Annotated in this window: 40 protein-coding genes, 4 pseudogenes and 1 riboswitch (1 of these 45 cut by a window edge); of the genes and pseudogenes, 19 read left to right on the forward strand and 25 right to left on the reverse strand. The window is 34.2% G+C overall.

The features are described 5' to 3' along the window. On the forward strand, nt 1–734 hold the 3' portion of the coding sequence (locus AC3WSO_RS00835; protein WP_492527944.1) for a helix-turn-helix domain-containing protein. 217 nt of this gene lie to the left of the window's left edge; the window shows 734 of its 951 coding nt (coding positions 218–951); the start codon falls outside the window, past its left edge; the stop codon is at nt 732–734. Nucleotides 735–1,239: 505 nt separating this feature from the next. Here AC3WSO_RS00835 and AC3WSO_RS00840 read toward each other — a convergent pair. Beyond that, complete coding sequence (locus tag AC3WSO_RS00840; RefSeq protein WP_492527946.1) at nt 1,240–1,911, reverse strand: hypothetical protein; 672 nt, start codon at nt 1,909–1,911, stop codon at nt 1,240–1,242. Between the two features lie 1,089 nt (nt 1,912–3,000). Next, nucleotides 3,001–3,510: a DUF3231 family protein gene (locus tag AC3WSO_RS00845; RefSeq protein ID WP_492527948.1), complete on the reverse strand. Its 510-nt coding sequence runs from the start codon at nt 3,508–3,510 to the stop codon at nt 3,001–3,003. A 538-nt stretch (nt 3,511–4,048) separates the two neighbouring features. Between AC3WSO_RS00845 and AC3WSO_RS00850 the strand changes: the two genes are divergently transcribed. After that, complete coding sequence (locus AC3WSO_RS00850) at nt 4,049–4,849, forward strand: hypothetical protein (RefSeq protein WP_492527950.1); 801 nt, start codon at nt 4,049–4,051, stop codon at nt 4,847–4,849. 448 nt (nt 4,850–5,297) lie between these two features. Here AC3WSO_RS00850 and AC3WSO_RS00855 read toward each other — a convergent pair whose 3' ends face one another. Continuing rightward, the gene (locus tag AC3WSO_RS00855) at nt 5,298–5,768 is read right to left on the reverse strand and encodes an aminoacyl-tRNA deacylase (RefSeq protein ID WP_492528060.1); all 471 of its coding nucleotides are present in this window, start codon (nt 5,766–5,768) and stop codon (nt 5,298–5,300) included. A gap of 619 nt (nt 5,769–6,387) precedes the next feature. Here AC3WSO_RS00855 and AC3WSO_RS00860 point away from each other — a divergent pair. From AC3WSO_RS00860 to AC3WSO_RS00870, 3 genes and pseudogenes are all read left to right on the forward strand, one after another. After that, a complete protein-coding gene (locus AC3WSO_RS00860; RefSeq protein ID WP_492527952.1) occupies nt 6,388–7,293 on the forward strand; it encodes an NAD(P)/FAD-dependent oxidoreductase in 906 nt (301 codons plus the stop codon). 2,064 nt (nt 7,294–9,357) lie between these two features. Beyond that, complete coding sequence (locus AC3WSO_RS00865) at nt 9,358–10,821, forward strand: pyridoxal phosphate-dependent decarboxylase family protein (RefSeq protein WP_492527954.1); 1,464 nt, start codon at nt 9,358–9,360, stop codon at nt 10,819–10,821. A 173-nt stretch (nt 10,822–10,994) separates the two neighbouring features. Beyond that, nucleotides 10,995–11,427: pseudogene (locus tag AC3WSO_RS00870) on the forward strand (transposase); the annotation flags it as partial. A 203-nt stretch (nt 11,428–11,630) separates the two neighbouring features. Here the strand turns inward: AC3WSO_RS00870 and AC3WSO_RS00875 are convergent. Beyond that, nucleotides 11,631–11,951: pseudogene (locus AC3WSO_RS00875) on the reverse strand (IS110 family transposase); the annotation flags it as partial. A gap of 422 nt (nt 11,952–12,373) precedes the next feature. Between AC3WSO_RS00875 and AC3WSO_RS00880 the strand changes: the two are divergent. From AC3WSO_RS00880 to AC3WSO_RS00905, 6 genes and pseudogenes are all read left to right on the forward strand, one after another. After that, nucleotides 12,374–12,643, forward strand: a complete 270-nt coding sequence (locus AC3WSO_RS00880) for a hypothetical protein (protein ID WP_323657110.1) — start codon at nt 12,374–12,376, stop codon at nt 12,641–12,643. Nucleotides 12,644–12,963: 320 nt separating this feature from the next. Next, entirely contained in the window at nt 12,964–13,404 is a 441-nt protein-coding gene (locus AC3WSO_RS00885; protein ID WP_323657109.1) for a hypothetical protein, read from the forward strand. A 160-nt stretch (nt 13,405–13,564) separates the two neighbouring features. Next, a pseudogene (locus AC3WSO_RS00890) lies at nt 13,565–14,139 on the forward strand (methyl-accepting chemotaxis protein); the annotation flags it as partial. Nucleotides 14,140–14,228: 89 nt separating this feature from the next. After that, on the forward strand, nt 14,229–14,600 hold the full coding sequence (locus AC3WSO_RS00895; RefSeq protein ID WP_323657108.1) for a hypothetical protein: 372 nt from the start codon (nt 14,229–14,231) through the stop codon (nt 14,598–14,600). Between the two features lie 813 nt (nt 14,601–15,413). After that, nucleotides 15,414–16,544, forward strand: a complete 1,131-nt coding sequence (gene xerS / locus AC3WSO_RS00900; RefSeq protein ID WP_492527957.1) for a tyrosine recombinase XerS — start codon at nt 15,414–15,416, stop codon at nt 16,542–16,544. A gap of 633 nt (nt 16,545–17,177) precedes the next feature. Further along, a pseudogene (locus AC3WSO_RS00905) lies at nt 17,178–18,408 on the forward strand (IS110 family RNA-guided transposase). A gap of 337 nt (nt 18,409–18,745) precedes the next feature. On the opposite strand, the gene AC3WSO_RS00910 reads toward AC3WSO_RS00905, so the two are convergent. The 5 genes from AC3WSO_RS00910 to AC3WSO_RS00930 form a co-directional block, all read right to left on the reverse strand. Further along, nucleotides 18,746–19,630 carry a helix-turn-helix domain-containing protein gene (locus AC3WSO_RS00910; RefSeq protein WP_492527959.1) on the reverse strand — a complete coding sequence of 295 codons (885 nt, stop codon included), beginning with the start codon at nt 19,628–19,630 and terminating at the stop codon, nt 18,746–18,748. A 349-nt stretch (nt 19,631–19,979) separates the two neighbouring features. Beyond that, the gene (locus AC3WSO_RS00915) at nt 19,980–20,708 is read right to left on the reverse strand and encodes an MOSC domain-containing protein (protein WP_323657113.1); all 729 of its coding nucleotides are present in this window, start codon (nt 20,706–20,708) and stop codon (nt 19,980–19,982) included. Between the two features lie 126 nt (nt 20,709–20,834). After that, entirely contained in the window at nt 20,835–21,149 is a 315-nt protein-coding gene (locus AC3WSO_RS00920; protein WP_323657114.1) for a VOC family protein, read from the reverse strand. 26 nt (nt 21,150–21,175) lie between these two features. Next, nucleotides 21,176–22,021: a DUF2785 domain-containing protein gene (locus tag AC3WSO_RS00925; protein WP_492527962.1), complete on the reverse strand. Its 846-nt coding sequence runs from the start codon at nt 22,019–22,021 to the stop codon at nt 21,176–21,178. Further along, a complete protein-coding gene (locus AC3WSO_RS00930; RefSeq protein ID WP_492527964.1) occupies nt 22,018–22,773 on the reverse strand; it encodes an alpha/beta fold hydrolase in 756 nt (251 codons plus the stop codon). Before AC3WSO_RS00930 ends, AC3WSO_RS00925 begins: the two co-directional genes overlap by 4 nt. Nucleotides 22,774–23,123: 350 nt before the next feature. Here AC3WSO_RS00930 and AC3WSO_RS00935 point away from each other — a divergent pair, with 350 nt between their 5' ends. Beyond that, complete coding sequence (locus tag AC3WSO_RS00935; protein ID WP_492527966.1) at nt 23,124–24,167, forward strand: ArsR family transcriptional regulator; 1,044 nt, start codon at nt 23,124–23,126, stop codon at nt 24,165–24,167. Continuing rightward, nucleotides 24,164–25,378 carry an MFS transporter gene (locus AC3WSO_RS00940; RefSeq protein WP_492527968.1) on the forward strand — a complete coding sequence of 405 codons (1,215 nt, stop codon included), beginning with the start codon at nt 24,164–24,166 and terminating at the stop codon, nt 25,376–25,378. The genes AC3WSO_RS00935 and AC3WSO_RS00940 overlap by 4 nt, the downstream gene beginning before the upstream one ends. 339 nt (nt 25,379–25,717) lie before the next feature. Here AC3WSO_RS00940 and AC3WSO_RS00945 read toward each other — a convergent pair whose 3' ends face one another. From AC3WSO_RS00945 to AC3WSO_RS00965, 5 genes are all read right to left on the reverse strand, one after another. After that, nucleotides 25,718–26,203, reverse strand: a complete 486-nt coding sequence (locus AC3WSO_RS00945) for a hypothetical protein (RefSeq protein ID WP_492527970.1) — start codon at nt 26,201–26,203, stop codon at nt 25,718–25,720. Nucleotides 26,204–26,540: 337 nt separating this feature from the next. Beyond that, nucleotides 26,541–27,098, reverse strand: a complete 558-nt coding sequence (locus AC3WSO_RS00950; RefSeq protein WP_038185859.1) for a putative glycolipid-binding domain-containing protein — start codon at nt 27,096–27,098, stop codon at nt 26,541–26,543. Between the two features lie 230 nt (nt 27,099–27,328). Then, complete coding sequence (locus AC3WSO_RS00955) at nt 27,329–27,889, reverse strand: LOG family protein (RefSeq protein WP_142507639.1); 561 nt, start codon at nt 27,887–27,889, stop codon at nt 27,329–27,331. A gap of 101 nt (nt 27,890–27,990) precedes the next feature. Next, nucleotides 27,991–28,560, reverse strand: coding sequence for an LOG family protein (locus AC3WSO_RS00960; RefSeq protein ID WP_142507640.1), 570 nt, complete (start codon nt 28,558–28,560; stop codon nt 27,991–27,993). Nucleotides 28,561–28,633: 73 nt separating this feature from the next. Continuing rightward, nucleotides 28,634–28,732, reverse strand: a riboswitch (purine riboswitch). A 150-nt stretch (nt 28,733–28,882) separates the two neighbouring features. Beyond that, on the reverse strand, nt 28,883–29,767 hold the full coding sequence (locus AC3WSO_RS00965; RefSeq protein WP_492527973.1) for an aminoglycoside phosphotransferase family protein: 885 nt from the start codon (nt 29,765–29,767) through the stop codon (nt 28,883–28,885). A gap of 935 nt (nt 29,768–30,702) precedes the next feature. On the opposite strand from AC3WSO_RS00965, the gene AC3WSO_RS00970 reads away from it, so the two are divergent. Next, complete coding sequence (locus tag AC3WSO_RS00970) at nt 30,703–31,521, forward strand: hypothetical protein (protein WP_492527975.1); 819 nt, start codon at nt 30,703–30,705, stop codon at nt 31,519–31,521. A 23-nt stretch (nt 31,522–31,544) separates the two neighbouring features. Further along, nucleotides 31,545–33,140 (forward strand): hypothetical protein, encoded by a 1,596-nt coding sequence (locus tag AC3WSO_RS00975; protein WP_492527977.1) that lies wholly within the window; start codon nt 31,545–31,547, stop codon nt 33,138–33,140. 121 nt (nt 33,141–33,261) lie between these two features. Here the strand turns inward: AC3WSO_RS00975 and AC3WSO_RS00980 are convergent, their stop codons facing one another. Together AC3WSO_RS00980 and AC3WSO_RS00985 are read right to left on the reverse strand one after the other, a co-directional pair. After that, complete coding sequence (locus AC3WSO_RS00980) at nt 33,262–33,579, reverse strand: AbrB/MazE/SpoVT family DNA-binding domain-containing protein (RefSeq protein ID WP_492527979.1); 318 nt, start codon at nt 33,577–33,579, stop codon at nt 33,262–33,264. Nucleotides 33,580–33,605: 26 nt separating this feature from the next. Then, complete coding sequence (locus AC3WSO_RS00985) at nt 33,606–33,995, reverse strand: hypothetical protein (RefSeq protein ID WP_492527981.1); 390 nt, start codon at nt 33,993–33,995, stop codon at nt 33,606–33,608. A gap of 663 nt (nt 33,996–34,658) precedes the next feature. Here AC3WSO_RS00985 and AC3WSO_RS00990 point away from each other — a divergent pair. Then, nucleotides 34,659–35,801: a tyrosine-type recombinase/integrase gene (locus AC3WSO_RS00990; RefSeq protein WP_492527983.1), complete on the forward strand. Its 1,143-nt coding sequence runs from the start codon at nt 34,659–34,661 to the stop codon at nt 35,799–35,801. 16 nt (nt 35,802–35,817) lie between these two features. Here AC3WSO_RS00990 and AC3WSO_RS00995 read toward each other — a convergent pair whose 3' ends face one another. The 4 genes from AC3WSO_RS00995 to AC3WSO_RS01010 all read right to left on the reverse strand — a co-directional run bounded on the left by AC3WSO_RS00995 (nt 35,818) and on the right by AC3WSO_RS01010 (nt 44,662). Beyond that, nucleotides 35,818–36,030 carry a hypothetical protein gene (locus AC3WSO_RS00995; RefSeq protein ID WP_492527985.1) on the reverse strand — a complete coding sequence of 71 codons (213 nt, stop codon included), beginning with the start codon at nt 36,028–36,030 and terminating at the stop codon, nt 35,818–35,820. Continuing rightward, nucleotides 36,027–36,425 carry a hypothetical protein gene (locus AC3WSO_RS01000; RefSeq protein ID WP_492527987.1) on the reverse strand — a complete coding sequence of 133 codons (399 nt, stop codon included), beginning with the start codon at nt 36,423–36,425 and terminating at the stop codon, nt 36,027–36,029. Before AC3WSO_RS01000 ends, AC3WSO_RS00995 begins: the two co-directional genes overlap by 4 nt. A gap of 150 nt (nt 36,426–36,575) precedes the next feature. Then, on the reverse strand, nt 36,576–36,992 hold the full coding sequence (locus AC3WSO_RS01005; protein WP_492527989.1) for a hypothetical protein: 417 nt from the start codon (nt 36,990–36,992) through the stop codon (nt 36,576–36,578). A 506-nt stretch (nt 36,993–37,498) separates the two neighbouring features. After that, nucleotides 37,499–44,662, reverse strand: coding sequence for an S-layer homology domain-containing protein (locus AC3WSO_RS01010; protein WP_492527991.1), 7,164 nt, complete (start codon nt 44,660–44,662; stop codon nt 37,499–37,501). A 415-nt stretch (nt 44,663–45,077) separates the two neighbouring features. Here AC3WSO_RS01010 and AC3WSO_RS01015 point away from each other — a divergent pair, with 415 nt between their 5' ends. Further along, nucleotides 45,078–46,157: an S-layer homology domain-containing protein gene (locus AC3WSO_RS01015; protein WP_492527993.1), complete on the forward strand. Its 1,080-nt coding sequence runs from the start codon at nt 45,078–45,080 to the stop codon at nt 46,155–46,157. A gap of 188 nt (nt 46,158–46,345) precedes the next feature. Next, nucleotides 46,346–47,437 (forward strand): S-layer homology domain-containing protein, encoded by a 1,092-nt coding sequence (locus AC3WSO_RS01020; protein ID WP_492527995.1) that lies wholly within the window; start codon nt 46,346–46,348, stop codon nt 47,435–47,437. Between the two features lie 1,485 nt (nt 47,438–48,922). Here the strand turns inward: AC3WSO_RS01020 and AC3WSO_RS01025 are convergent. The 5 genes from AC3WSO_RS01025 to AC3WSO_RS01045 all read right to left on the reverse strand — a co-directional run bounded on the left by AC3WSO_RS01025 (nt 48,923) and on the right by AC3WSO_RS01045 (nt 55,905). Continuing rightward, nucleotides 48,923–50,611 (reverse strand): flagellin N-terminal helical domain-containing protein, encoded by a 1,689-nt coding sequence (locus AC3WSO_RS01025; protein WP_492527997.1) that lies wholly within the window; start codon nt 50,609–50,611, stop codon nt 48,923–48,925. Nucleotides 50,612–51,441: 830 nt separating this feature from the next. Continuing rightward, complete coding sequence (locus tag AC3WSO_RS01030; RefSeq protein WP_492527999.1) at nt 51,442–52,527, reverse strand: SH3 domain-containing protein; 1,086 nt, start codon at nt 52,525–52,527, stop codon at nt 51,442–51,444. Between the two features lie 372 nt (nt 52,528–52,899). After that, nucleotides 52,900–53,412 carry a hypothetical protein gene (locus AC3WSO_RS01035; RefSeq protein ID WP_492528001.1) on the reverse strand — a complete coding sequence of 171 codons (513 nt, stop codon included), beginning with the start codon at nt 53,410–53,412 and terminating at the stop codon, nt 52,900–52,902. 10 nt (nt 53,413–53,422) lie between these two features. Further along, entirely contained in the window at nt 53,423–53,755 is a 333-nt protein-coding gene (locus AC3WSO_RS01040; RefSeq protein ID WP_492528003.1) for a hypothetical protein, read from the reverse strand. Nucleotides 53,756–54,072: 317 nt separating this feature from the next. Then, nucleotides 54,073–55,905 (reverse strand): NACHT domain-containing protein, encoded by a 1,833-nt coding sequence (locus tag AC3WSO_RS01045; RefSeq protein WP_492528005.1) that lies wholly within the window; start codon nt 55,903–55,905, stop codon nt 54,073–54,075. 217 nt (nt 55,906–56,122) lie between these two features. On the opposite strand from AC3WSO_RS01045, the gene AC3WSO_RS01050 reads away from it, so the two are divergent. Next, nucleotides 56,123–57,481, forward strand: a complete 1,359-nt coding sequence (locus AC3WSO_RS01050; RefSeq protein WP_492528007.1) for a hypothetical protein — start codon at nt 56,123–56,125, stop codon at nt 57,479–57,481. Nucleotides 57,482–57,671 lie beyond the last annotated feature (190 nt).

Genomic DNA, 57,671 nt, shown 5'->3' on the forward strand with positions numbered 1-57,671 from the left:
GTCCAGAGCTTTTAAAAAGAATAATTGCAGAAAATGATATTGAAATTCCTAAAGGCACACATGGATTGCGACAAACTTATCTCATTTCACCTGAAATAAAAGAAACACTGGACCAACTTATTTTAGAAAATACTTTTGTACATTTCAGAACTAAAAAAAATTTCTATAATAGTAAATTGAATATCGCGCTATTACAACCATTTGTTGATGGAAACGGAAGAAAATACCGCGTTATGATTGAAGGAAAAAGTTGGGGATTCTACACAGAGACTGGATTTTTACCATTTGAGAATCTAAACAATTCTAAACCATTATACGACATACATAAGCCAACTGTTCGATCCACAATGTATGTTAATTTTTCGATACCAAAGAATGAAAAAAACGCTTATCTATATGTAGATGCTATTTATAATGTATTTGGTATTGAAAATGCACAGTTATTATTAACTGATGAAAGTATCAATGGGCGACTAAAAATGAACGACTGGAAGGTATCTGCAGAATCAGAGCATATTCAAAGACTCTTAGAATTAAATGATTATACACATAACGGTGAAATTAAGCATTTAGACAATACGTTACAGGTGATTAGCTTTGATAAACGTGTTGTAGTTGTTCTTCCTAAGGTTTATCATGAACAACTATCAGAATTAGCTAATAAGCAGAATAAGACTGAGAGTATGATGGGGCAAAAAATCATCCAAGATTTCTTTAATAAAAAACAAGACTAAAAAATTGCCAGCACTTTAACGACAGTTAAGTAATTTTGAAAATTTTATTGAACAATCAGATCTTGTTATAATACCGACAAAGCACATATATTTCGCAATTAAATTTTGAATGGGAACACCCCTTCATTAACATGAAAAAATTGCCAAAAACATGCAGTCTTTTTCGTGTGAATGAAGGGGTTTTTTGTAGTCAAAAAGGGGGGAATAAACATGTTAAATCTTTCAAATTCATAGGATATGCAGCAAGTTAAACGTTTCCCTAAAAAGTTAAAAAGAAATCATGCATCATACGGGGATACAATACAATTCGAGAGAAACGGCTTGGAATTCGGCTTTTTCCCATTAACTTTCCTAACGTTGTAAATCCACATTTCCCTGACAGGAACCCACTTTGTATACTATAAATAGTTTGTTTGTGACTAGTTAAGATAATTGTAAGAACGCTTGTACTACCCCAAAATTTAATTATGCATTCAGTTAATTATATCTATTTTTTAAAAAGTTTTTACCTATTTAAATCATTATACAACTGATCACAAATTTGTCGATGAATCCAAGCATTATCATCTATATCTACATGTGAGGTAAGGATATGTTTTCTTCCATCTATACAAGATACTCTCCTCCTATTAGAGTCCCAGTCCTTCTGGAATTCCTCTTTTATATTATCGGCACCTGGGACATCAGTATATCCACAAGATAGACCAGCACTAGGTGAACTACAAGGTATTCTCCCTATTCCTGTGCATGGTTCTCCATTTATAATACTGTTATTTTGATACCAGTTTTTGATTAAATTACCTCTAGGTGGATCTACTGATTCCATACTATTTCTAGGCCCAAAAACTGGATCTATGAGCCCGATAAAGTCGGGGACCCGGTTTGTTGCTCTAGATAAAAGACAAGCCGCCCACCCTCCATAACTGTGGCCGATTATAGCTAAATAACTTGGACTAGTTGTTCTTTGATTAATCTCGCTATTTAGGTCTTCGATCCATGGCATACCAAAGGGGTTATCATCTTCATTGTGGTTCCAACTTCTTCGGAAAATATTGTTAACCTTTACTTCTAAAGGAATTAGTTTATCTCTTATACGATCACGTAAACTAGTAATACCAGAGGGAGAACTGACTCCACCACGTCCGCTGATACAGATAATTACCGCTTCACTGTTCAATAAATAACACCTCTTTTATTTAATTCTGTAAATATTCAAGATACCCTAAACAAGCCTACAGGTGTATTTTAGCTAATGAACTGTATTTTTATACTTTTATATGAAGGACTGCCTGATCTTTTGCGTATTATTACTAACTTAACGAGGGAGCAGCTCTACACAATCTGAAAATTCGAAATACCCTGTTGCAGCATCAGATATGTTCCATAGTCTTTATTTTAACTTTGAAAATGCAGAAGGGCTTAATAAATGGTACATGCATTTGTGGATGCATAAAATTAAAGTGATTTGTTCTGAATTGCACCTCTGAACGAATTTAATGGTTTTACATCTATGCATAAACTCACCTCATAAAATCTTAACTTAATTACCTCCATAATATATGTTGTTTAGGGAAATGAGATAAGGCAATTAAGTTTTAAACATTAAGAAATTCAAAGGGGAATAAGGGGGAATATGGGGTGTAGCAGCGGTTAGGTGAAGAAGATCAAATTATGGATTCTTTTGGGTATCAGGTAGATTGCTACGATGAAGCTAAAAACAACCAATAGCTATTGGATATGTAGAAAACAGGAACTAATAAAGGTAGTGTCACTCGTCAAAGAAGTGACCCTAATAACAAAAATAGAAGAAAACAATTAATCATTAAGTTTGTGTAACTAATTCTACAGCTTCCACAACTAATGGAGTTCCAGCTGTGATTGTACCAGTAACACCATTAAATGTTAACTCTGTTGCAGAAATTGTATATGAATCACCTTCTTGTAATACACATTAATAAAGAAATTATTGTATCCATTAGTTATCACAGGGAAAGCAGTAGCAGCAATAGTGTACCGTCTGTGACAGCTAAATTTGGTTTAAGGAGTCCAGAAGAGTTACAAGAAGAATAAGATGATTACATTGAAAAAGATTAAAAATAAAAAAACCATAACGGCGAGGTCATTACAGTTTTAAGGTAGTATGTGAGAAAATCTCATGACAATATTTATTATGACCATATTAAAATTAAATTGTACATTTTTTTCAAATAATGTGAAAAACCCCAGTTTATACTGGGGAAACGGTTTGTCAGGTTTAATAAAAGTATTATTTTTCAGGGTAATCTACATGTAATGGTGGTGGAACTAACCAGCCTTTATTTTTATTAAGACGTAGTAGTTTAGCACCGATTTGAGCTTTAGCTGTATGGAATTGTCCATACATTAATGCGATATCTTCACGAATAGAAATGCCCATTGCTTGACTGCATGCAACTAATCCAGCCGCTAGGTCGGCACTAAGTGCAGCGCTAATTTCTGGATCATTAAACTTTGCACCTGCAGGGATATCTTCCATTCTTGCTACCGGTCTTTCAGGTGAAGCAGGAGGTAAACCAATACCATTTGTTTTAAGGATTTTCTCTAATTGTTTTACTTCTTCCCTGCAAAGTTCTACGATATCTTCAATTATTTTTTTTAGATCTTCGTCACCAGCGTGATTATAAAAAGTTTGATAGCCAGAAATCATACCATAATCTGCAATTAAATTTGACCAAACACTAAACACTTCACCGTAATGTAATGGCTCGTCTTTTGGATTTCCACCAAGAATACCCATACTTTCACTTCCTTTTCTTATTTTAGCTAAAGCAAGGTTAGTATGGGTGAAAAAATAAATATAATTCGTTTTTTAGAAATAAAAAAGGGTCACTGAGTTGGAAGTGACCCTAAGTTATAAATGAGGGAGGCTGTGACGGTCAACCAACGCCACAGCAAGTGCGTGCGATACACTCGATATTAGAGTGTGCTAATTGATATTATCTATACATTTAAAAAGTTGCAACGTCGTCAATCGAATAAAATGTGTATGAAGGTTAAATTATGTATTGGCGGGATAGCTAAGAGTATTTGCTTAACACTACTTGTTGTTTTGTATAGTCAATGGACTCAGAAATTAAAAATAAAAAGCCTCAGTGTCGTCACACGCTACAGCAAACTAATGAACAATAAAAGAAAATGTTCAGCAAACAAATACTTATTAGTTATATCAAAAGGTAGAATTTGTAGATGTAATTTTTCAATGAAATCACTAGTGCTATGTCTATTTCATTATTTTTAATAACAATATTATGAAAAAAAAGGGAGGAGATGATCTAATGAGATTTAGTTTTCAAAGAAGGTTAAACAGAGAAACGGATGTCACTGGAGAGATAGGCTATCAAGAAATAACTGGAGTAACTGGTTCGACAAATCACCAAGGGCTAGCAGAAGAGATAGATTCACCTGGTTTACAAATTATAGAGGGGAAAATTGGGGCAACAGGAGCGACTGGTCCAATTGGTCTACATGGAGTAACCGGAACAACAGGAGCAACTGGAACAACAGGAGTAACTGGTCTACAAGGGGCAATTGGAGCAACAGGAGCGACTGGTCTACGAGGAGTAACCGGAACAACGGGGGCAACTGGTCTACAAGGAGTAACCGGAACAACAGGAGCAACTGGACAACAAGGGGCAACTGGAACAACAGGAGCAACCGGATCAAGTGGTTCGGGGTTAATGGAGGTTTTTCTTTCTACAGATCAATCAGTAGGAAACAATGACTTTCTTGGATCAGGCACTTCATCAGCTTCTTTTGTAAGAAGTTCAATAGTTATACCAGAGAATGCTACGATAAAAAGTATTACTTTGAATATACGTGACCATGGTCTAAGTGCTGGACAAACAGCTTCTGCCCAAATATTTACAAGTTCAAACTGTGGATTTACTGCTCCGATAGCAACTGGAATTATAGCTACAGTTACAGGACCAAATTCGTCTACAACTCCGAATTGTTGCGCAACAACATCTGCAAATTTAACAATTAATAGATGTACACTTCTATCTGTTCAACTTACTACAACAGGTGGGGCTTTTTCTAATGGTGTTTCAGTGACTATCTTATTAAATACTCAGTGATTTGAAGTTCTTAATCGAAACAAAAAATCAGGGCGGTTTCCTTTTTTTGTGTAAAAGTAAACGACAATGCAAAAACGAAAAGGAATTATGTACTAATTTGAATATACTATTCGATTAATTAAGGAGAAACTATATTGAAAGCTTCAAAACTAGCATTTGTCTTATTCTCTATATTCGCATTTCTAATGTGCTCAATCGTGTTTTACGTCTTTATATCTGCATTGGGCATAAAAGATACATTTACAAGTAGTTTTTTATTTCTTTGGTGAAGGAGTAAAACCAATGGTAGGGAAGGTTATCAATGTTGGTTGGAACAATCATTGTGTTCTTATTTTTAGTATTTTTAATGAGTCTATCTTTATTTAATACTAAATACTTAACACTTGAAACAAAATGTGCAGCTTAAAATACAAAAACAGCCGTCATTTTATACGGTTGTTAAGAGTTACTATTTACTTACTTTAACAATAGTACCTTGATTGATTTTTAATAAGTCTTGAACATTTATTTTAACTAATGAGTTTTCGGAACCACCACCAGTATATATGTAATCCATATTTGTCACTTTAGGATCAACTAAAAAGTTTGCTTGAAAACCAAAAGAAGGAACTCCACCTGGTGGGAAACCAGTACGTTCAATAATTTCATTTCCATTAGCAAGTCTTGGCTTTTCTATATTTAATGATTTTGCAACACGAGTTGTACTAGCTCTATTATTTCCTTTTACAATAGCTACTATTAATTCATTATTTGAGTCAATCATGCAAATATTTTTTACAAAATCGTCTTCTGAGCCATTAACTGCTTCAGCGGCTTCTTTTACTGAGTGGCAAGATTGATTAAATACGAAGTGTTCAGCTTTTACATTATTAGAGCTTAAAAATTCCTTTACTTTAGTTTCATGCGAATTTATAAAGATCGCCTCCTAATATTTTTATTTATGTAAATATTAGCACAATAAAGTAAATCAATGTTTAAACGGTATACTAAAAGTATATTGTAACAAAGCTCAGATACTCAATTAATTTTGAGACTGAGTTTTTTTAATTGATCCTGGTACTGTATAAAAACTGAGGCGCAAAAAAGGCATATGAAAATGGGCATCCTTTCCTTACCGTTGACGCCAGTTCAATGAGTAGGCCTATCCTAGAAAAGAGTGGTTTTCTATGTCTTGGATACTCTTATGGCTGCCAGTCATCTTCTACCAAGTAGTAGCACCTCTTATTAAAAAACTAGCTAATAGAAGCTCATGTGTTATTCCGTTAAAGGGCGCATTTCTTAGTAAGGAATGCGTCTTTCTTAATCTAAGGGCCATATTCATGTATAAACGAAATAGACTGTATACCAAAGATTTTGTGAACAAATGTACTTAAGCTAATGGGGCGGGATAGTAGAATAAACGAAAATTCTTCGTTATAAAAACAAGAAAACCAATATTAGTGTGTAAAGAATGGAAATCCATGATGTAGGAAATAATGTAATTCTCTTATGCAAATAACAATTCAAAAATAAAACCAAATCAATACGGAGGTAAAAAAATGAATGTCCTGGATTGTATCATTATAGGTGGAGGTCCTTCTGGGTTAAGTGCTAGCTTAACTTTAGGAAGGGCTAGGAGAAACATAGCATTATTTGACGATAGTACGAATAGGAATAGAGTGACACAAGCATCCCATGGATTTATTACTCGTGATGGGATAAAACCACAAGCATTTAAAGAAATAGCGTTAAAAGAGTTGGAGAAATACCCGTCCATATCATATTTTACTGCAACAGTTACTCAAATTTTTAAAGATATAGGTAATGAGCGATTTACTGTCAAAACATCTACTAGTCAGGAATTTGTTTCAGAAAAAATAATTCTCGCCACCGGTATTCAAGAAATTTTTACTGTACCAAGTATAAGGAAGTTTTATGGGAAAAGTCTATTTAGTTGTCCGTATTGTGATGGCTGGGAGCAAAAAGATAAGCCATTAGTGGTTATTGCAGAAAAAGAAGAGCATGTAATGCATTTGACTAAGTTAATTTATAATTGGTCGCAAGATTTGGTTGTCTTAACGAATGGAGTTCAATTATCTAAAGAAGGTAAAATGGCGTTACAAAAACACAATATCAAAATTATATCGGAAAAGATAAAAGACTTAATAGGTAATGACGGTTACTTACAAAAAATAGAGTTTGAAACAGGAGCAACAATTATAAGATCGGGTGGATTTGTTGCCCCATCTTATTATCGCCCAAATCAATTTGCTGAGAAGCTAGGCTGTGAAATTCATGAAAATGGAAAAGTTATAACAGATGGTGTTGGTAGAACAAGCCAAAAAAACATATATATTGCAGGGGAAACCGAAAGATCTAAACCATCCTCTTTAATGATTTCAGCTGCTAAAGGTAATAAAGCTGCGGTTTCAGTAAATACTGATCTAACAATGGAACGCTTTTGATTACGTCATAACACCTTCTGCTTCAATTAAATAGGAACTTAGCTAATATAATTAAACACAAGCGCCAATGTGTTGTCAAATACACTTCAAACATTGTGTTAGATTTTGTATAAGAAATTACTAAGAACGGATTTTTAGAATTCGTTTTTTCTTGTTGCTTATAAAGGATGGAAAGTTTTTTTGTTGAAGTTATTGAATTACGGCACAGCTTTCCTAAAACAAATCTAAGGATGAATGGCTTTCATCTCTTTATCCCAATCAGATCACATCATTTGAGGATTTTCAGCGTAGCTCAAACCGATGGTGAAAAAGCATGTCCAAAACATATTAAGTGTTAGTACGGATGTAGATGGATTTCCCAGGTAACACTCAAAAACAGCGAAAATGGTTTTAGATATAGAGTCAGAGGTCAATGCAAACCATCAACTAATTTTCCTTAATTTAAATAACAAGCAATGCTTACGTCAAATTGTACAAAGGCGTAACCATAACCAACAACCCGAAAGAGCAGTTTTTAACACGGAAGCGACGTTTATTCAAGTTACTTAATTTTTTGAAGCACCAGAAGTATCCGAGGGTTTAAATATTTAGAGTTTAGTGGAAAAGAATAACAAAGAATAACATGGAGTTAAACGCAGCGTTATAGTACCAGAAAAAATTAGCTAAACTGCCAATAGAAACCCCTTTGGAATTCCACAAATCAGCTAATAGAAGCTAACCATTATTCAGTTATAGGGCGCTTTTCTGAAATAAGGAAAGCGTCTTTCATGAAAAGGGCCAGACTGTTGAATAGTTGTCGCTGTTCTTCTTAAACTAAGCGGCACGATTGTTCAATTAGAGCAGTCGACGTTTGTGTTTATTTATTTTCATTGCAAAGAATTTTTAACCATAATTTAACCCATCGACTTTTTGAGGATGAAAAAACATCTTAACCAATTTGGCTAAGATGCTATATAAACCTTGATATAACAGTATTAGATTAAAAGTCACGTATGTCGTAGTTATTATAGAAAGTTTTAAACTACCACTCCTCAAATGAGTTGTTACACGTAAATTTTTTAAAATGCAAATGAGAAAAAGAGAAACAACTTCTTTTTTGTATTTGCATTTTAAGGGCTTATATTACCCATCGGAGTTATTTTTTCTATTGCTGGATTAAAGGTAGTTAGTTAAATCATGTGTTTTGAATACTCATTTATTGTTTACTTGCTATACTTTTATAATCAAAACCTTCATTTAAGTTGTACTTTTGGGGTCACACTTTTCTACTTTTAAGTCACAGATATTCAACAATTTAGCGCGATTGTTGAATAAGCTTCACTTTTCTTCTTCAATTAACTAACGGGCACTTCGTGCAACAAAGATTTATAAAGTATACAAAATAAACCTATAAACCGTTCCCAAATGAAGTTTGGAAACATACCAAAAAGGCACGAATGTTGTTACAGGGGCTATACAACATTCAGGCGCAATTGTGGAACAACAACAGATATAAATAATCAAACTATTTTATAAAAATTGCATAGCTCTTCAAAAGAAAGAATCCGTTTTAATCAATCTTTTTTTAAAACGGATTCTTTTAATTTAACGTAAATACGTGTTTGCAGGGTGTTTTTGATCAATCTTTATTCTAAATCTATATCAAGTTAACGTTTTATATGTCCCCCAAAGTGAAAAAATCTGAGCTGTATTCAGCAAAGAAACTAAAATTTCTATTTTGGGGGTATTTAGTATTCTTAGATTGATGGTTATGGGGTCCTACCAGGGTTCCGCCAACATTTTAATGAAAATATACGCTAAGCCAATATTCAATACAATGAAGCCAATAATTCATTCTCTAAGGGGACTATCGGCTTATAGACACTTGCTCACGTTTCAAATTTTATGGTGGATTATTCATTTCGGCTGCCGTCGCTGGCGTGCCCCGACAGCTTCGCCAAGTGGAGAGAGATTTGTTTCGAAATATTGCGGTTTTATTCGAAGATGCATACACCCGAGTTCTGCGAGTGTATAATCTGAATCAGCAATGGAATTTTACAAGTTGAAGGGAGATGCATTTTCCACATGATGAAGCATAATTCAATTCTTAATTTTAATACGGAAGAACGCATGGACATTGGAACCTATCTTTTAGAGCAAATCAATGACTATATGACGCACATACGCGGGGTTCGTGTCTCACCTGAACTCAGCGTGGATGCGGTTGCAGAATACGCACGTAGATTATCTTTTGAGCATCCCGTCAGCGCACGCGAGGCGATTTATCATATCCTGGAGGGATTAAGGAAATACCAAGTACATACGCCACACCCGCGATATTTCGGCCTGTATAATCCTCGGCCCAACTTCATGGGAATAATGGCGGATATGATTACTGCAGCATTCAATCCGCAGCTTGCAGCCTGGAGCCATGCGCCTGTAGCTGTCGAAATGGAGAACTATGTATTGAAAGAGATAGCTTCAAAATTCGGTTATTCAGCAGAGGCAGCAGATGGGACATTTACAACTGGGGGAGCGGAAGCAAATTTGACAGCCGTACTGACCGCACTAGTGCATCGTTTTCCATCTTATGCCAAAGAGGGGCTGAGGTCGCTCCCCACGCAACCCGTCATGTACGCCTCTGCTGAGAGCCACCATTCTCTGGTAAAGGCAGCTCGTTCCTGCGGACTGGGTACAGATGCCCTTCGTATTATTACGACAGATTCTGAAATGCATATAGATGTTCATGCGCTTCATCATCAAATTCAAGTGGATCGTGCTGCTGGATACACTCCTTTTCTCATCATTGCGACGGGTGGAACGACCGGCGCCGGAGCGATTGATCCCATTAACGAAATGGCAAACTTGGCTGAACGTGAGCAACTGTGGCTGCATGTGGATGCTGCGTACGGAGGAGCCTCCGTGTTTGCACCAGAACTGCTTGATCTACTTCATGGTATTAACCGAGCTGACTCCATTACCTTCGATGCGCACAAGTGGATGTCTGTCCCAATGGGGGCGGGAATTTATATTACACGGCATAAGGACATCTTACATAGAACATTCAGCATCACGGCAGATTATATGCCGAAAGAAGGGGTTGATCTGGATGTTATTGAACCGTTCACCCATTCGATTCAATGGTCGCGAAGGTTTATCGGTTTGAAAGTGTACTTATCGCTTGTAACTGCTGGTTGGGAAGGCTATCGCAGCATGGTGCAGCACCAGACAGAGATGGGCAATCGGTTACGCCGGGAGCTTGCATGCTCTAACTGGAAGGTTGTCAATGATACCGTATTGCCTGTAGTATGCTTTACTGATTCCAATATACAATCAAAGATCCAATCGAATTTCGCATCATTTATATGTCAAGAGATATTACGTTCAGGGCAGGCATGGATTTCAGTATACGAAATAAACAAGGCTCCAGTACTGCGAGCTTGCATTACGAACTACGATTCAACTGAGGAAGATATTATGGTATTGATGGAGTTGCTGAATAGAGCAAGAGCAAAATATTTGGAGAGACATCCGAACGGTTTGAGCTGAAATTAGCCAAGGAAGACATTATACCATTAATGGGCTGTTTCAATAGTCATGTCACGACATAGAATAGTCCGGGGTCCCACCACATCGCCATCAAGCTAAGGTTAATTTGTATCATCATAACGAAAAAAACGCTATTCTTTTTGTAGAAATATACAGGAAGGATTGCGTTTTCTATGAGTTTTTCTGTTTCAGCGAAATGAGTCTCTTTGCTCAATAACTTCAAAAATACTTATCTCCATCTTCTCTACAGCAATTAGCTAAAGAAGTTGGTTTTGTTCAACGTACAAGTAAATATCAAGCACAAGAATTAATTGCTTTATGTGTATGGCTTAGTCAACAGGTCGCGAGTACACCACTCACACAATTGTGTAGCCGTCTCGAAGCATCTACAGGTGTCCTCATGAGCCCCGAAGGGCTTAATCAACGATTTAATGGTTCAGCCGTACAGTTTCTTCAACAAGTTCTAGCTAATCTTCTAACTCAAAGAATTCATTCAACACAAGAAATACTTCATCCATACTCCACGACTTTTAAACATATTCGATCCTAGATCCTACAACATTTCAACTTCCAGATAAGTTTACTTCACATTATCAAGATTCTGGCTGAACACAAAATATATATAATTGAATAGCCTTTATTACATTGATTGATTTACAATTCAAATTAAAAAAGAACTAATTATTATGAAGAGATTGATCATTTAAAACAAAATTCAAAGCAGGATTTTTATTCAACAAACGGGCTATATAATTGAATAACAATTTTTTAAGATGTTACCAAACGACGGTTTTAGGACGTTTTTTTCTACGACGGTATCGAACTAACTCTCGTAGTTCTCGTTGATTTCGGTCCGGAATAAAACTTGCTTTGAGTAGTCCGTGTCGAAGTAGTTTGGCGATCCATTCTGCGTCTTTCACATCGGTCTTACGACCTGGTACTGCTTTCTTATGTTGAGCATTCACTACTAAAAATTCAATATTCTCAGCTTCAAGTAAGTTAACGATCGGTTTCCAAAATACACCTGTACTCTCCATTGCTACGTGAGTACAACCATGCTCCTTGATCCAGTCAAGTAACTGTAATAGAAATACAGTTTTAGTGGAAAACGTTTGAATCTTCTTTCCTTTTGTGCAAGGTATTCTACTTCATATACTTTAGCTGCCAAGCAATGGCTATAAAGAGATAATCGTTCATAGATTGTTATTGCCTGATCTATCAACTTTTTTCCTCGATTTTGATCTGTCTTTACTATTGTTCTTCCAGAAATATCTAATATTCTGGCAGATTCAATGAAATAGGAAACTGTTGTTCAAATATATATTTGGTTAGATTAAGTATCTGTTCTTCGTTGTTTTTATCAAAAGCTTCCTCTAATTTCTTAAGTAAATCCTTTAGCTCATCAGGAGCAGGGTTCCCTAACAAATACTGGGGATCACAGCCTACAGTTAGACTTAGAGGTTGAAGTTCGCAAAGCGAAAGAAATGGCAAAACAAAAAAAAATTGAGTTAAGAGATTGATTTAATTAAAAAGTATAGAAAGGAGCGTCGATATGAACCAACCGTCCAACATAACCCATTCAGATAATCGACAATGGCTTGAAAAGGTTCATAAGCAGCGCAGAGAACGTTCTGTTTCAATTGGGACAAAAACAATTGATATGCTTGTTAAACAAGGGATTCCTGTGACCTATCATAACATTAGTGAGCATTCGAAACAGTTTGACTCTCAAGGTAAGGGGATTCATCCTAATACAATTAAGCGTAATGATGGTTTGTATGCTTATTATAAGAAGTATAGTATAGCAAAACAACACATATGAAGAAGTTCTCTAAGTCGTTTAAAGCACTTTGGATAGGTGAAGTCATATCATAATTTGGTGGAGCAGCTGGGGGAATCATTAATGGATTGGTACTGTATGAATTGACCGGACTACATAAGTAAAACCACTCATTACTGAACTGCAGCCTAATTGTTAGACACTAACTAACACTTGATGGTGCAGTTCATCACGGAGTGGTCATTTTAGATTTACTCATTTTCAGATGTATATTTAATTAATGAATTTCGATTGACCTAATACATTTTTGGTTAAGCTTATGAATGTTACAAATATATACTACTTAAGGAGATGAAAAGTTTATGGGTAAAGCTATTGAAGTTGCACTCCACTCAATTGTGGTCCTAAATACTGGTGACGATGAAGATCATGATGAATTAGAAATTCGTGGCACCCTTATTGCACAGGCAGGACTTTCACCAACTAATATTCGAGAAACACGTGAATTGTGGCACATAGGAGATCATGACATTATTGGTATCGAACAAGGTGACAATCATGTAAGCCTAATTGGTAATTTCCAAACTATGGTTCTTGAAGATTTTGAAGTATTGGTCATTGGTGGTCACATAGCAGAGGAGGATACTTTCGGTGAGGATGATTATATGGGACACAATTTCCAAGTCATAACTCAGGCCGAAATCGACACTTTTCACCCTAATGGAAAACATTTCCCTATATTTTTTTCTCAATCTGCCCAACAAGTTCGAGTTGATTATACGGTAAGAAAAATAAATATTTAAAACGTGTATGTTTTATCTAATTTAGGTATTTATATCCATAGAGAATTAATAAATTTAAATATTTAACAAATTTGAATAATAGTAAGTCACTTCACCAGGCACTCATTATAAATGTGAGTCCTGGTCATTTTGTTTAGATGCTAAAGTTGTAACACCATCCCTACATGAACGCTCTAAGCAAATCACATCCATTTTAGATGTAATTACAAGCATTGCAGATCAAACGAACTTACTTGCTCTCAATGCAGCAATCGAGGCAGCAAGAGCAGGGGAGTACGTAAAGGCTTTGCAGTTGTTGCTGATGAAGTAAGAAAGCTGGCGGAGCAATCACAGGAATCTGCACAACAAATTTTCCAGCTAATCCATGGCATTCAGTTAGAAACAGAAAAATCTGTAAACATTATGGCAAAAGTTACGGAGGGTGTTCAAAATGGTTTACATGTATCGGATGAAGCGATTGAGAAATTCCAAGTGATTAAGGCAAGCATGGATAAAATTACACCTAAAATGGAAGAGGTATCTTCTGCTTCTGAACAAATGTCAGCAAGTGTACAAGAGGTGACAGCTATTACGGAGGATTTGGCATTCTCAGCAAAAGTAAATGCTGCTTCAGAGGGCGCTGCAGCGTCTACAGAGGAACAATTAGCCTTAATGGAAGAAATTAAGGCTTCTGCACAAGCTCTTGCACATATGGCAGACGTATTAAAACAGCTCATTAGTCAATTTAAATATTAACAGAATCAGATATCACATTCTTTATTGTTCAAGAAAGTAAACTATGTCCGATATTAAAAGTGAATATATTACAAATTCGGGAGGGCATAATGAATATTCAATTGGGAAGTACTAATTATCTTAGCACCCAAAAAAAAGATGGCTCTAATCGTTTATCAGATGATTTGTTTTTAGATAAAGATAAAAAGTCCAAAGCAACATATGAAATCAGAAAAGAGAACGGCTATATACGTCATTATGTAACAAAAGCAAATGGCGAAAAGGTCATGATTAAAGAAACAAAGATACCAAAATCTCAAGAAAATGAACAGGGTTCTAGCGATATAAAGGATATGATCACCGACATGCTTATGAATCAACTAACAAAAGTTTTGGATAAAGAACAATTCGATAAGTTTTCTAAAACAGGATTATCAGGTCAAAAAGAAAAACAGATTGAAAAATATGCTACAAGTATTTAATTTGAATGAGGTTATTTAGTTCCCGATGCGTAGTATGTTTTTCACCCAAAATTTTTTCAATGTTAAAGAATGGTCAAGATTTAACCGTAAGTCCGAATTATAAAAAAATAGGCGCACCTTTTCGGTACGCATCACGATTAGCCGTATATCTATCAGATATACGGCTATTTTTTTTTCCACATGTAGTTTGGATGTTTTTTTGACCAAGGCATGTACTGATTTAAAATTTCTAAGTTTCGGTGGATACAGGTAGAAAGTTTTTGTCAGGGGTAAGCTCGAAACGAATGTTCACAAAATATAAATTTAACGAACATTCAAGTGGTTCTTTGTGGTAAAATGATTTTATACGAATAGATCTTTGAAAAAGTAGATTAGAGTGTGTAAATAAACTTTGAAACGCAATTATTTAAAGAAGCTTTTTTAGAAGCCTGTATTGATGAAGTAAACCAATAACAAGTAAACACTACTTAAATTAATCTGCTTAACTTATTCGCACCCCTAGTATACATAGTTGAGCAGTACAATCAATTTAAGTAGTGAACGAAAATTTATAATTAAGTAAGAAGTATTTCAAAGGTGCGATACTCATTTATATGAAAATGTTTTAAAATAGACAGAAATTTTAAATAAATAGATTTGCTTTGTTTGTCTAATCCTTTATATACATATTGAAGATAAGCTCAGATTCCCAAAGTCTAAGTTTCATCTTTTTAAATGACTTTATAAAAATAAAGCAAACTAGTTGAAATAAGAACGAATGTTCGTTAAAATTGTATTTTGTGAACAATTGGAGAGGATGGAGTGTTTTTATAAATGGCTATAACACCTGAGAAATTAAATATTCGTAAACTAATAGAAAAACATAGTGATACTATGCCCTTCTATGTTAAGGAATATATTCAATCAAAAATAACTGCTGGATTGTCTCCTGACACCCTTTTACAGTATCTCTATAGATATAAGCACTTTTTTAATTGGTTGCTCACAGAGGGCCTTGTGGAAGCTGAGGATGTGGCTGCTATCCCCTACTCTGAATTAGATAGAATGCGGAAAGATACAATAGAAATGTATATTCAGTTTTTGCGTAATGAAGATATTTCGAAAAAAGAAGATGATACCGAAGGCGAACCAAAAGCTTTAAAATTACCTGAGTATCGCGGCGAAGCGGTTGTCGCCTTATCGATTCAAGCTTTAAAATCCCTTTTCAATTATCTAACCAAAGAAACCGAGGATGAAGATGGTGAATGTTATTTCTATCGAAATGTAATGTCTAAGATTGTAACGCATAAAAAAGGAGAAACGGCCAGCCGTAGAGCCCGTGATCTTAACGCAGTTATATTAAATGACGATGATATTTCAGCATATCTCAAATTCATTGAGAATGGATATAATGATACATTAATTTCTGCAGAAGCCAGGAGCAGATATGAACGAGATAAGGTTCGCGATTTGACTATTAATTCGTTAATTCTGGGTACCGGTATGCGAGTTGGAGAAATTGCCAGTATTGAAATCAATAATATACATTTACACAGTCGGTACATAGATGTAGTAAGAAAAGGTAGTAAGCCCGATTCGGTTTCTGTTCTAGAAAGTGCCATTGAGGATTTAGAGCGGTACATGGACGTTAGAGAGTCTAAGTATCCTGGGGCTAAACAATCCCCCTTCCTTTTTGTTAGTGTCTATGGTGGTGTAGCAAGGCCCCTCTCCAGAAGAGCAATTCAAAACATCGTTAATAAATATACTTCTGCTTTCTTTAAGAGTAGTAAAAGTCCCCATAAATTACGACATTCGTTTGCTGTAGACTTTATCCGCAGCGGTGGTGATATAATTTTATTACGAGATCAATTAGGTCACTCAGATATAAAGACGACTTCGTTGTATACTAATATGTCTTCTAAAGATGGAGAAAAAGTCTTGAATGAAATGGATAAGAGAAGATAGTTGTATTTTAATTTATGGGATTGGGACAGAACTCGATGATTATGAAAAAACAGCGAAAATAGATAATAACTTTTCCGCTTCAATGAGTAGAGTATTCCTTCCTAAATCAAAAAAATGTTAGACTGAAATACAATCAGTCTAACATTTTTTCTTTTTGTTCCAGCCTCTTTTTGTATACTTTTGCTATTCGCATATACTTGTACTATTGTAGCTTTTGAATAAAGTTCGATTAAAAGTAAGTTGCAAACACTGATTTTATACATATAGAAATCAACTGTTTTGAAACAAAGTTTGATCAAAACAGCTGGTTCTTTATTTATCTCGTTGATTTTTATAATAAAAATTGATTATTTCTGGATGCGAATCTTCAATTAAAGCACCCCGTTCGTATTATAAGGTCAGCCAGAGAAATCTGGTTGACTATTTTTTATTCAATTTATAGATTGATAGTAGCCGGGGTAGAACGGAAGCACCCGTGGGACTTGATCCCGACAACTAAACTGTTCGCCCTCTACTTGTTAACACATGATTAGGCTGGTTGGGACATCGTGATCCCGTATAACAAGCGAAGATATGAATAACAAGCTAGATAGAGGTTACCGGTCAATCCACTTCATAAGGAGGAGATAATTTATGAATCCAGTTGTAGGTCTGGATGTCGCAAAAGGTGAAAGTCAAATTCAAATGTTCTTGGATAAAAAAAGGCCCTATAAAAATAGTGTGAAAGTTGAACATACGGTGGAGGGGCTAGAAGAGTTACACTCTTATTTAATAGATTTAGAGCGTCAAACAGGGATAAAACCACCTGTTGTTTTGGAGTCAACAGGACACTATCATGCCCCAGTTGTTCAGTTTTTAGAAGCAAGAGAGTACATTGCCATTATCGTAAATCCACTAGTATCTTACCGAGCAAAAAGTTCTAGCTTACGAAAAACCAAAACAGATGCCATTGATGCTTATCACTTAGGCGAACTGTATTACAAAGAGGATTTAGCGCCTCAGAAAAAGCGTGGTGTTCAATTATTAAACCTTCGGCATCTAACATGGCAACATGAAAATATGACGGGAATTATGATTCAAACAAAGCTTCAATTTCAAGCCGTATTAGATCAAATATTCCCAGAGTATAAAGGAGTTTTTGGCGATTTATACGCTGAGATTTCCATAAAAACTTTACAAGCTTACTCTACTTCTGAATCAGTTAAAGAAGCAGGTGTAGAAGAGATCGCACAATTCATTGATACACATTGCAAAGCACGTTCGTTTAATTGGGCGCTTGAAAGATCGGAAAAATTAATCGGAGCTGCAGAACGCAATCCATTTCAATCAACTCTTTATCAAAGTCTTCTAGTCAGTTTGAATATCTATATTGATTTACTTCAAGTGTACCACCAACAACTTTCTACGTTGGAGCGTGAGATTGATGAGTTAGCGGCACAACTTGAAGAATATGAATTACTCCAATCAATTCCCGGTATTGGTGAAAAAATCGCTGCAACGATTATTTCAGAAATCGGAGAAATTGATCGGTTTAATCATCCGAAAAAATTAGTAGCATTTGCAGGACTAGATCCCAGTGTGTTTGAATCCGGTCGCTTTAAAGGCACGAAAAATCACATTACTAAACGCGGCTCGGCTTCGCCACATGCTTTATACAGCTGTTCGTTGTTCTATTCGAGATAGTCGGAAAAAGAAAACAACACCTGAAACTATCGCACGAAATAAGCGATTACGAGCCTTCTACGATTTAAAACGTGAGGAAGGAAAGCCATATAAAGTAGCCATAATTGCTTGTGCAAATAAGCTTTTACATTGGATTTATGCGATTTTAAAAACGAAAACACCATTCCAAGAAACCATCTAGTGACAGCATCTTCAAATACAACAAAAACCTTCCAAATTGAATTCGGAGGGTTATTTGGGTTGCGCTTTTTAGTATAGCATGAAGTGTTTTTTAATTTAAAAGATTTTTATTGACAATCTATTAGCTGGTTTAGTTTAATAAGAACAGCGACGCTTATCCCACAATCGCGCCCGATTGCGGTATAGTTAAGCAATATTTTCACCAAAACTTTAAGTAATGAACAAGCGTGTTAATTCCTACAAATTTTACAGACATAATTGTAATTATAACTATAATACTTAATACTACCCCAGTAGCCTTTTTACCGGAATTAGCCATGTTATCACCATTCCTTAAATCATATTTCTTCGTCAAACGATAAATTTACTGGCTCGTCCAGCAGTTCACCATGCACCTCTAAATTAGTTGTTGGAATATTCTCATTTACTTCTTCAAAAGTGAATTGATCTGCCCATACAGTTCCTTGTCCAGACAGAATGATACCAAACGAAATAACAGCACTTTGGGTTGGAACATCTAAAATAATAGAATAATGGTTCCATTTTGTTGTTCCTTTAATGGGGCGATTACTCATATTATCAAATTGAAGAACATCTTCCATTGTGTCGTCTACTCGCATCCACATCCCAGCGTACGTATCTACCTCTTCCGTACGGATGAAACAAGAGAGTCTAATACGTTTTCCAACAAACTGATTAGCCTTAAATGTTTGCATCATGGTAGCGAATTCAGTTGAATCTAACACTGTTTTGGATTTTAAATAACCTGATGCTTTCCCATGATGAACAACTTCATGGTCAATTCCCATTTCGTAATTAAATGGATTTGATCCACTTAAAAACCAACCTTTCACCTTTATATCCATATTTGTTTCCTCCTTAATTTTAATCACGTCTGACATCATTCTGCGATATTTGCCAGGTGGTAGTTTATAAATCTCTTTAAATGCTCTAGTAAATGATTCTTGTGATTCAAACTGATAGTATAAAGCGATATCAAGAATGCGTTCACTTGTGTAAAGCAAGACAGAAGAAGCATTAGCCAATCTTCTTAACCGAATATATTCAGTTACCGTCATACCAACCGTGGATTGGAATATTCGATGAAAGTGATACTTTGAAAAATTTGATTGTGCTGCAATATTTTCCAATGTAAGTGGTTCATGTAGGTTTTCTTCCACATACAAAATAATTTTCTTAATTATAATTTCATGGTTATACAACGAAGGCACCTCCTTTAAATATAGGATATCAAGGTTCTTGATTCGTTTTTTGATATATCTTGCGAAGTAATCGCTGCATCCTAAAAATCATTAAAAAGAGGTTGATAACCTGTAATATCAACCTCTTTTTATATCTGCAACAATATGGCCCTTTAGCTGAAGAAGACACAATCCCTTTTCTAGAATTGCGCCCTTTAATTAAATAACTAACAAATAGCATTATTCCTAGCATCACTTTCTTAAACTAAAGCATCCATTACTTTAAGTGCACTTTTTCACAATCTTTAAATAAGCAATGTCATTTACTTAAATATTTTTTATTTTATTTATTCTTTGTCCAAGCAAAACTTTATTCAAGAAGAATGACTTCATCACCCACATGAATTTCGCCCGTTTTTATAACAGAAGCATATACGCCAAAATAATTGCTTCTTTCTTTTACAACTGTTTTTAGCAAAGTCGCATCTCTTTCTGCACTTTCAGGATTAACGGTAATAATCATACATCTTTCACAATGCCTTTTTAATTCTATTTCAACTTTTTTCCCTATCCTAACTCTTTTGCCAAGCCATTGTTCTTCTATAAAGGGGATTTTATCTTTTAATGATATAAATAAATTAGGGCGAAAACGTCTATAATCAATCTCTGATTTTCCCCATATTTCTTTCAATTTATCTAATGAAGCGTCAGTAACAAGTTGAATGTGTTCTTCTTCAATTGCTCCTAAAGGTACGTGAGTAGGGGGATATGTAACAAGAGAAATTTTCCGTTTCGATTTGTGCTCAATTTCATTAGTTAATTCTTCATCCCCCCAATTAAAAGTCTTACCTTCAGGTGTCAATATTTCAACTTTGGGATATCCATCCACCGACTCTTTACCTACGAATCTTGCTTTATATCGAACCATTTCTGGAAACTGTGTTATTGTTAAAAACTTTCCAGGGCGTGTTTCATCTAAAAAAGCATGACTACGGTCTCCGTACAAGCCATATTCCATTAATCTTGTTTTCTGTACGCTCTCTCCATAAAATGATTTTACAGGATGACGAACAATCTCCTTGATTTGACCGATTAGCATTAAATTCCCCTCCTGTTTTTTGTCTACTTTTTCATACATTGTTCAATTATTCTGCCCTTAGTTTAAGTGTATCCCTTCACAATATCCATTAGCGTTACTAAAGAATCTGGCTCTATTATTGAATAGTTAAGGTGCTACAAGTTCCACTTTAATTCTATTTGGGTCTTCAAAGTAAACGGCATAATGATCATCTCCCCCAGCAAATAGATGCTGGTCGGTATAAAGAACATTAATTCCTTTATCTTTTAATTTCTTTGTCATATCATCGACGTGTTTGCGTGAAACTGCGTGAAATGCTAAATGATTTAACCCTACTCGACATCTATAATATGGAACGTCCAGAAACCGTTTTTCTGTTTGTACAAAAACAATATAGGTATCTCCTACATTAAAAAGCGATTTAATGGAGGAATAAACCAGTAATCCCTCAGCCAATTTCATGGATATTGGGACAACCCCTTAATCCTTTAACCGATAGAAAACCTGTTTAATTTTGCCTCAGTGCCAAGTATGGCAGTATTAAGCTCATTCCCTCGGCTATCTTGTCCCCTTCTGAAATAGAGACTGCGTAAAAAATTCTTGCTGTTCACGCGAGCAATTACCTGACTGCGACTTTTCGGAAAATAGCAGCATTGCGCTAAGCAGCTAATCCAATCAGCGATTTCTTGATGTGGAAGTAACTCTTTGTCAATCATCGTATCCACGATATTGACCAATCGCTCATCATCCTCATCACTAAAAATGTGTATTCCATTATGTAGCATGCCAGAAATAGCGACAAGAACCTCACGCAGCATTGCAACGCTGCTCTCCTCGCACTGCACCAACTCAACAAAAACATCTGCACCGTGAGACGCGCTGTGAGCCCAGCCTCCTACTGAAAGGTAACCCCGCAAATCTTTCTCCTCTTTGTAATAACGGAGCATTGCTTGCATTAATTGCTCAATTTCTTCTTGATTTAAAAATGGATTCTGTCTGTGGCGTTGTATAATCAAAGCGATAGGCAAGGCAGAAAACGATCTTGTAAAAACTGTCTGATCATCCTCGCTGCCAATATTATAGAACAAATGGTTCTCATCCGTCAGAACAGTTAAAAGACTACGCAACTCCTCTTCACTGAACCTATTCTCTTCCTTAATCCACATATAAAACATCGGATAAATCAAGTTATCCCGCAATTCTGGCTGAGGATCGCCAATATATAGAAGTAACAAAGGTAAGAAATCTTGATGCTTCTCACCTTCGCCTAACTGATACTCGTTCTCCTCAATTCTTTGCAAATCCTCCATAAGTTTCAACCTTATATCGCTCACTTTCCCATCCCCTTTAACATTAATAAAATCTCTTCTATTACAATATCAGGCTCATCATGATGTATATAATGTCCACTACGACTAGTAATCTGGAACTTACTTGACGTTGACAGCCATTGGAATTCTACTTGTAGACTTTGTTCAATTTCTAATATTTCTTGAGAGGGCCATCCATCTTCATTATTATCGGGTAAACCTCTTGTAATAATTAAGAGAGGGATGTCACTTTGTTTTGAATAATCAACAATTTTCTTATAACTCTGTATTTTATCAATTTTCTCACTATTCAACATAGGATTCTCGAAATATTCCCTATTTCCTGCAAGTAGATTTTCTGGTAGAACCTTTTCATAGGCAAGTTCTTTATATTCCGGTGCAGCGTCAACCAAAACCATACCACAGATGTCCAGCGGATAAAGACTGGTATACAATCTGGCGACCAATCCACCAAAGGAATGGCCTACTAATATATAAGGCTTCTCTACGTCAAGCGCTTGCACCAATTCGAAGAGCTCCTCAACAAGATCACAGCAAGTTCTCGGGACAGCTATGTCTTGACTCCTACAAATACTCGCCCTGTCATAGGACAAGGTTGACGTTTCATCCGAAATTCGGTCTTGGACCTTTTTCCATGTTTCATGGCTATCGCCTAACCCTGCAATAAAGATTACGCTGGGTGTATTTTTACGATATTTATTGAACAGTATACGCCTATCATAGAAATTGATTATCTTTTTATGTTGTATCGTCACTTTTAATCACCTAAATAAATTATAAGCTTTACATTATTATTTCTACAATATAAAAAAAGGACCGTTTATGCAAATCAGTAATAATTCGCCAAAGTCCTCCATTAGTTAAAGTGAGAAACTTCACAATGTTACTCTATATTTCAACAATAAAACGTCCCTCAACAATCTGGCCCTTTAATGGAATAACTAATATACGGGCTTTTATTACTGTAAAAATCTCCCTTCTAAGATTTTAATAAAAGGAAGTATTTTGTTACAAGGAAGCAAGCAGAAATTTTAATTCCAAATTTATTGAATAAAAAATTCTAATATATTAGAATATAGGAAATACATAATAAGGAGGCTCTTTTATGAAACACCTTTATTCTCCATATCCAGCTGAAAGCATTTCCTTACAAGTAGAATCCTCACCTGTTTGGGAAGTGATACTTGGTATTTCAGGGTACACACATGGACAACTTCGACATACATTCGATTTAGATGAAAAGTGGATATCAGAGCAAGATTCAATGCCTTTATCATTATTAAAACATTTGAAGGTAATTGAGGAGACCGATTTATGGTATGGACTGATTATGCTTCAAGATAAACTATCTGCATTATCTGTTCAAGATTTTTCGAATCAACTTTCAGAAATTCCAATTGCTCGCTTTTATGACATACTTTTGCCGTACAAAGACCGGAATACAGAGCCTATAAGAAAAGCGACAGTCACTGAACATCATCGAGGTGAATTATTTGAGAAGTATGCGACATATTTTGAAGACCACGATTACTTAGGTGGGTATGTGCGTAATCTTAGTCGTTATACACAACAAGAAATTTGTGACCTATTCAACAATACATTGGTTGAGTGGTACATGTGGGTAAGTCAACAAGAAGAATGGGAAAAATGGACTCATGCGCTTGCTTTTGAACAGAAACAATACAAATCATTGGATATAACAAATCCTATTGAGGAAATCGAACGAATTACGGGTGGAATAAAGTATCTCCCTGAACCTTCTGTCTGGAATGTCAAATTAATTCCACACGTATCTTATCGTCCTTGGATCTTAGAAAAACGTACACCTGATACTAAACTTTTCTTTTATCCTTTAAAGGAAGAATATTTGATAGAGCCTGGTGTTCCATCAAATGAATTAATTCGGGGTCATAAGGCCTTAGGGGATGAACTTCGATTGAAATTGCTTTATCAACTTCTAAAGGGACCTTTATCACTTCAAGAGTTGAGCGTGCAGTTTAATACATCTAAAACAACACTACATCACCAACTTTCTATATTGAAAGCAGCAAAGTTTATTCGTGTTGATAAAGGTATCTATTCAGCAAATCTAACGCAGATTAACGCTTTTTCTGGACGACTCACTCAGTACCTGGGGGCTCACAAATGAATAAGTTCTCTAAGTCATTTAAAGCACTTTGGATAGGTGAAATTGTATCCGAATTTGGTGGAGTAGCTGGAGGAATCATTAATGGATTGTTACTTTATGAATTGACAGGATCAAGGGAATGGATGGGTGTACTTTGGCTTGTATATTTTATCCCCTCTTTAATTTTGCAAGGCATTAGTGCGCCTTTCCTAAACCATGTTGTGAAGGAGAAAATGCTTCAAAACATACAGTTGATTCGTGCTGGAGCCTATATCCTTCCACTTGTTGGTTATTTAATTGGTACAGACGTGGGAACCATTTTAGGATTAGTCGTTTTACAATGTTTGTTAGGCTTGATGCAACCAATTTACGCAAGTCTATCTTTTTCACTTCTACCAGAAATTTGTAAAGAGAAAGAACTTGTCGAAGCAAATGCATTACTAGATGGAACTATTCGACTTATGAGTTTTATCGCTCCTGGAGCAACTTCATTATTGCTGTTGGTCAGTCCTATACATTTTATATATGGATTTTCATCTGTTATGTTCCTCATCAGCTTTCTCGCACTTTCACGTATCCCTCAATCAAGTACGAAGAAAGTGGCAACTTGGACAAAGAAATTTTGGTGGGCAGAAATGAAGGAAGGCTATCGAACATTCTTTAAATATCCAAATCTTTTTCGACTTACCATTCTTTCTTCCACGGTACAATTTGCGGTTGGAGCAACGATGGTTTTAAGTATTCCTTTTATACGAGGAGACCTTAATGGTCATTCTTGGGAATATGCGATCTTTTCTGGGTCTTTCCCAGTCGGTTATGCTGTAGGTATGGTACTACTTACGAAGTTACCAAAAACTTATCAAACTATGTACCTCGGTTTAATAGGAGGAGGTCTTTCATTCGTACTCTTGTTTTTTGTAAATTCAGTTCCTATTGCATGGGTGTGTGAATTGTTTGGAGGAATGGTATTTCCTTTATTCAATGCTCAAAGTGCAGCAATTTTTCAGCGTGAAGCTCCTAGAGATCGTTTAACCCAACTAAGTGCAGTTCGATTACTATTCATTCGAGTTACCATGCCATTAGGGATATTGTTTGCTTCCTCAACATTTTTAGATTTAAGTACGCGTCAAATATATGCGATTGTTGGTATGTTAATTGTTTTACCTGGATTATTTCACCTCCTTGCTTCATTTTCCCAACCAAATAAAGATTTACTTACAAATAAAAAATAAAAAACAAGTAAATGTAGCTTTTGATAAAGATTGAATGGTTAGCTTCACCCCTAACTTTATAAAGAAAACCCGCTTTAAAATAAAAGCGAGTTTCTGCAGAAAATTTATCACCTGTAGCTTTTGAATAAAGTTCGATTAAAAGTAAGTTGCAAACGCTGATTTATACAGAAAGAAACCAACTGTTTTGAAACAAAGTTTGATCAAAACAGTTGGTTCTTTATTTATCCAGTTTGGTTTTTATAATACAGATTGATTATTTCTAGATGCGAATCTTCAATTAAACATGAATAGGAAAAGAGATGCTTACTCCACAAACGCGCCCTTTTGTTGAACAGTAATTTACTCTATATAGTCAATTAACTTTGCTGGAACTTGCTCAAATATATAAACTTCAGGGTTATTAAAAGGCTTATTATTTAAATAATCTTCGAGAGTGTTCATACTTGCCCAATAATTTTTCATTAAATCTTCCTTTGAAGGTAATCCCTCAATAATACGCCCTTTGCCACCATCATACATGTCCTCAATATAAGCAAATAAATCACTTGATATATCTCGGTTAAAAACTAAAATTTTATCACTAAACACTGGAAACCGGTAGTGAGGACTTTCGGCGACTTCCAAATCTACTCCGAAAGCAACTTCGAAATCAATCCATTTTGGTAAATTTGCCGGTCTGAAACGCTCCGTTAAATCTGGAAATAAATTAGCACTCTTGGAATACCACTTGGTTGACGTCTTGTAATTTAATCCTTCCTTTAATACGATTTGGGGACTTATATTTTCGAAGATATCATTGTGAATAACCCTATGATATAAAAACAAACGAGTTCCTCCTTTCCTTAAATAAAGGTTCCTAAAAAAATCCTTAATTAAACTACGATCTAATTTCATACGTTCAAAACAAATAGAAGTTCAAGTACTGTTTACAAACTAATTTCTCGTGAAAAAAATTCAATTACCTGCAAATGAACTAAATGCCCTTTAACCTTTTTTTCTGCATTCTTGTTCCACAGACCTGCGTTGATAATTTAAGTGCATTTCTTTAATCTCACATAATTTTAACATAAATATCCATATTCGTTTAGAGGGATTGTTTAACAATATGGCCCTTTATGCAAATCAATGATCTTCAAGTAAAGCACTCGTTAGTTGAATATCACTATCTACTAATATTTGATAAAAGCTTAAAGTACATTGGGTATTCTAAAACAAAACCATCGTCTTTCACTAATATATCTGATTCAAAAGAACCGCTACTGTATTTGAATACTTTTTTGGTTAAATCATCATTGATTAATGTATAAGTTTGTTTAGATTTCTTTACACTTAAATTGTTTGCATCTATATAGGCCATCTCAAAGTTTTTAGGTTCGTCTTTTGTCCAATTACACCTATTAATAGGAAGAGTATTTGTAAAGGGTGTACAGGTTAAATCAATATCAATTGCACCAGTCAAGTGATCTAACACTCTAGACTTGCCATCAATCCATTTGTTATTACTATCTCTACTTAATACGAGTTCATTTTCTAATTTATCATTTTTTAGCTTTAGCTGAAGAAAACTCCAAGTATTTGTTAAAGTAACTTCGTATTCAATCTTATTAGTTTCCAAAGTATCAATAATTGTACTTGTTACAATTATTTTATTAGAATATGTCTTAACCTTCAGATATTCAAACCCCTTATTCTCGATATTTTCCCATATATAAACTTGCACAAAATCCCTCCGATAATTGTTTATATTATATCATCACCTTATTTTACCATTCTGCTCCGTTAGTTGAGTAGCAATAATATTTTAGAAAAGGGGCTGTCCAAAAAGAGAATTTTTAAGCAAAAATGAATAAATAGCGAAAGGAAAAAACGTTGATTTTACAGCGTTTCTGCCTTTTCCATTTCATATGATTTTAGTCAAAAAGCGACTTATGAGACAGCACTATCTCTAAATTAATATGTCCGTACCATTGGTGGTGTATAATTTGCGATATATTGTTCGATTTCGATGAATGAGTTGGAAAACTTCATTGCTTTTTTATCTGCTTCAGTTAAAAAACCGTTTGTTACCATATCATCATAAAAATCTTTTAATTTATCATAGTAGCCACCTACATTGAATAAAATACATGGATTTTGGTGTTGTCCAATTCTTGCCCATGAAATTACCTCGGAGATTTCTTCTAGAGTTCCAGGTCCCCCAGGTAGTGCAATATAGCAGTTCCCTAATTCAATCATTTTATTTTTACGTTCAGACATGGAATGAACAACTTCTAAACGAGTTAAATTAGGATGACTTAGCTCTCGGTCCATTAAAAATGTTGGAATAATACCGATTACTTTACCGTTATGTAATAAAACTTCATCTGCAATCACACCCATTAGACCTGCTTTTCCTCCGCCATATACTAGAGTATGACCATTTTCGGCAATCCATTTTCCAAGTGATCTAGCTGCCTCTTCGTATAAATCCTTGTTACCTAGACTTGCACCACAATAAACTGAAATATTCAAATTTCATTCCTCCTCTATGTTTTTATTATAGAAGTATAAAGAGTGATTTTCATTAAAGAAGGTTAAATAAAAATAAGATAACCCTATTTATAATTGACTTATTACCATTTCACCTGATAAGAGTACTTATAAGCGTCCATTTTTTCTAACAGCTTCTTTGGGTCGGTATCTACAATTATCAAATCCCTGTATGTTTCTTTCATAAACCCTTCTTGAATTGTATGATCTATCATAGACAATAGCGGATCATAAAATCCATGAACATTTAATAATCCGCATGGTTTTTGATGATAACTTAGTTGTGCCCAAGTAAAAACTTCAAACCACTCTTCTAAAGTTCCTGCACCTCCAGGAAGAGCAATGAAACCATCCGATAGAGATGCCATTTTTGCTTTTCTTTCGTGCATAGTAGCTACGACATGTAGTTCTGTAAGTCCTTCATGTGCAATTTCAATATCTTTTAATTTTTGAGGAATAACTCCTATTACATCCCCTCCATTTTCCAAAGTTGAATTAGCTATAGCCCCCATACAACCTACTTGAGCGCCTCCGTAAATTAATGTTCTGTCTTGTGAAGCTAAATCTCTTCCCAGTTCTTTAGCTGCTTCTAAATAAAAGGCATTTTTCCCCTCACTTGAACCACAAAATACGGTTATATTTTTTATTTTCATTATTGGACCCCCTGTCTCGATTTCAATTTTTAATTAAATACAGAAATAAAAAATTCCTGATTACGAAGGAGTACAAGATTTGTACTTTCTTCGTAATCAGGAATTACGGTTCCTGGTAGAAACCTCCAAACCATATCATTGGAGTTATACGAAACTTCATTAAATTCATAGTTGCTTTTTAAAACATAACAAAAAATAGTTTAAGTTGTCAATATAGTGTCCAACACTGGAAAATCCTTTAATTATTGTAAAAGCATATGTATATGCAACTCAATGATCTTCAAGTAAAGCACCGTTAGTGCAATTAAAAAATTTTTTTGCCTTATCTTTCAGTTTCGTAATCATTAATGATTACGTTTATAATATTACATTGTTCATCTGCGACTGCTTTGTTAGATTGTTTATTATAGTCGTAGGTTATTAAAGCCTTCCATAAAGCCCAACCTCTTGCTCTGTTCCAAGTTTCCTCATCAAAATTCAATGCATTCTTAAATGTCTTTCTGCTTTTATCATCAAAAAATGTCCAAGCCATTGCAGCATCGCAAGAAGGGTCTCCTACTCCCAATATCCCAAAATCAATAACCGCACGTAATTTACCATTTTTAATTAATATATTTCCTGGGGCTATGTCACCGTGGACCCAAACTGGTTCACCAGCCCACTTTGAAGTCAATGCTAATTCCCAAATTTCATCCAATATATGTTTATTAAAAGTAGTTACATTATTATTAATGGCATCTCTACACTCATCATCGTATACAACAATATCACCGCCTCTATAAAAATTATGTTCCCCAGCTAAGGGACCTCCACTGGCGTCAATAGATTGTAATTCAACTAAAAATCCCCCCAATTCATTCGCAAATTGATTTATATCATCTATATTTTCGATAGTTACTATCTCCCCATCAAGCCATTTGTTGACTGACCAAGGATGTGGGTAATCCCCACTTGGTTCTCCTTTAACTAATGGTTCAGATATTGGTGTAGAAAGATGCTTGGCTAAAATGGGTAACCATTTCTGTTCTTTTTCAACTTGGGGTACATAAACTTCATCACTTGGTAATCTAACGCTCATACTATTGCCTAAGTGAAAGGTTTTATTATCATTTCCACTTTTTTTTACAGACTTAATTTCCAAATTAGACCACTCTGGAAATTGGCTATTTATTAACTTTGATACTAAATCTACGTCGATTTTTATCATTTAATTTCTCCCTTTAAATTAATTACATTTATTGTACCATTTACTTACTACTACAAGGACTTCTTATTCCACTATCCTGCCTCGTTAGTAAAAAAGCGACTGCTCTATTAACAATCGCACCCCGTTAGCCATCCATGTAGCGCAAAATCGGCGCTACACCACAAAAAATGAAAGATAATTAAGTTCTTTCATGGGAGTTTAAGTACATTTTTTCACAAACTTTTTCCTTTATTTGATTGTTTATATTAATCTCTTCATTTCAAACTCCTTCTATAATCATTACTAAATTCCCTTAAATTGATAAACCTAACGTTTTGAGTATTGGATTCATTTAAAACATTGTAAACAGCTTCAGTAATAATTAAATTACCGTACCAGTTATTAAAGTAGAAAATATCACTACCATCCCACTCTTTTTCATCTACGCTTAACCCGTCAGAGATACGTAAAATGTTTAAAAATGCTCCACAAGTCTCACAATGCGGTATTTTATTTCCTAAATGATCTTGGAGAAAACCACCTTTACCTGTAGCTTCAACGCGGGCTATTAAATAATTCCTTATCTAATAATCGCTCCTCATTTTTAACTTCAATTTCTATAGGGGATAATTTGAATCCTTTAAAATTACTGTTGTAATGCGACAACTCAATCAAGTTCATTTAGTTTATCAAATAATTCATAAAACAGACCGCCTATTTGAGTGTTAGTTCTACTTTGCCAAGATAGAGCGATAAAACGAGCAAATACAATAGTTATATGAATTAAAAGCTCATTTGATTTTGCCTAGAGGTGGAGAACTTCTTGGGATTTATTTTAGGTCAACCACTATAAATTATAGTAATAATTGGGGTGGTTAGTATTAACTTTTAAAGTCTAAACTATTACCGTATGAAAGATGTTAAATAACTATATATAAATAGAGGAGGAATAGTTTTTGGATGTAAAGTTAGAAATCGGAGACGGTTTACCTAGGTGGTGGTTAAGCCCTGAAATTTGGACCGTACCGAACGAAGAACCGACTAGTACGCCTGGGCTACCAATCGTAGGCCAACCATGCTACATATGGGCTCGAGTTAGAAATAATGGCAAAGACGGAGTTGAAAATGCTTATGTTCGCTTTTACTGGGCCAATCCAGCCGTTGGAATCGATCGTAAGACAGCGAATTATATTGGTACTTCTAATGTGTCACTTGAAAGTGGCGAGGCAAGAGATGTATTATGCTTAACCCCATGGAACCCTACTTTCGTTAATAATGGACATGTATGCGTGGTGGCAGAAGCTTCACACCCCTACCTTGACCCTATAACATACTTACCCCAATTCAATGTACCAACAGATAGGCATGTTGCACAACGAAACCTTACAATAATAAAGTTGGGTAAGGTAAAAGATTTTTTTACTATGAACTTTGAAATATGTAACGCTTTAAGACTATCACAAAGATATAACATATCCTGTAGATTGGGCAATTTAGAAGAAATCTCCGCGTTACGACCATATCTTGATCCTAACATTCCGAAATACGGGGAAGGTACAATTGTACAAGCTGGATTTGTTTCAAAATCCTGCCCCGATGAAGATGAGAGTAAAGAAGCAGAGTCGGATATTGAACTCGAAATTAGCCCGGGTTCTAGGGCCGGCTTATCAGTTGTAGGGGTGCTTGAAGGAGATATTGCACTGCTTCATGTTGTGCAAAGTACAGAAAAGAAAGAAATAGGCGGATTGAGTATCCTAGTTTACCGAGATAATTAGCTAGAGAAAAGGAGAATAATACTATGACACAATTTGTAATCCCAAATCGTCCATTTGCTTCCGAACCGTATACTGGTATAATGACACCCGATGGAATTTTTGAGGCCGCACTTGGAAAGCAAATAATTAACACTCATATTGTAAACAATGGAACGACGGTTGATCGGGTTCAAATTTACATTGAGAGTGTCTCAGATCCAAACATTGTAGTAACACCAAAAACTCATAAAATAGACTATGCTTCTACTGGGGTATCTCATCTTTTAAGTTGGGAAGCTGATTTTAGTGCAGCTTCCCCTGGTAAACACATGGTGAGTTTTATTGTGGAAACTGCTTCTGGACATCAACGGATAATTAAAAAAATATTTGTGACAAAAATGAGTTTTAATCCTAGCACTCGTTCCTTTTCAGTTACTACACCCGAAGCAGTTTTCAATGTTGCTTTTAAGGAGATGATTGGTCCCCGTGATCCTCAGTGTTCACACAAAGAAATAAACAGTGTTAGAAACATTAACAATTCGAACTCTACCCTTTTAGAGGTACTTAATGGTGTAGCAAATAAATTGGAAGATTATAATCAAGGCAATCTTCTGGATTACCTTGTCAAAGGTATAAGTGTTACGAATGATCCAGGCTTTACTCTTTGTGCCCCACAATTGTTAATCGGGGAGCTGAAAGCTCAACTTCAACTCACCCCACCATTTGAGGGTCAGTATGGAGATTTGCCATTTCAAGATCCTTGGTGGAAAGTTGTACTTGCAATTGCAGCATTTGTCCTACTAGTAGCTGCTGCAATTGCTGAAGCTGTTGATGGTACGGGTGACCTGACTGCAGGAGCGGGTGGTACCCATGATCTTCCGAATGATACTGGTGGAACTTGCTGTGTACCAAAAGCTAGTGGAGGTGGTACTAGTAAAGTAGCCGCAGGTTTGTTAGCTGCTTCAGCAACCGCTGCAACCATTGCTGGTGCTAGCGATGTACGCGATCCATTCCGTAAAGGTCAAGACAATACTGTGCCTAAATATCCAGGAGAACTAACGGTTGCAGAGGAAATGAGTATGAGATTTTCTTATCCTGAAGCAATAATCCCTGGTAAGGAATACAAGGTTAAGGTTGATTGGAATTACCAACGAGAAACAACGGATGGAACATATAGCTATAGGGATACAGAGATCAATACTAATACTCATGTACTCTCCAAGTATGAAATTAATGCAACAAATGTAATCGACTCTTCCAATGGCGAACAGTTTTTTGTTAAAGCCTCATTTTATGATGCTTCAAATAATATTCTTGTTGGTAATCAGTTATTCGTTCAATGTTTCCTAATAGGACCAGCTGGCCAATGGCATAATATCGTATTACAAGATACTGGTGTTGATAAGAGCCAAGTTGCTAATGACGGTATTTATACAGGTTCTTTCGACTTTTCTGAAATTGGAAATGGCACATGGAAGTACTTTGTAATTGCTCAAGATATCAATCATGCAACCCCTGATATGGAACCAGAAGAAGCTGCCCAGATAATTGGCGGTATGGTTTTGACCAATCAGTTGAGTATAGCCTTTGAAGGTGGGAACTGTCCAATTGCATATGACGGTGAAGTTGAAGTTCGCTAGGAAGATATTCAATTAAATATTATTTCTTGAATAAAAAAAGACAGAATCAAAACAAATTTATGATTCTGTCTTAAAACATCAATTATATGTGTAACATAACTATGGATACAGCTAAATTTAATTAGTACTGTAAGTTGGTTTTGTATTTTTTATTTTGAACCATTTTTTTCAGAGCTAATTGAATTTCTTGGATTAAGTACTCGCCGCCTAAAGGACTTAATATTAATTCACCGTTAAGTAATTTAATGTTTTTTTCAGAAACCTCACCTGTAATAGCACAAGTCATATTAGGTGTGAATTTTTTCAGTATAATTGAATCTTTCTCCACAAAAACTTCTACTGGGTCTTTCTCTTGGATATGTAAAGTTTTACGTAGTTCTATAGGGATAACTATACGGCCTAACTCATCTACTTTTCTAACAATCCCTGTTGATTTCATGATTATTACCTCCAAATTTTTGAAAATTAATGAGAAAAAGCTTTCTTATGTGTTTTCCAGTAATTATAGTATCTTATTATTTCTGTACCTACCCACCTACCCATATCCGTTGGAACTGCAAATGCTTTTGTAGCTTGATTATTAAAATGAATTTGCTGTTTATGTGAAAGTGGTTTGCCATTAGCGTGTTTTATAATACACAACTTTCTAATTCCACATGAAAGCTCCATATAAGTAATTTTGCCTTTGAGTATTTTTTCATCATTAGTGTAGGAGTTCAGCTGGCGTTTAGTATTAATAAAATCAGAAAGTTCTTTTTTTCTTTTAAAATACCGATAATTTCGATTTGAAATAGCTGTCTTTTCTAACTCTCTTAATTCTTTCTTAGCCTGTTTTATCTTTTGACGTAAATTCAAGTAAATTCCTCCCCCTAAAATACCGCATATTGATATTCAGACTAATCAAAAAATTCTTAAGAAAATATTGAGGCTCCACTCCTAAAATTGCCATTTTCTTATATTTTTAATTTCTTTAATTAATTACATATACAGCATACCATATTTTAGTTATTTTTACATTTGATTTATAATTATATTTATAATAAAAATATAATAAAGTATATGTATAAAATCAATAAATAAATGGTCTATTTTTTTATGTTTCTTATTTATTGATGTGTAGTACAATTATTTTATTGGTATGTATAGATAGATGTTATATCTCTATCAAATGTAATGGTGTGGTTCAACAAGTTTCATTAGAATTTTATTACGCACAAAATGCAGCTATTGTCGATGTTATTTGTCGGGAGAAAGAATGTATGAACAAAGATTTTTTAATAGATGGAGATTGATTAATTAAGTTGATGTGAGACGAATCGAAATTTTATTTTGTGGATACTTGTATGTTTCGATTTGTCTCACAGCCCAATTTACATTATTAAACAAATGAGAGGAAAATTAATTTTTACGGTTAATGTTGAACATACAATGATAGAAGAATAAAAATAAATTTAGGGTAATTGGGTTGTTATATACGTTTCTATAAACCAATTCACCACTTTATAAAGGAGGAATTTAATGGACATTCAAAATATTGAAAGAGCACCCCTAAGTATCTCTTCCTTCAGCTTAAGCTATGATATACGGCATATGGAGTACCTGATTTCTCTCACTGAACAATCTGAAGCAAACCATAAACCGCGTTTCGAGCAGTTTACTGATCGTGACATGATTTTATGGTATCTTTACTATTCAAAGCAGTTGTTTAGTAACCGTGGGCGCAGCAAACGTTCTACGATGAAGTATAAGGCGGAAATTGAGCAATTTCTTGAGTTTCTTCTATTATATAGTGAAGAAATAGGCGTAGACATATCGGAAATAAAAGACCATTCATTATTTAAGTCGTTACAACCACGTCATATACGTCGATACCAGGAGTGGCTGGCTACTAATAGCCCCTATGTGAAAAAGAAAAAGACACAGAACAAAGACGGTTACTCCATTGCAACACTTGAAAGAAAAACAACGATTTTAAAAGGTTTCTTTAAGCAACTATTTGAATGTAAGTATATTAATGAACCGTTACATGAGGGTTTTAAATCGGTTAACGTGACTAGTAAAGATCGGCCTAATCGTGATATGGGACCATCTGAAGTAGTTGAATTTTTGAGATATTTTGAAGAAAAAAATAACCCCATAATGTTTACTCTAATTCTTGTGTTAGTTACTACTGGTATGCGTAATGAAGAACTTTGTACGTTGAAAATTAAGCATATGAAGAAAGATACTATTAAAGGTGGATATTACTTAGATGTCTTAGGGAAAGGTGGAAAATGGCGTAGAATACCGTTAAAAGCTAAGGTGGCTGCAAGTATTAAGGAGTTTCGAAAAATAAGGGGTTTGGCACCGATTGAGACAGCTGAAAAAGATTCTCCCCTATTCACAACGAAAACTGGTAACGCTTATTCTCCAAGTTATTTGGACCAGGTATTTAATCGCGAATTTTCGAAAATAGAGAGTGACAAAGTAATAACTCCCCATATTTTTCGCCATGCTTTTGCTATTATCTCACATATTAATGGTGCCGATATCTATAAGATAATGAAATCTCTAGGGCATGAAAAAATAGAAACAACAATGATTTATATGGAGAAGGTTTTGGCTACTGATCAACATGCTATTCATGAATGGGAAGCGGGCCAGTTTGAGGGATATATCTAATAGAGGACGTTTAGCTTTAGAATAAGGATTGCGTATAAATCTCGACCGATAAACCTCCAACTATTATTGGTTTAGCATGAATATTATTATAAGGATTATAATGTTCCATATGTTCAGTCAGTATTTTGGCCGCTTCTAACATAACTTTAAATTTCTTTTCTTGAATTGGTGCTAAAACAAGTAATTTTTTCTTAGTTTCTTTTATTAATTCTTCTCTATTAACCATCATTTCAAAAAGAACCCATCTAATGCTTCTTGTTCTTCTTTATTACGAGGTTTTCGAGTGCCATTTTTATTTAAACGTTTACCTTGTTCATTAAATTTATCATTATATGCTCTAACTGCAATATCAGCTAATGCTTGAGTCTCTTGTGCCAATTTCATTACACTTTGAATTGTCATAGTTCTCATATTTCTTAAACGTTGATAAAAATCGAAAGGAATGTACCTATGTCCAAATGCTAAAATAATCGTTTTTTTATAAGCGGGATATACAACTCTCATATCCTCTTCACCAGGTATTTTTGGAAAAGGACTAGAGAAATGGTACGATTTAAAACCTTTTAGACTGTATTTTAAATCATCACCGATTTCACCGTCTTTAAAAACATCTTTTATAGCCATTATTATGGATACAGTTACTTCCTTGAATTCTTCTTTATCACTGAACACTTGTGAGCTAGAGCATACACATCTAAAGCTAAGTGCTGAGGATCCATCTCTATATTCTTTATGGCAGCAATATCATTGATTGCTACCATCATCAATTCACGACTAATCATCTAAACCTGAGCCCCTCATTTCCATAAGCTCATCTAATGCATTAATAGCCTTGGTAGCAAGTTCTTTTCCACTCGTTGGTTCCATTTCTTTTACACGCTGGCCATAAAGATGATCCATTTTTAGTTTTTCACGTAATAATTCTTGATACTGATCATGTAAGGAGTTTATCTCTTGCATTAATGAAGGTATTAGATCTGGACGATTTAATTGTGCTACAGTGTCTTCACCAGATACAACTTCAACTGTGTGAAATTGTTCAATTAGGGGTAGCCATTTCTTTGTATTTCGTAAATTAGAAATAGCAATTCTATTTCCTTTTAGAAGCACTTGTTTCAACTCTGTAATATCGATACTAGTATTTTTCTCCATTAACTCTAACATTTTTTTCATCTTCTTTTCTTCAGCCATTGTATATTCCTCCTTATCATACTACGTCGGATATTATTGTACATATAATTAGCTAAAAATATCCCTATATGTATAATATCGACATAAACAAATAAACTTTTTTATCAATTTCCCAAAAATAATTAACTACCTGATATATCTTCCTCCTTTTTATTTTCTCTTGAACGAAACTACTATAATTTCTAGATAATACCTGATGGACCTCTAGAAATAAAGAAGTGGAAGCTTTTAGTCGACGTTCTAGGTTCAGATATTACAAAAACATCTGCCAATTTTAATATTTGAGAACGACAAAAAACACTTTCTCAAATAAAAGTTCAGACGAATCCCTAAAAAGAATCGCTAGAACACTTATAAAGAAAGTGTTTTTTAAAATTGCTCTACCGTGTGGCTGAGCAGCATAAAAGTCGTAAATCAAATATGAAACCAATGTATCATATAAGCAATTGTACATTCTATTACTCTTTTAAAGGTAACATGGCCGCTCCAAAGAGCGACCATCTACGTTAAAACATATCAGCAATTTCTAAAGTTTTTAAAAGTACTTTAGCCATCTGAGCACGTGTTAAATTAGAGTAAGGATCAAAGACATCCCCAGGTTTCCCAGTAAATATCCCCAGCCCTTGCATCACTGCTACAGCTGATTTAGCATCCCCTGAAATTTTATCAGCATCTGCGAAATTAAGACTATATGATTCTTTTTTTACATTTAGATAATCTAATGTTCTTTCAAGCATTAAGGCAGCTTGTTGACGCGTTAGAGTACCATTAGGGTTAAACTTAGTCGCTGACACTCCTTTAATGATTCCAGCATCATACAAAGCTTGTACATCGGAAGCAAACCAATCCTTCGCTTTAACGTCTTTAAATGTATTTGTACCTGTTACTTCAAGTCCTAGTGATCTAACTAACATTGCACAAAATTGTGCTCTAGTAAGTGGATTATTGGGACTATAATAACCAGGTGATGTACCAAATACGATATGACGATTTGCAAGCTCTTCTATAGCATCCTTGCTATAGACACCTTCGATATCCTTAAATTTCACTTGTTTAGTAGAGAAATAAAATTCTCCAGTACGATTTGTTTTGAAACTTATTTGATTTGGTTTCACAAATTTGAAAGGAACAGCTTTATACTCATCATTTTCATGACGGAGAACATAGGCTTTCTTTTGTTCTTTCGTTATTTCAATTTGTTGTTTAAACGCACTAATTTCTTTGCCATCTGCCCAGATACGGAGTTTGTAATGATCGTTGCCTTTATTTAGCCATTCAACGCTCCACTGCTTTGATTTAATTTCTAATGGTATTTTAATCTTTATTCCATCTTGTTCCACTGTTAACGAGTCTTTTGAAGGGTTCTTAATTATCCATTTCCCATTCTCATAATCAATTGTTTCTGCAGTAGTTCCTGTCTTTGGTGGGACAACCACTGGTGGTTCAGGTTTTGGCTGCGGATTCGGATTTATAACCGGTGGGTCCACTACAGTTGGAGGTTTTACCACAGGCGGGTCTACTACCGGTGGCTCAGTCACTGGTGGCTCCACTACAGGCGGTTTTGCTGGTTCTACTGGTTTAGGAGTTGGTTTTACAACTGTTAAATCTGGTTTACCATCATCTGCAGTACCAATCTCAGTGATTTTATAGCCAAGTTCAGCTAATAGCATTTCTTTATAAGATCCGTCATGAAGATTCACAACAATATAATCTTTAACTTCTTCCTTATATTTTTCAGATGGAGTAGCTTTATAAGATTTCACGCTAGCTAGAGCATAAAACGTTTTAAATACATATTCTGCATGATTTTCATTTTCTGTGCCCCAAATCTCACCTGTATATGGAGTAGAAGTTATACGAACATAGTTATCATTTAATGATGCTACCTGCATTTTCGAACGAACAAGAGCAGACTCTTTACCAATCGTAGTTTTTGGTTTTATTAAGTCCATTAAAACCTTTTTGACAGGTCCTTCTGTTAGCTTGGATATTTTAGATTCCGCTTCTATATCTTGCTCATATGCAGCATGTATAGCGCTTAAAAAAATACTCATTTCTTCTTTAGTGAAAGTCTCCACTTCTTTTTCAGCTGCATAGTCTTGTACATGTTTAATATACTGTTCAAATTCTGGGTCTTTTACTGTATTAAGGTCTGGTTGAAGTGTTTTAATTTCATCAATTGATAGTTTCTTAACATCAATATCCGGATTAGAAACTGTTTCAGATAAAGAATCATCTACTGCAGGTACTTCTTCAGTATGTATTTCATTACCTGGTATCTTTTCAACATCCTCAATTTCGTTAGGTTGTTGCTGCTCTTTTTCAGGAGTTGTGGCTTCAACATCAGTTTCGTTTACTTCTGAATCTTCATTCTCAACTTTTTCTTCGAGAATGAACGTAATTGTTTGATTTGTTGTATCATCTGATAAGGTAAATTTTTGTTCAGTTTCTCCGATTATTCCATATCCTTCGGGTGCTTCACCTGTAACTACAATTTCACCGTACTGTACATCAGTTACCCAATTCTCAGATATTACATCACCATTTGCATTTACGTATTGAATAAGATATTTACCTGTTATAGCATCTTCAGATACATCCTTAAGAACTTTTTCAACCTCTGCTCTAATTTCATCCTCTGTTACCTTTAGAGCTACAGCTAATTCCTTAATTACATTTCCTAACGCGTTGTCATCGTGCAAATAATCAACTATAGAATTAAATACAGTTGGTTGCGGATAACTTTTAATTGTTGGCAAAGTTGAAGCGGCATATTCATTTTCATATGCTGCAATGTCAGATTTCTGCATTGTACGTTTTGCCATTTCAATCGCATTAACTAATTTTATAACTTGAATAACTTGCTCTTTAGTTACTGTATCTCCAAGTTTATCAATCGCTTCTTTATATTCAGGCAGTAACTCTTCATACACAGGTAAATTTTCATCGTTAATATAATCAGCCAATTCTTGCGATGTCACATTATCCAGGTCATTTATAATTTTATCCAGTAGATCTTCTTTCTTGTTATCAATTGCTAATTGAAGGGAATCTAAGCGCTTTTGTAATGCTTGTTTATCATCACCATTTGGTAATGTATCAACAAGTACTTGTGCATCATTTTTGTGCTTTTGAATTAAACTAGATTCCCCTTTAGAAACCGCTTTTTCCGCTCGAACGTATTGACTTACAGCGTCCAGGCGTTTTTGTAATTCGGTTTTGGCTGTACTAGCTGGCAATACATCCACTAACGGTTTGGCTGAATCGATATCAATTTTAGCTTTTGATTTCTCAGCTTGATTAACGGCTTTTTCAGCAGTTAGATAAGCATTTACATTCTTCTGCAGGGTATCTAAGCGTTCTTGTAATTCATTCTTTAAATCCCCTTCTTGCAACGTATCTACTTTCTCTTGAGCCTTATCCATATCTTGCTGCTGTAATGTATCTTCGGCTTTGCTAACTGCATCTTTAGATTGGTCTTCTTTAGATTTATTTTTGATCACATCTTGAATAGTATCTAAACGACTCTGTAATTCTTCTTTTTTTGGACTTTCAGGCAATTCTTTAACTAGTAATTGAGCTGAATCTTTATCTGTTTGTGAATTAGTAGACTCGGCAACTTCAACAGCAGCTGTTGCATCTTTCAACTCAGTTATGGCATCTAATCGGTTTTGAAGTTCCTTTTTAATTTTATTATTAGTTCCTATAGCATTCACTAATTTTTGCGCTGCTAGCTGGTCCGACTCTTCTAATGTTGTTTCTGCAGTTGAAACAGCTGAGCTGGCATCGATTACCGTTTGAACAGTTTCTAATCGTTCTTGTAGTTTTTCTTTTACAGTACTTTCTGTTAATTTATCTAATAACTTTTGAGCAACGTCTTTATCAGCTTGTTGATACGTTGTTTCGGCATTAAGTACGCTATCAATAATATTGTAGTATGCAATTATTGCGTCTAAACGTCCTCTCAACTCTTTCTTAACAGTTAACCAGGTAGGAACCTTTTCTAATTTATCCTCTGAATTTGCTATTGCTGCAGCTAATTGTTCTTTTGAATGAATTTCTTCCGCTTCTACAATAGCTTTTCTAGCTTCCTCAATAACTTCGCTTAAGTTTAACCAGTTTTCATAATCCTCGACTGTAGGGGTTTTTACAGGACCACCTTCATAAGACATTACATAATCATCAATGATCGTTTTTAAACTATCAATATTGCTTGGCGTTACACCTTTAACCCCTGCCCATTTGAAATCATCATCAGTAGCATTTTTATAATTATTGATTAACCATTCCAAACGATTGTTTTGAACTAAAGATTTAACCAGAATTTCTAGTTGACCGTTTTTACCTCCAAGCTTTGTTGCCGAATTTTCTACTTCTCGAATTTCTCGTTCTGATGATACATTGACCTTAATATCTAACGTTTTGTCATACAGCGATTTCAATGACGTATGAGTAGTTAAATCAAAAGCATCAAAAGATTGCTTTTTATCGGCCTCTAATGCTTGTACAAATCGTTTATACGTTTCAACATCAGATACTGCAACTACAGGTTTATTTTTAATCAAAAGTACTTTTTTAGTTAATTTATCTTTAGCTATAATTGTCACATAATCCTCATAGTAACCATCTGCCAAATCAAAAGTAACATTAACTTTTCCGTCGGTAGTTGTTAATTTTTTTGTTACTCCATTGAAAATAACTTCGACGTCATGTGTTGTATCATTCGAGTCTTGAACTGATGCAATAACATTCAGTTTACCGCTATTAATGTATTCGTAAGGCTCACCTGTCACAATAATATCAGGAATACCATTATCTAAATACTCCTGCATATCTGTACGTAATTGCCCCTGCCATAAAGATTTTGTAGCCTCATACCCTTCGGTTTTTTCCTTATTATCATGTGTATCGTTATATTCAATTACTTCTTGCATAGCCGTTACAATAGTATTCATGTAAGCTTTCGTAAGTTCGAAATTTACATTCTTAACACTGTCAGACAAAACTTTATCTTTATTAGTTTCACGATTAAACGTTTGGCGATATTTTAGCAGATCATCTAATGCCGTTAGAACTGGATTTAAATCATGCTTTGCATAATCAGGTACTTTTGCATGTAATGTATCAATGGCGCTTGGTGTTAGATCACTTAAAGCAGCTTTTATTAATACATTGACAAAATCAACTAATTCCTGTGCATGCTTATCTTCTCCAAGGGGCTTAAACACTTCTTTGAAATCGTCGTACCAATCGCTGTATTCAGGTACTACATCAGTTACTCCAAATTTGTTTAAATCATCTGATGTAACCGTTGATAAATCTGACAAGAAATCTTTTATAACTTTTGTTAAGCGATCTTGTAACGCCTTTTTATTATCAGCGTTTTCAACAATGGCCACTTTTTCCTGAGCATAGTTAATTGTATCCCAAGAAACCCCTTCTTTATTATCTTCCATCTTTGCAACAGCATCGTTGGCATCATGATAACGTTGTAATTCATTTATACGTTCTTCTAACTGTTCCTTGCTTTTTGAAGGAGTCAACCCCGAAACAAGATCCTTCGCTTTTTCAAAATCCTTTTTAGAAAGACTTTGCTCAGCAGCTTCAGCAGCTACAGTTGCAGTCACTAAATCTAAGCGATTTTGCCAGTTCGTTAATGTTTCACTTTCCGGTACCGTTGACACTTTTAAAGTATCAATCTTTTCTATAGCATCTTTTAAAGCTTCTTTTGTACGCTGTGCTTCGTAACTTAAAATTGATTCATAAGCCTTGTAAAATGCTTCATGTTGTGCCGTCTTATATTCATTAGGATTATCTGCATGTGCGTTTAACTCTTTCAAGTAATCAGCTGCATTATCAACTTTAATAACGGTATGCGTTAAAATTTTTGGAGCACTATCAGCTATACCATCATTTGCAACAATACTAATCTCACTGTTATTGAAACCTTTTTGATAATCCATACCCTTTAACATAGCTTTAAAGGAATGGTTATTATCAGTTGACGCTAATACTGTTGTGCTATTATAGATCGCTTTTGCCAATAAAGGCTGGCCATCGACGTCAGATATACTTCCCTGCACAATAAAGTTAGAAGAATCATCCACAACATTAAATTTGTCTACTGCTTCTGCAGAAATCACAACAGGTGCAGTATTTACTTTTTTAACTTCTATAACTTGAACGGATTTATTTCCTCTAGCATCTTCGGCATAAACTGTGTATTTTCCATTTTCATTCACAGTGAATTTGCCATTTGTTATGGCCGTTCCATTAGCTGCAAGATATCCTGAGCCTTGCTCTCCTTTTGCATATTTGAAAGTCTTTATAGCTGAAAGATCAAACACTTTTACATCTACAGTAGATGTTGCTCCAACCTCACTCTGCTCCGTTAATTCGATTACTGGTGGGGTTACATCATCTGAAAGTACACGTTGTCCTCGTTCATACCAATATCCATCTGCATTGCGTACTCCATGTTGGTACTTATTGTATCCGCCTTGTAATGAATTTGTTATTAAACTTCCTCTTTCAAATACATTAGGGTTTGAAATTTTTTCTTTATAAGAGTAAGATGCAGTTTTTCCTCCATTTGCATGAATAATTAAATCAAAATAACCTTGTCTATTAGGAGTGTTATATGGAATTAAACCCATTATTAATTCTCCCCAATTATTGGTTCTTACTTCAACTGGATCTTGACCATTACTATAATAAAATCCTTTTTCTGGACTATAGCTCAATTGATCGTATCGCGAGCCATAAGGGAAACTCGGCAATCCCATTTCATTCCATTCGCGATTGTAAGAAGTTTCGCCTGACCAATCAACAGATGCCTCAGCGTTTGAATGTCTAGTACTTCCCCAAACTGTAGGATTGACTGCATAATATTTACTCCAATAATATTGTACATCTCTAATATCCTTAACTGGACTAGTTGAATATGCAGATGTTGCTTGGCCATCACTTGCAATTACCCGGAATTGTACTGAGATTTTGTCTTGAGGTACAGTGTATTCGTAGACTTTTTGTGTGCCTTTATATACCTGTTCCCAATTGCCACTGTTGTTATAATTCACTTGAAGCGTATAAGTTATTGAATCACCATCAGGGTCAGTAGATCCATATGAAATAAAGTGTTTATCACCATGTTCAAATTGTACTGCTGGAACTGTTAACGTTGGCGTTGTTGGGGCTTCATTTACCTTTTGGCCTAGTTCATACCAAAAACCATCACTATTACGTGCATTGTTTAAATAATTATTTATTCCACCTGTAACAGTTCCAAGTAAGATTCCCTTTTTGTACTTATAACCCACAAGTTGATGTTGAAAGATCGAACCTGATAATATCATTCCATCTTCATCTGTCGGGTGCCCTAAAAAAAAGGTTTGAATACGAAAATCATCATAACCTTGCTTTTTAAATTCTGAAATTGAATCAGAAAAGTCATGAGACTCCATATTCGAAGTTACAACTTGAAGGGTCTCTTCATCTTTAATAACTTCGAATTTATTCCACTTATAAGTGCTTGCTTCGGCACTTTGAACTCCAGCTGTACCGGCTATAGCTGCGTTTGCAATTGCTAAAGCAATGAATGTTTTGCCTGAAGCATTCCTATACGTTTTAAAACGGGTCTGTTTTTTTCCCTTACCATTCTCTTTTACCAAAAATAACACTCCTCTTCCAAATTTTGACGAAAAAAAAGTACCGAATAAACGCATTTAAATGCATTTATTCGGTACTTCCGAATTTTTTCTTCATTTACCATTATTATAACCACAAAATTTTTGTTAATCAACATCGATATATTCCGACTAAAGAAAAAGGACACGCGAATGATTTTACCAAAAGTCAAAAAATGAGATTTGTGGGTTTTCGTTTTTTTCAAGAGAAAATACCCCCTTTTTAATCAATTACAATGGTAGAGTGATATATTCCACGTACTATGCTCTTCAAACCCCATACAATACCCTACTTTTTATGGCATATTTTTCTTTTATATGATAATATTACACACGGGGACATGAGTAAAAAGAAGCAAAAAAATTTCGTGTTTCAATAGTTCGATAGGAGGATACGTTTGTGAAAAAAAGATTAGTAGCATTAATTTTTTCTGTAGTATTTGCTTCTTTAGTATTTAATTCAGAAGCTAAAGCAGAATGGGAGAATTACAAGGGATTAAGTCCAATCTTTGATGAAATTGTTTACTTAGAAGAAAGAGGTTTGTTGCTTTATGGAGCAGATATTTATGATGCTTTATTTGAGTTACCAGCGGAAAGAAGAGATGCGATTTCAATGATAGCATTTTCTTTGAATTTAGATAAGACTAGCAGAAATACTGTTTTTTCTGATATCCCAAAGGAGTCTTCTGAAAGTGGATTAATCCAATCTGCTTTTGAAAAAGGAATTGTAACAGGATACAAGGATGGAACATTTAGACCTAATGATCCTGTAACAAGAGGACAGTTCGCTGCATTTATTGATAGAGCTTATGGAAAATATCTACCGAATAATTCAAATATAGAATTTAAAGATGTGCCGAAAACACTTAGTTCTCACGATGCAATAAAAAAACTAGCAGGAGCAGGAATTGCAACTGGATATAAAGATGGAACATTTAAACCTAATGAAACACTCACAAAAGAAGACTTAGCAACGTATATGTATAGAACTGTAAAATATTTAGAAGGTAAGAAGGTTAAAGTTGGGAACGAATTAAACAATAACCAAAATAGCATCTACAATGATTCTGATATTAAACGTGGCATGTCTTACGATTCTGTGTATAAAATTGTGAAGAACAATGTAACTTATTCTTCGAAGAACTCTAGTATTTTTACAAATAAAGCGAGATACGGATTATCAGGAACAACGCATTATTTCTTTGATGAAAACAATGAATTAAATTTTTGGTGGCATAAATTCGATTGGAGCAAAGAAGAAAACACACCTAACACTGTGTCAGAGCTTCATAAAATGTATCTAGATGAAGTAAAAAAAGAGTTTGGTATTCCTGATCATACATTTAGATTTAATTCTATTCGTTTGACGTACTTAACTGATTGGAAAAAAGATGGTACTAGTATAGAATTAAGCACTACAAAAGATGCTGATGGGGAAGTTAAAGTACAATTACAATTTTTTGGAATCAAAAAGGATTGATGATTAATTTTAGGAGATAGAGTGAACAGCTCTATCTTTTTTGTTGCTATGTCAGAAGCCAAAACACAGACAATACTCTACTTTTTATGGCATATTCTTCTTTTATATGATAATATTACACAAATGAACATGAGGAAAAAGAAGTGAAAATAAGTCGTGTTTTAATAGGTAAATAGGAGGATACATTTGTGAAAAAAAGATTAGTAGCATTAATTTTTTCGGTAGTATTTGCTTCTTTAGTATTTAATTCAGAAGCTAAAGCAGAATTACGGTATAATGATATAACAAAATCAAGTGCAATTTATGATGAACTTATTTACTTAGATGAAAGAGGTATATTAGGTGGAGGATATACAACTCCTTGGTTTTTTCCTGAGCAATCAGCAGAGAGAAGAGCAGCGGTTACAATGATAGCTCTAGCTTTAGGTTTAGATGAATCCAAAAGAGAAACTATTTTCTCTGATATACCTAAAGAACACCATGCAAGTGGATTAATTCAGTCAGCTGTTGATAAAGGAATTGTGACTGGGTATGGGGATGGTACATTCAAACCTTATAATAATTTAACAAGAGGTAATTTTGCTTTATTTATTGATAGAGCATTTGGAGAGTATTTACCAAGTGGTTCAAATATAGAATTTAAAGATGTACCCAAAACACTTAATTCATACAATGCAATAAAAAAAATAGCTGCGGCAGGTATTACAACTGGATATGGGGATAAAACCTTTAGACCTAATGAAACGCTTACAAAAGCGCATTTAGCAATGTTTATGTATAGATCCGTAAAATATTTAGAGGATAGAGGAGTTGTATTTAAGGAAGCGTCAAATAGTGATTCAAATAATGTTTATAAAGATTCTGATATCAAGTGGGGCATGTCCTATGATTCTGTAAATAGGTCTGTGAAAAACAATATTACTAGTTCTACGCCGAACGCTAGAATTATTACAAATAGAGCAAGATATAATTTTTCAGGAACAACGCAGTATTTATTTGATAAAAACAATAGACTAGATTATTATCGACATGAATTTAATTGGAGCAAAGAAAAAAACATACCTGATACAATATCAGGGCTTCATAAAATGTATGAAGAAAAAGTGATAGAGGAATTTGGTGTACCATATTTAGCAAATAAGAACAATAATTCTAGTTTTTTGTCGTATTATTCTGCTTGGGATAAGGGTGCATATTATGTAACATTAGAAACTATGAAGTATGCTGATGGAAAAGTTACGGTGGAGATGGTATTTTTCGACAGCAAAAAAGGTAAATAATTTATTTTAGGAGATAGAGTGAACAGCTCTATCTTTTTTATTTGTCCTGTTAGAAGTCCGCAGTCTCGCTACGCATTAACGAATCCATGACAATTTGATTGACTGCTTCAACGGAACATCATTGAGCATAGCCATTGACACCTGAGCTTTCAAGGTCAGATATAAGGATACGTTTATCAAGCTCCTGCGCTACCCTAGCATGGTCAATTTTACTTAGGAGCAACTCACCCTATCTTGAATATCATGCGAGCTTCATAGCGCTTTGAGTAGTCATGTCTAAGCTTATCAGAGATACCTTTTGCAAACTCCTTTTCATTGCGGTCATAAAGAATTGCTATATGATTTTTGCGGAGAATCCACTTTCCCTTTGTATCATCTTCACAATCAATCACCTTAGAGCCACTAGAGTCAAAGTAATGTGTTATAAAGCCATTTGCGTCTGTTAACTTGTCATAGACTGCCTTATGATGATGCTTAATACCATAGGCTTATAATGACTTGGATAGTCAAAAGCTATATGAAAATTCGTTATGCTCCAATTGAACATTTGAACAAGTTCCAATAAGGAAGTGGGAACACTATCCGCTTCAAAGAAAGCTTTGTGGAGCGTTATAGGAGCATTATAATACCGTCTCCATTGCCTAATACGTGGTAGTACCTTTAGGTGAATCCATACTGTTTTGGTGATATATACCCTCATAGTGCTTTAGAGCTTCTGAATTAGAGCTTCTATCAAAATCAAAGTAGTTTTGTAGCTCCTTTAGCTCAAAATGTGATAACTTTGCAGTAAGCTCCATTGTGTCGATACTGATACGACAATTACGTTCTGTGATAATGCTACTTTCCATTTTTAAGATTCAATCCTTTTCACGTGTTATGAGATGACGAATGTTCACCACTTTTAAGAAAATGAACACCATCAAAATATCGATAGATAAAGAAAAAAATATTAATCCAAACTCTATCGATTTTCCTTTTACTGTAACTTATTATCATGTGCACTTGCTACAGATGTCATAAAGCACTCTAACACGAGATTATAAGTAATGTCTTTTTTCTCCCCACCAAATCCATAGGTATTTATAATCATTTCCGGAAATTTTGGCTATACCTTCTTCTACCTCTTCAGGTGCTTGAACACGAACAGATAAGTTACCTTTATTTAAAATTTCGGTTTACGAAATACCAATACAAAAAGACAGAGTTCATCCTCTTACATTTTGTAGATTTAATCTGTCTTTATGTTTTAATAGCAACAATCTTTTAGAAAACATCCTAAATAAAAAACTAATTTTAATCCCGATACAGGTAAATGCTTATCGAGATTGGTTTTAATGATATAAGGTATGTAATCCGACGTAAGAATGGCTTTTATGAAAGATCTTTAAATTACTAAGCATGGTTACTTAATCCTACATTAGATACTATCAATAACATTAAGCTTCGGACTAGCACTTATTAAAAAATATATCTATTTAAAGTAACTCACTGAAGAAGTTGCAAGATTCCTTCTGGTTGTTTATTTGATTGAGCCAACATTGATTGAGTAGCTTGTAATAAAATATTATTTTTTGTGAATATCATTATTTCTTTAGCAATATCAGTGTCACGGATACGCGATTCAGCAGATTGAAGATTTTCAGATGTATTCATAACCGATTGATTGGCATGTTCGAGACGATTTTGATATGCACCATATTTACTTCGCTCTTTTGAAGCTATGGCGATAGCTTTATCAATTATAGAAATTGTATCATTAGCACCTTTTTGAGTCGATAAATCAATTTTATCAAGACCTAGAGCAGAAGCTCGAACATCAGACAATTCTATTCGCATATTTTGATTAGAATTTGCGCCAACCTGTAGTTGTATTTCTTTATTATTAGAATTTTCAAATTGGGATGAATCATTATCTTTTGCACCAACAAATATCTTTCCTTTATCACCGACAGATATAAATTGATCATTAAAACTTACAGTATCTATAATCATTCCAGGTGTAGTAGTTGACGATTTCCAATCTGTACCATTATAAGAATAAAGAACTGTATCTTCAGCTGTAGCAACAAACTTACTTCCATCAAATACTACCTCATTTATATTATTAGATGTATTAGAAATTTGCGAATCCCAATTGGATAGATCTGAAGACGTTATGATCGCTCCATTTGCTCCTACAGCAACATGAATACTTCCATTCCATGAAATACTATTAATATGTGTTGGTAAACGAGGTTTATCTGTCCAATTTACCCCATCTGTAGAAGTCCTTATAAAATTAATACCTTTTAACCAAATAAATTCATTATTATTTTTGGAAATCTCGGAAGTTGCCTGATTTAAATTTGGATCTTGATAAGTCCATGTAGTACCATCATTCGAATAGGCAATACCTGCATTACCACTAGCCATGTATATTCCGTTTTTCTCATTAATACTGTAAAAATAATGTGATCCCCCTGTTATGCCATAATCCCAATTTACACCATCTGTCGAATAAATGACTGTTTGTCTTCCACCAACGGCGAAAAATTTATTACCATCCCAATAAGCATCACTTAAGCTTACAGGCGATGGTAAATTAGTAACCGTCCAATTTTCTCCATCAGTAGACATTGCAATTTCTCCTTCGCTTGAAACAGCTATTAACTTATCTGAACTCGCTATAATACTTTTAAAATTCCCATGTGCTCCTGTTTGAATTGTTTTCCAAATTATATTTGATTCTGTAGTACCACTTTTAATCTCACTACTACTATTGTTTAGTAATTTAATACCATTAAACTCTGTATTATTTGCAATTGCGTCAATACCACTTTTAATCTGCTCAACTTCCTGTTGAATTTGTTGACGGTCAAAATCGGTTAATGTGTCATTTGCGGCTTGGATAGCTAATTCTCTCAATCTAAGTAAGTTAGGATCTTGAATACTTCCTAAGCCACTTTCAGCTGTTTCGATTAATGAAATACCATCCTGAATATTTTTACCTGCCATATTTAAACCACGAATTTGCCCACGCATTTTCTCAGAAATTGCTAAACCGGCAGCATCATCACCAGCACGATTTATTTTATATCCAGAAGATAGCTTTTCTAATACACTATCAGCCTTTTTCTTATTTTGTGTTAATCTATTATTTGTATTCAGAGATGCTATATTGTGCCTAATTATCAAAGTATTGGATCCCCTTAAAAATCGTTTTAAAATAAAGTTAAATTTCTAATTTAAGATAATATTACCATTTTACTATTGAAAATGGAAGGACACTCGTTAAAATAGGAACATTACAGCATTGTAGATATTGTAATACTAGTGTAAAAAGAAAACCCATTTACAATGTTAGCGGGCATACAATTTAAATACTTCTTTGCTCCTGTGAAGAATTTTTGCTCACAAAACTCTATTGATACAGGTAGATACTTAAAAATTGTCAGATCATATCATCTATAAATAAACAAAAGTGCATGCATTTTTCTTGCAATCCCACTCCATAGCACTCTGCGGGTGTGTCTCATTTAAACTTTTCTTTTCATTGGACATAATATTACCTCCAAAATTGTTCTTTATTAATAATCCATATCGTCCAAGGAAATCCTCCATATACTGACTAGAATTAAAATCTTTATAAAACCTTTAATATCTTTAAGATTTTCCTCAACTTTTATTTTATAGAAGGCGGCTACTAATGTGTACAGCGGCTAAGTCGGTTGAAATTATCTTGAGGGAGTTTTATTAAATGGAAACAGTATAGTATTAGCTACCTAATTGCTTAATTGTCGAGGTCTTCCAATAAATATTTCATTAGTTATTTAATTTTCTATTGTTGTCTTATTTATATAAATTAAAATCACTCATAAAAAAACAGTCAGCATACAGCTGACTGTTTACATTGCCTAGCGATGACCTACTTTCATATGGGGAAGCCCCCAACTACCAAAAGAGGCTCTTCAAGCTTTTCTAGTTGTATATAATTCCCACTCAATCATCGCTGGTAGAGCGAAATTTTATTTTCGATAATATATTAATCTTGCTGTTGTATAAAGTTTGTCATCATTCACAGAGATCAAAGCAGTGTAATCATTCTTTTCCCATCTTGAATATAAATGGCTATATTCTTTATAGGTAAATCGGTAATCATTACCGAATTCTGCTACCCCTTGCCTATGTAGTCGGTTATGTAAAGAAGACATTTGAGCCCATGTGTGATAACTATCTTGTTCAGGAAGGAAATCATAGCTAATCATATCTAATTGCCCACCAGTAAAAAAGTATATCAACTGTGCTGAAAAGCCATATTTTGTCGTTCCATAGACTAAATAAGTATTTCTACCATCCTGTTGTTTTTGTATAAGCTTTGATTTTTCATTTTTCTCTACATCGCGAATAGTCAATTTAAAGTTAATATTATTGAAAGGCACAACAGGCTTCTTTGCGGATAAAAATGCATCTACTACGTATCCTTTAATATTACCAGCAGTCACATAAGACCAACCTACTAATGTAGAATGTACAGTTACCTGTGAACCATTACTTAATGAACCTACTGAAGCTCCCGATTGACTGGCAATATTTCGAACGATAACCCCACTACCTGTATTAACGTATTTTGTCGTTGTTTTAGTCTTCCCAATAAAATCAGATTTAACATAGCCTACCACATTACCATATTGCACAAATGACCAACCATTTCCTACTGATCCATAGTCTTCAACAATCATATTATACTTTAATGTAGCTAATGTTGGTGCTGAAGGAGATGGCTTAGATTTCACAACGAGACCACTTTTAGAATTTGCAATTTTAATCGTCGAAGGTGGAACACTTAAAAAAGAGGAAGAAACATATCCCTTTACATCACCTGTTTGTATGTGAGACCAACCACTTGAGGAAGAAAACTCTATCACAAATTCATCCTTAGCTAGATTACCAATGGAAGCAGATGTATCATTCGGCGACTCTCTCACAACCAAGTTGGTGCCACTTACAACCTTCACTGTTCGATAATCAGCCGCATCTGCTACTTGATGCTGAATGCTAAATAGCATCATGAGTACAAAAACTGCAACAAACCATTTCTTTAGTATATTCAATCAATTTACCTCCTTTTACAACTCTGTTATTCTACCATTTATCCTATTGATTGTATATATTTTCATATTTTTTATTACTAAACGTGGAAATACCCATAAAACATTTTTAACATATATATATTAAGATAGCGTCAAAGGTACCGTTTATCTTGTTTCTCTGGGAGCAAAAGTTGAATATAATTTATTTGCAATATTTTATTACTGTACAAATGTGGAAATATAAAAAATCCCTTCGTATCAACGAAAGGGATAAAAATTATAATAATGTACACATATATTTATAGAGATAAATCAAATTTACCCTTCTTCAGTAATCACTTCTTTAAATCCTGATATAAGAAATCAAATCTTTAAAATGGGAATCCCCTTGCCTTAAATAAATTCTTGCTTATCATAATCAAGATTGAAAATACTTTCAGTAGTGTTTCTTATAGTTGAAAACTCTTGATTAACTGAGAAGATTCGATTACACAGCGCTACTAGTCCATCATATGAATAACCGCTTCCCTCTATATACAGTATGGATGCCATCTTATTATCTAAAAATTCTATACTTTTATAGTAAGTATCACCTTTATGCCCTTCTACAACATCTTGATCAATAAATGAAATTTGATTAAAGTATAATTCCACTTCTTTTATTTTGGTTTTATAGATTAAATGGTCAAAATAAACCTCAATAGAATCCTGATGTGGCATTGGAATCAATTTAAGAATAAAGAAACCAAGGAATAAGAATAGTGTAATAACAAGATAACTTTGTTTTGTACTTATTAGAAGGCATAACGCTGTAATCATTATTATTACCTTAACAAGTAATATACTTCGACTTAACAAAATGTGACTTTGACAAGCGATAACAAAATACATTTTAGGTTTGCGCATTAAAAATCACCTAATGAACAGTTCTAACCAATGATTGTAATTCATTCATAACATCCATACTTAGATAAAGGCTAGGATTAAAATTAATTTTTCCTGAAACATCACCTTTTGATTCTAAATCCATTAATCCAACAATCATGAATTTCCTTGTTGATTTACTTTTACTCTCTTCATATCTTAGATTTTCCTCAAAATCTTTATCTACAGGACGCACAAGTTTTTCGAATAAACGATATGAATGTTGAATTTCCTTATCTGCGATTTGTTGAACAATCTGCATTCTCCCAACTTTATTTTTTGGAATCATTTGAACTCCTACTACTTTAAACTTTTTTTTCTCCAAATTAGATATCCTCCTGATAATAAAAAAAGAACCTTAAACGTTAGTTTCCTAGACGTTAAAGGTTCTTCCTTTAGATCGATCATTTAATTAAATTATTTCCATTGTAATACTAAAAGTTAATTTTGTCTATATACAATACGATTATAAATTGTTCTACAAGTACTCTTACATATTGATGAATTTGCTGGCTTCCCAGAAAGTTGCGTGATTATTTATATTGAGCGTTAAACTCGCGTCCAGAAACTCCAATACTTCGGCTTCTATGCGTGTAGTTGTAACGATTTGTGAATAGAAATTCTTATATCTTCAATGCAACACTATAAATTATCAAAAAAGTCTTCTTCAGTAGTTACCCTCTGACTTTCATAACAATCAATCCACTCAATAATTTCTTCGATTGTGTTACTAAATTCAATACTCTGTAAAATAATGCTCAATTTACCTCTCTCTATAACTTGAGAATTATCAATAATGTATTTTTTCAACTCTACTCCATCTTCTGTTACAGCCACAATCTCAACATGACTTTCTTGTAATTCATCATGAATTTCTTTCAAATTATTTACAATATCATCATTAAGAATAATAGATGATACTAGTAATTTATTGAATCTATTAAATAAATAAAAATAGCTATAATCGTTAATTCTAGGCGTATAAGTATTCATGCCGCTATATTTAATAAAACCCGATATCCCTTTACTAAAAACTATTTCTATCCCTTTTGATAAATAACAATCTTTTATTTCTTTTGCCGTTGGATAAATTACATTTTTAATAAAACGTTCTTCTTGTATTTCTTCAACAATCTCTAAATATTTATTAGACTCTAAACTTCCATCTTTAAATATCTTCTCTTTAAATAACTTCTCTTGAACTTCATCGCTTAATTTTTCTGTATGTATAGCCGCAAAATATTCTTGAAACGACCTATGAGAGAATATGTAATCTAATCCTTCTAATGTAATCATACACACTGAATTCATTAAGTCTTCTAAAAATTCAGCCTCCGTAAATTCAACTTCACACCCAATTTTACCTCTACTTTCTTTCAAGTATTGAAGGATGTTATCTCGATTAAATGAGTACATAGAATCTATATATGTTTTAAAACAAAAATGTGCAAAAACTTTTTTAAAATCAGTTTGACTTAACTTTGTTTCTCTATCCCTTTTATAACCTCCTTTCGAAGCATCATGAGTGTGAAATAAAGCAGAAAATGCTTGTTCATAAAATTCATTTAAATTATTAGGGATTTCTGCATTATGTTCATAGGTTAACAACATTATTACTAACAAAAGTGGAATAGTAGCAAATTCCTCATATTCTTCGTATAAGCTTTCGTTTAGTTTATCAATAAATCTATTTCTAATCTCTTCATCAAAATAGTCTATTTTACTAACTAAAGAAACAGCTTGTACTTTCGTCAATTTTTGTGCTTCTGCTTCACTAAAGTCATTCCATGCTATAAAGGTGTCTGACGGACGAGATGCAACAATTATGACACAATCACTATATCTATCACTAAATGTTTTAATAGCTTCCGCTACACTATTTGAAATTTCAGACTTTAACTCATCAAACCCATCAAAGATAATCAAATTTTTACCTGTTTCTAATCCGTACTCGAAATATTGTTTCTCCGCTTCAAATTTCAAGCTAATCATAGCATCATAAATATCTCTAGTTAAATCTACTTTTAAATTTTCACTATTATACTTTTCATTTAGATTTCTTAACTCTATAAGAATCGGGACAAATTTTGTTCGCTCTATACTGTTTAGAAATAAATGCTTCATCATTGTTGATTTACCTATTCCACCTGTTCCTGTAATGATAAATTTCTTCCCTAAATTTATGAGATTATTGACATCATGTGTCTCTATTTTTTTGTCACCTATTAATAAATCTACATTTTCATAAAAGGAATATAATGGTTTTGGTGTTCTTTTATACAATAAATTTTTTATTTTATTGTATTTATCCATACTATATATTAAATATTTTTCATAGGAATCTATTAATTCTTGTTCGCTTTTAATATCTGATTCTTCCCATTTCCCTTTCAAAAAACCACTAATTGATTTGACTATGCTGGTAGCAAGTTCAGTGGCTATACCAACACCCGTTTCTTCAATAACACTTACCAAAAATAACACCTCTTATCTTTTTTGGTTATTATAACATGTCAATTCGTCTCGAATCGACATTTTCGTCTATAATGTGTGAATCAACCTACCCACCACCCTTTCTTGCATATATTCTATTGAAGCACTTTCAAAACCTTTCTTTATAAAACACTCTTCAATTGTATTAATTCAGTTTTTTAGTTTATTATATGAATAATATTAGGAGGGTGGGGATTGATTGAATAAAAGACTCAATGCTACTAGAAAGAATTTGAAAAATATAGAACAAAGTATGATTTACAAAAACAATACCTTTAGAGATTTCGATAATTTTAAAACTTCTCTTCAAAGTCCTGCAATGGACTCTTTTTATCAGTCTAATAAAGCCATAGCTTCCTCCTTATCAGCTTTGGATTTATCAGATACATTCAGTGCTGTTAGTAAAATGGGGGCTTCTCTAAGTCCTGCAATGGATTCTTTTTATCAGTCTAATAAAGCCATAGCTTCCTCCTTATCAGCTTTGGATTTATCAGATACATTCAGTGCTGTTAGTAAAATGGGGGCTTCTCTAAGTCCTGCAATGGATTCTTTTTATCAATCTAATAAAGCCATAGCTTCCTCCTTATCGGCTTTGGATTTATCAGATACATTCAGTGCTGTTAGTAAAATGGGGGCTTCTCTAAGTCCTGCAATGGATTCTTTTTATCAATCTAATCTAGCCATAGCTTCCTCCTTATCAGCTTTGGATTTATCAGATACATTCAGTGCTGTTAGTAAAATGGGAGCTTCTCTAAGTCCTGCAATAGATTCTTTTTATCAATCTAATCTAGCCATAGCTTCCTCCTTATCAGCTTTGAATTTATCAGATACATTCAGTGCCGCTAGTAAAATGGGGGCTTCTCTAAGTTCTGCAATGGGGGCTTTCAAACATTTTGAGGCAAAACACTTTTTTGAAGTTCAAGAATTAGTTTCTAGACAACTTCAAGACATTGAAGAAGCCTATGAAGAATATAAAGATTCTAATTCATCTTTAGTCAAAGAAGATGAAACTCCTTATTCAGTCAATAACAATCAATCTCTAACCGAGGAAGATGTCAGGAGAATTGTTAATGACATGCACTGTCAGCAAAATGAAAAAAAATCTCCATTTAAAGACTTTGTAAGAGATGTTTTAGTATCTTATGGTACTGATGCTTTAAAATCTTTAGTAAATCTCGTTTTATTGCCTTTAGTCTCCATAGCAATTAGATACCTTATAGAAAATCACTACGAAATTATCAACGCTATCCAAAACTCTGTTGATAATGGTATTTATGTTATAGGCTACATCTCAGCAAAAAAATATATCAAAGAACAGAGATTAACTTCGTATGAAAATATAAACAAAATCGGTATTTTAAGAGAAGCCTCAAAAGTTCGATTAAGTTACTCAAGACATTCCGCTTTCAGCTCTAATGTAAATATACCTAAAGATACAATAGTAAATATTATAGATAAAAGTAGAAATTGGGTTAAGGTAGAAACACAAATAGAAGAGCAAAATATTGAAGGTTGGGTTGAAGAATCCAAAGTTATCAAGTTCAAAAAAGAAAACTAAAAAAACACACGCATAATAATCTATATGCGTGTTTCTTTTTATATAATTGATGCCCTCTGTAACCATCTTCAATCAGCTGATTCCAATGTTCCCTAGCTTCTTTATGATTCCTTTTCACAGTGATTCCAAATGGTATTGAGATCCTTAATCCAACAATTTAATGATTAGCTTTTAGGGGTCCCTTCAAACA

The sequence above is a fragment of the Lysinibacillus sp. EB106-09-02-XG168 genome (genome assembly GCF_058791475.1).

Bases quoted from the DNA above. Each gene is read 5' to 3' on its own strand.
- AC3WSO_RS00895 (WP_323657108.1), top strand. From the start codon at position 14,229: ATGAATATTCAATTGGGAAGTACTAATTATCTTAGCACCCAAAAAAAA.
- AC3WSO_RS00845 (WP_492527948.1), bottom strand. From the start codon at position 3,510: ATGGGTATTCTTGGTGGAAATCCAAAAGACGAGCCATTACATTACGGT.
- AC3WSO_RS00980 (WP_492527979.1), bottom strand. From the start codon at position 33,579: ATGAAATCAACAGGGATTGTTAGAAAAGTAGATGAGTTAGGCCGTATA.
- AC3WSO_RS00865 (WP_492527954.1), top strand. From the start codon at position 9,358: ATGATGAAGCATAATTCAATTCTTAATTTTAATACGGAAGAACGCATG.
- AC3WSO_RS00990 (WP_492527983.1), top strand. From the start codon at position 34,659: ATGGACATTCAAAATATTGAAAGAGCACCCCTAAGTATCTCTTCCTTC.
- AC3WSO_RS00965 (WP_492527973.1), bottom strand. From the start codon at position 29,767: ATGATAAAAATCGACGTAGATTTAGTATCAAAGTTAATAAATAGCCAA.
- AC3WSO_RS00885 (WP_323657109.1), top strand. From the start codon at position 12,964: ATGGGTAAAGCTATTGAAGTTGCACTCCACTCAATTGTGGTCCTAAAT.
- xerS (WP_492527957.1), top strand. From the start codon at position 15,414: ATGGCTATAACACCTGAGAAATTAAATATTCGTAAACTAATAGAAAAA.
- AC3WSO_RS00920 (WP_323657114.1), bottom strand. From the start codon at position 21,149: ATGAAATTGGCTGAGGGATTACTGGTTTATTCCTCCATTAAATCGCTT.
- AC3WSO_RS00975 (WP_492527977.1), top strand. From the start codon at position 31,545: ATGACACAATTTGTAATCCCAAATCGTCCATTTGCTTCCGAACCGTAT.
- AC3WSO_RS00860 (WP_492527952.1), top strand. From the start codon at position 6,388: ATGAATGTCCTGGATTGTATCATTATAGGTGGAGGTCCTTCTGGGTTA.
- AC3WSO_RS00935 (WP_492527966.1), top strand. From the start codon at position 23,124: ATGAAACACCTTTATTCTCCATATCCAGCTGAAAGCATTTCCTTACAA.
- AC3WSO_RS00960 (WP_142507640.1), bottom strand. From the start codon at position 28,560: ATGAAAATAAAAAATATAACCGTATTTTGTGGTTCAAGTGAGGGGAAA.
- AC3WSO_RS01035 (WP_492528001.1), bottom strand. From the start codon at position 53,412: ATGCGCAAACCTAAAATGTATTTTGTTATCGCTTGTCAAAGTCACATT.
- AC3WSO_RS00940 (WP_492527968.1), top strand. From the start codon at position 24,164: ATGAATAAGTTCTCTAAGTCATTTAAAGCACTTTGGATAGGTGAAATT.
- AC3WSO_RS00850 (WP_492527950.1), top strand. From the start codon at position 4,049: ATGAGATTTAGTTTTCAAAGAAGGTTAAACAGAGAAACGGATGTCACT.
- AC3WSO_RS00995 (WP_492527985.1), bottom strand. From the start codon at position 36,030: ATGATGGTTAATAGAGAAGAATTAATAAAAGAAACTAAGAAAAAATTA.
- AC3WSO_RS01000 (WP_492527987.1), bottom strand. From the start codon at position 36,425: ATGGCTATAAAAGATGTTTTTAAAGACGGTGAAATCGGTGATGATTTA.
- AC3WSO_RS01005 (WP_492527989.1), bottom strand. From the start codon at position 36,992: ATGGCTGAAGAAAAGAAGATGAAAAAAATGTTAGAGTTAATGGAGAAA.
- AC3WSO_RS00880 (WP_323657110.1), top strand. From the start codon at position 12,374: ATGAACCAACCGTCCAACATAACCCATTCAGATAATCGACAATGGCTT.
- AC3WSO_RS00915 (WP_323657113.1), bottom strand. From the start codon at position 20,708: ATGCTAATCGGTCAAATCAAGGAGATTGTTCGTCATCCTGTAAAATCA.